Genomic DNA, 57671 nt, shown 5'->3' with positions numbered 1-57671 from the left:
GCTTTTCTTTTGACTTGGAAAACTCTTTCAAGAAATTTACGGATAACCTTGCCAACTCAAAAGCAATTGATGCAGGGGTGAAAGTGGATGTGTTAGGACCATCCTTTATTGTGCGTGTCAATAAAAGGAATGCGGTAGGGCTTGTATCTCGCCTGCGTGTTATGGCTGGCACCACTGGTATTGATGCCAATGTACTACAGGCAGTCATGGATGCTAAGAATATGGATCTTTCCAGTAACTTGGGAAGTTATAAGCAATTAAGAGGTGTTTCCGATATGAATGTATTGGCCAATGCCTTTAGAGAAATAGGGGCAGTATGGAGCTATACTCTCATGAACGATGGTTACAACATTATCCGCTTGGGCGCAGGAGTGAAACTCGTACAAGGTACAGGTAGCTTCTATATGGGCTTCAAGGGGGCGAATGCAAATAGCTTTTCATTGGGTAAAGATGCCAAAGGCGATCCTATACTTCACGTAAACAATGCTAAGGCTGAAGTGAGAAGTGGCGGCTTGGATGTGCTTGGCTCACCTGACATCTTTGCTACTTCTGCTTCCACCGTAGCAGCTGACTTAGGGGTAATCTACGAATATAGTGAAGATGGCTGCCCTAACTGTGACGGACATATTCCTTACCGCTTTAAAGTAGGAGTTGCTTTGCTTGATTTAGGAAAGCTTAGCTATACAACTAACAACAAGTCCTATCGTTATGACATCGTAAATCAAGATATCAACCTTAACGATGTTCAAAAGTCTTTGGATGCAGTTCCACGACCTGAAAAACTTGGAGGTAAAACATTCTCCTCTTCTTTGCCTACTACCCTGAATATCAATGTAGATTACCGTTTTGTAGATGGCTTCTATGTTAACCTTTCTAGCCAACTCAATATGGTGTCAAAGAACGAGTATAATGCGCGTTATTCTAATGACTTTGTACTTACCCCACGCTATGAGACACACTGGGGTGGTGGTGTATTCGGAGCATTCTTGCCTATTAGCTATAACGAAGTATCAGGTTTCAATACAGGGGTAGCACTTCATGTAGGCCCACTAATCTTTGGTTCTCGCAGTGTCTTTGGTAACCTCATAGGCTCTTCTAAAGAACTCAACGCTTTTGTAGGCCTCCGCTTCGGAAATATCTATCAATAGTGACGAGTGACAAGTGACTAACGACTAGTGACAAGTGACTAATGATAAGTGACGAATCATTTTTGAATGATATTTGTCACTAGTCATTAGTCACTTGTCATTATTTATTTGTATCTTTGCACCTCAAATAGAACGCATGCAAGCAGAGATAGTAACCCCTGATAAGCATTCGAATAAGGGGAAGAAAGAACAAGTACAAGAGATGTTTGACACCATCTCTCCCTCCTACGATGGGCTGAATCGTGTGATGACCCTGCGGATGGACATCACTTGGCGCAGGCGTGTCAGAGAAAAAGTGGCAGAGGTGAAGGCTGGCACAATTCTTGATGTGGCTACAGGAACGGGCGATTTGGCTATAGAACTCTCCAAGATCGCAAACGCACATATCATAGGAGTGGATATATCCCAAGGTATGCTCTCGGTAGGGGAGCAGAAGGTCAAGGCACTGGGACTATCGGAGCGTATCACCATGCAGCTGGCCGATAGCGAGCATCTACCCTTTGCCGATGGCAGTTTTGATGCGGTAACAGTATCCTTTGGAGTGCGCAATTTTGAGAATCTGCAAAAGGGACTTTCCGAGCTTAGGCGTGTGTTGCGCCCAGGGGGCAGATTGGTCATTCTGGAAACCTCGGTACCTACCCGCTTTCCCTATAAGCAGGGGTATAAGTTCTATACCAAGTTTGTCGTACCCCTAATGGGCAAGCTACTGGCCAAGAACCAGAATGCTTATGCCTACTTGTCGGAATCAGCGGCAAAGTTTCCTTTTGGGAAGCAGTTGGCCAATATATTAGAGAGCGAAATAGGCTTCTCACGAGTTAAGTTCTATCCGCAATTCTTAGGAGTAGCTACCATATATGTAGCTGATAAGTAAGAGATTATGAAGAGAATACTACTATTTATATTATTATTACCTTCTCTGATGGCAGCCCAGCCGATTATACACTTGGAAGATTTTGATTATCAGAAATTCCAATGGGGCTACTATTTTGGGCTGAACACCATGGATTTCCGTATGGACTATGAGAAGTTTGACTACAATGACGCGAGTAAAACAGACATACAGACCCAAAAATCTTACGGGTTCAATGTAGGGCTGACGGGAGATTTGCGCTTGGTGGATCACCTTAGTGCGCGTTTTGAACCAGGGCTGATCTATAACAAACGTCAGCTGGACTTTCCAGGGTTTGTACAAGAGCGTTCGCGCTATAGGGAGGTAGCCTCCACTTATATCTATATCCCTGTGCTGCTCAAGTATGGTTCTAAGCGTTGGGATAACTTCAAGCCTTATGTAACAGCAGGGGCTTCTATGACGCTGAACCTGAGTGCCAATAACAAATCCAGAGAGGACAATGTAGAAGGGAAGTTCAGGGTAAACCCCACTATATTCTTTTACGAACTCGGTTTTGGGATAGACCTCTATACGCCCCATTTTCGCTTTACTCCCTCCATACGCGGGCTGTTCTCTATCAATAACGAGCTCATACATGATAATGATCCCAATAGCCCTTGGACAGGTAACCTAAGAAGTATCTACACCAGAGCGGTGATGATCAACTTAACGTTTGAATAAACTCAAGATATGAACAAAAAAATACTTACATTCTTTATAGCACTATGGGCAGTGGCTTTTGCTGGTGCGCAAATCAACTTTCAGCCGTCCTTCGGTGGAGGGCAGCAGGATGAGAATCCAGTGGTATGGACATTCTCTCAAGAGAGGCTCTCCGAGGGGGAATACCTGCTGACCTTCAAGGGGAAAATAGCCCCTAAGTGGCATGTCTATTCGCAAAACAACCCTAAGGGAGGTGCTCTTCCGATGGTTATCACCTATACAACAGAAGGGATAGAGCTGGTAGGCGCTTCTGAGGAAGAAGGACTACACAAGGCCTTCAATGATGTCTTTGGGGTAGATGAACTCTTTTTTGAGAAAGAGATAAAGATCACCCAAAAGGTAAAACTCACTGATCCCAATGTAAAACATATCAAAGGAAATATCTTCTGCCAGGCATGTATAGATGTGTGTATCAACCTCAAGGAAGATTTCGTTTTCTCCCTTGACGGTTCTGTAGCCCAAGTGGAACAAAAGCAGGTAGATGCCCGCAGTGAGGATATGGCCAAGAGCCTAGAGATCCCCCTTAAGAACAAAGAACTCATAGGCAAGCCAGAACAAGAATCCAGCTGGATGGTCTTTGTTTTAGGCTTTTTGGGAGGCTTCATCGCGCTGCTTACCCCTTGTGTATTCCCGATGATTCCGCTTACGGTGTCTTTCTTTACCAAGCAAAGCAAAACGCGTAAGAAAGGTATCTTTAATGCGATCTTGTACGGCTTCTTTATATTGCTCATCTATGTTCTTTTGAGCATACCTTTCCACTTCTTAGACAATATAGACCCTGAGATACTCAATACCATTTCTACCAATGTGTGGCTCAATGTGGGTTTCTTTGTGATTTTCGTTATTTTTGCCTTTTCATTCTTTGGCTTTTACGAAATCACCTTACCTGCCTCATGGGGAAATAAGATGGACAATGCCTCCAATGTGGGGGGAATCATAGGCATCTTCTTTATGGCGTTGACCTTGGCCATCGTATCGTTCTCCTGTACAGGGCCTATCTTGGGTTCGCTCTTGGCAGGTTCACTCTCTTCGGGAGGAGCTATGCAGCTTACCTTAGGTATGGCAGGTTTTGGACTCTCATTGGCCTTGCCTTTTGTACTCTTTGCCCTTTTCCCTTCTTGGCTCAACTCTTTGCCAAAGTCAGGAGGGTGGATGACCACAGCCAAGGTATTTTTGGGCTTCTTGGAGCTGGCCTTTGCACTTAAGTTCCTTTCCAATGCCGATTTGGTACAACACTGGGGACTGCTCAAGCGTGAGGTATTCGTAGGGCTATGGCTCTTGCTTTTTGCCTTGCTTACCCTATATCTGTTCGGGTTTATTCGCTTTCCACACGATGAGCCACGCAAGCCACTCAAGCAATATTCCAAAGGGCGCTTGCTTATAGGGGTACTTTCAGCTGCTTTTTCTGTATATCTGCTCTTAGGACTTTTCGGTAAGAATAGTCTAAGACTACTTAGCGGATTCCCGCCCCCAGAGTCCTATGCGTTTTTCCATAAGGAGCAAAAGAGTGAGCAAGTAGTTTTCAAAGACTATTACGAGGGTATGGCCTATGCCAAGGCACATAATATGCCTGTGATGCTGGACTTTACAGGTTGGGCATGTGTGAATTGCCGCAAAATGGAAGAGCATGTATGGACAGACCCTGAGGTGAAAAAGCTCATGCAACAATATGTCCTTATCTCCCTCTATGTAGATGACAAAGAGGAGCTACCCAAGGATAAACAATTTGATTTCAAACACCGCAATGGCCGTGTAGAATACATTAAGACCATAGGGGATAAGTGGGCGACCTTCCAAGAGGTGAATTTCTCTTCGGCCTCCCAGCCTTATTATGTGCTACTCTCCCCTGATACCGAGCTGCTCTCTACCCCTGTACAATATGTGGATGTGGAAACTTATAAAGAGTGGCTTAAAAAAGGAGTGAAAAAGTGAAAAGTGAAGAGTGAAAAACGCTTATTGGCTCAAAACTTAAAACTTAAAACTAAAAACTAAAAACTCAAAACTCAAAACTTAAAACTCAAAACTTAAAACTGATCCCGTGAATACACAAAATTTATTAGAAAAACTGCGCCAGATAGTAGGTGCGAAATATGTAATGACTGACCCAGGGCAGACCGAACGCTATCGTACAGGTTACCGCTTTGGGACAGGGAATGCCTTGGCTGTAGTACGCCCTGCTACCCTTTGGGAGCAATGGCAGGTCTTGGAGGCCTGCACAGAGGCCGATGTGATAGTGATCTCCCAAGCTGCCAATACAGGAATCACAGGGGGTTCCAACCCCTTTGGGAATGACTACGACCGCGATGTGGTGATTATCAACACCATGCGCAATGACAATATCCAGCTAATCCTCGATGGAACACAGGCGGTTTGCCTACCTGGTTCTACCCTGAACCACTTGGAGGAAGAACTCAAGCCTTACGGACGTGAACCACACTCAGTGATTGGCTCCTCTTGTATCGGTGCCTCTGTGATTGGAGGGGTGTGTAACAACTCAGGCGGTTCGCTCGTACAGCGTGGCCCTGCCTATACCGAGATGGCACTCTATGCACAGCGCAATGCCGAGGGTAAGTTGGAACTAGTCAATCACTTAGGGATAGACTTAGGTACTACCCCACAGGAGATACTCACCAACCTACAGGAAGGCAAGTACCAGAAGAAAGATATACAACGGACTGAGAAAAAGGGACATGACCATGACTACTGTAACCATGTACGCCAGATAGATGCCGATACCCCTGCCCGCTTCAATGCTGACCCTGCCCGCTTATATGAGGCTTCAGGAAGTGCAGGACGCCTCGCCGTCTTTGCCGTACGTGTGGATACCTTTCCAGCAGAGAAACAGACAGCTGTATTCTACATAGGTACCAATGACACCAAAGTACTCACTGAACTACGCCGACACATGCTCGGCTCCTTCGAGCAGATTCCTATCTCAGGCGAATATATCCATCGTACTGCCTTTGATATTGCGGCTAAGTATGGTAAGGATACTTTCTGGTATATCAAGCATGTAGGTACAGAATACCTACCAAAGCTCTTTGCTTTGAAGGCTTGGGCTGATCGTGTGGCTAAGAAGATTCCTTTTATGCCTCACCACTTTAGCGAAAAGTTCCTCCAAGGTACCTCCAAACTCATGCCCCAACACCTACCCCAAATCATGTGGGATTACCGCAACCAATATGAGCATCACCTCATTCTCAAGATGGGCGGCAAGGGAGTAGAAGAAGCCCGCGAATACCTCAAAGAATATTTTGCCGACAAGAGCAAAGGGGCTTATTTCGAATGTGATCCAAAACTTGCCCAAGCGGCTATGCTCCTGCGCTTTGCAGTGGCTTCAGCAGCGATTCGTTACCGCTCGGTACATGAGAAGGAAGTAGAGGATATCGTAGCCTTGGACATTGCCCTTAAGCGCAACGAAGAAGACTGGTTCGAACAGCTTCCCCCAGAGATAGACAACAAAATCCTCCATAAGCTCTATTACGGACACTTTATGTGCCATGTATTTCACCAAGATTATGTGATTAAGAAGGGCTATAACTGTGAGGAGATAGAGGAAGAGATGCTCAAGATACTTGACAAGCGTGGTGCAGAATACCCAGCCGAACACAATGTTGGGCACCTATACCACGCCAAGGATTCTCTTAAGAATTTCTATAAAGAGCTTGACCCAACCAATAGTTTTAACTCAGGTATTGGGAAGACCTCAAAGAAGAAAGACTGGAAATAAGAAAGTGAAAAGTGAATAATGAATAGAGAAAAGTGTCTTACTATTTGTTATTCACTTTTCGTTATTAACTAACCACTAATGAGGAACTCAAAACTCAAAATTCTAAACTTAAAACTCCTATTGTGTCTGTTGCTGGTGAGTTGTACTTCCATGCCGCTTTGTTATCGGCTATTAGAGCATGGTAATTTTAGTGCTTTGAGTATGCCTCAGGAGCAGGAGGGCTATCAGATAAAGGAGGAAGAACTGCAGATACAGCCTTTTGATAAGCAAGAGGAGGACTATCCTTATAACCAATATGCAGAGCTTTCGGCTCGCTATAAAGTGCAGGCGGAGCAGGCTGGGCGTGCGGTATTCTTCTTTATGGCTTCCGATAGTGCGCAACAGAAGGTACGGATAAGGGTCAATGGGGGGCAAGTAACTCCCACGCCCTTAGACCCAGCCAAGGCCTATTCTTTCCTTTTAAGAGAGGGGAGTAGCATGGATTCTTCTCATGTGTATTATAGTGTCAAGTTTGCCGAGCACTATACCGTCCCTATCAGAGAGCTGAACGATGTGGTGTATTTTCAGGCAAACCTTAAAAAGGGAGAGAATAGTATAGAAACCCAGTATGAGGCAGCATTGGACAGAAGTGGCAGAGGGTTTTTGAATGATTTTTCCTTACACTATCATATACCTGAACCTAAAGAGGCTAACAATTATCCCCGTATAACAGTAACCATGAAGCGTGCCAATGGGCTACAGCTTATTCATACCTCTATGAAGAAATGCTTAGACAAGGGAGAAGATACCTATCTTTGGCAGGCTACTCGTAAGGATAAGGAGCAAGGGTTTTATTGGTATTTTAATAAGCGGCTTACTCCCACTGAGCAATTTCTGTTAGATATAGGGCCTATAGGGTTAGGACTTGTTCTTATCTGTATAGTGATCGTTGTACATCTGTATTACCTACGCCAACGTAACTATACCTTTTGGGATGTAGTGGGGATACCTTTCCTATTTTGTGTGTTATGTAATTGGATGGAGCGCTTTATAAGAGACTTTATAGGCGATCACCCTCCTTGTGCAGGGCAGGATAATATATGGTTGTTCCTTTTTCTGCCACTAATGTGCGTGGTGTATTTGCCTATATTAGAGATAGCAAAGAAAATAAGCCGTCGTGTGAAGTAACAAACACTTTGTTATATAAATATGAAAAACATAGCCTATAGAGTAGTGAGATGCTTTCTTTATAGTATCTTGTTTGTCGTCATTAGCAAGTTTATTTTCTCTATTCCTATTTTCTATCTTTTGACCATAGAGAATTTTCGAGAAAAGATACCCTGTGAAAGCATAGATGTGATTTCATGTGTTGTATTCTTTGTCTTGCTGTTATTATTAGAGCAAAAAAAGAGAGATAGTTATGGGTTTTACGCCTTGTTCTATGCTTGTTTTCACCTTTTGTCGGTTGTGATTTTTGTCATCTATAAGTATATGAAGCTATCCTTAACAATAGCAGGGGAGGAGGAGACAAACCATATTTGGAATGATTTTCTTTCTTATAGGGAGGAGATTATCCAGCTGTTTCTCAGCAGGGGCTTAGATGCGGGTATCATCTCTGTTTATATAGTCTCGTCTTTTTTTATACTAAAGAGGTATGTGAGTAATAAGCTATAATTTTTGGAACAAACAATTATGAAAAACAATAGATCTTACCTAAAAAAGTACCTCACCTATAGCCTCCAATTTTTGTTGGCTTTTGAGCTGATGATGTTTTGTTCCTCTTTGGCGATGACCCAAAGGCAGGAAGCTATGGTACGATTTGTAGAATACCAATTTACTTTTGTGTTCTTAGGGGCTATATTTTTCCTGCTGCTACTGCTCTTTAGGGCGATAAAGAAAGACACTTATGCTTTTTACTTTCTATTCTATGGCTGTTTTATCTTTTTAGCCACTATAAGCGATATGGGGTATCATTATTATCAGAAGGAGCAGCCCCATTATGAGCTAAAGACCATGCTGTCTGTCGGGCTTACGCGCTCCAGTTACTTTTGTATGATTATTGTGGCATCCTATACGATGCTGAAAAAATATATAAACAACAAATGAAGTGAAAAGTGAAGAGTGAAAAATGAAGAGAGATCCTATTATTCGCTATTCACTATTCATTATTCGCTATTCACTATTCATTATTCACTTTTAATTAATCACTAATAATTATGGAAGATTATCGTTTTACGCCAGAGCACTTATGGGTGCGAAAAGAAGGAGAGGTGTATTATGCAGGTATTACTGATTTTGCACAGCAGCAACTCAGTGATATTGTATATGTAGAGGTAGAAACTGAAGGACAGACCCTCGAAAAAGACCAAATCTTTGGTACTATAGAGGCTGTCAAAACCCTATCAGACCTCTATATGCCTATCTCTGGGGAGATTGTAGCCTTTAACAAGGAACTTATCCGTAAGCCTGAACAAATCAATAAAGCACCTTATGAGGCTTGGATTCTTCAGATAAAACCCACTCACCCTGAGCAGTGGGACGAACTGATGAGCGAGGAAGCCTATAAATTAATGACTAATGACTAATGACAAGTGACTAATGACTAATGACAAGTGGCTAGTGACTAATGACCTATGGATTAGTTACTTGTCACTAGTCACTAGTCACTATCTAAGTACATCTTCCTTACTTTTTTAAACAACTCGGAGGAGTATACGAAGTCGGTAACGGCTTTATTATCTGTTTTGAAGATAGTATCTTTACTACCTTCCCACTCTTTGTAGCCATTTTTGAGAAAGATAATTTGTTCGCCTATCTCCATTACAGAGTTCATATCATGGGTGTTGATAATGGTGGTGATGTTGAACTCTTCGGTAACAGTGTGAATAAGGTTATCAATCACTATGGACGTTTTAGGGTCAAGACCCGAATTGGGTTCGTCACAGAAGAGATATTTGGGTTCATTGACCACTGCGCGGGCAATGGCCACACGCTTTTGCATACCCCCAGAGATCTCTGAGGGTTTCTTGTGATGGGCATCGACCAGATTGACTTTCTCTAGTACAAAATCCACCCGATCTTTCATTTCCGCAGGCGAGAGCTTGGAGAACATCTCAAGGGGGAACATCACGTTCTCCTCCACCGTCATGGAGTCAAAGAGGGCACTGCCCTGAAAGACCATACCCATTTCCTGGCGGAGCTTACGGCGTTGCTCCTTGTTCATGTCGTTATACCTGACCCCATCGTAGATGATGTGTCCGCTATCGGGCACAAATAAGCCCAAAAGGGTCTTGAGGAAGACCGTCTTTCCAGAACCACTTTGTCCGATAATCAGGTTGGTTTTTCCCTTGTGGAAAGTAGCAGAAATACCTTTGAGTACCTCTACTCCGTCAAAGGATTTTTTAATATCTTGAACTTCAATCATATTACGTAAGTAGGATTTGGGTAATGATAAAATCAATGACAATGATGGCCACACTCGTCCATACAAAAGAGACGGTGCTGGCCTTTCCTACGTCTAAAGCACCCCCCTTCATATAATACCCATGATAGGCAGGGATAGTAGCTAAGACAAAGGCAAAAATCACACTCTTGATCAGCGCATAGGTGATGTCAAAGGGGCGGAACTGAAGCCTGATACCCTCTAAGAACTCGGCCGAGGTAGCATAGTGCCCTACAGTGGCGGCGATATATCCTCCATATATCCCTAAGGCCATGGACATACAGATCGCAAAAGGATAGAGCAAAAGGGCGACTATCTTGGGGAATATCAGGTAGTTAAGCGAATTAACTCCCATGATATCTAGCGCATCAATCTGCTCGGTTACTCGCATCGTACCTATACTGGAGGTGATAAATGACCCCACTTTACCTGCTACGATGATAGAGGTAAAGGTAGGAGCAAACTCCAATATAAACGTTTGGCGTGTAGCGAAACCAATAAGGCTTTTAGGAATCAGTGGGTTGTCAATATTCAGTGCCATTTGTATAGCAATTACCGCCCCCACGAAGAGGGAGATAAAGGCAATGATTCCCAGTGAGCCGTACATAAGGTCGTCTATCTCTTTGAGAATGAGTTTTTTAGTAATAGACCACTTGGTACGTTTGCGGAATATCTCGTATAACATCAGGAAATACCTCCCGATTGCTTCTATATGTTTCATTGTAATAGTTTGAGAGGGCAAAGATACAAAAATAATGATTAATGCAATAATTATTAGTGATTAATACAATGATGATTAATGATTAATGCCAATAATGATGAATTGTTATAAAAACTTAATTTGTTAAAACGGTTAAATTATCAATTAAGAGACAGTGATATATTCTATTTATAAGATAATAATCTATGGAGGAAAAATGGCTATAATGTTCATTATAAGGCTATTAATAGATTTTTGTTGAGAATTAAAAATAAGTATTGTTTTTAGTGTTTTGATTTTGTGTTTTTAATAAAAACGGTTAATTGCGTAATATTAATTAGTTTTGTTAATAATTAACACTATGTTTTGTATAGTTTTCTGTGTAAATTGGGGATGTTTTACTTAATGAAATGTTGGCTGCAGAAATAGTCACGTAAAAATTTGCTTTTCTCAGATTTTTTTCTGAATATTTGCAAAACTAATTGCTTAAACGTATCAAGAACATGAAAAGAAAATGGTTGTATGTGCTACTGGGGTTTTTATGGCTCACATTCTCGGGGTTATATGCTCAGGAGCAGACCGTAACAGGTGTGGTCAAGGACCAAGATGGGCGGCCTTTGTTAGGAGTCTCTGTAGTGGAGAAGGGAACCACTCATGGAGTGGATACCGATTTGGAAGGGAAGTTCTCCATCAAGGTGGCGGGTGATAAATCCGTACTTGTTTTCTCTATGGTAGGTAGTACTCCAGTGGAGCGAATGGTGGGGAATAACAAAGTGTTGAATGTGGTTCTTAAAGAAGAAGTAACAGAGCTTACAGGCCTTGTCTTCACAGGTTACCAAGAGATAGATAAAAAACTCTTTACGGGTAATTCGCAAACACTTAAGATAGACAACATCAAGCAAGATGGAGTTGTAGATGTGGGTCGTATGCTTGAGGGGCGTTCAGCAGGGGTCAATGTACAGAACCTCTCAGGTACTTTTGGTACTTCTCCTAAGATTACCATACGTGGAGGTTCTTCTATCTTTGGAGATACCAAACCCCTCTGGGTAGTGGATGGAGCTGTACAAGAGGAGGTGGTGAACCTTTCCTTCGAACAGTTAGCCTCTGGAGATGCCTCAACCCTAATTAGCTCAGCAATCTCAGGGCTAAATGCCAATGATATTGAGAGTATAGAAATCCTTAAGGATGCCTCTGCACTTTCCCTATATGGAGCACGTGCGCTTAATGGAGCCGTAATCATTACTACCAAAAGCGGAAAACGCAATGTGAAGACACAACTGAGCTACCAGTTGGAGGAGTCTGTACGTATGATTCCTAATTATGCACAATTCGACCTGATGAACTCCCAAGAGACCATGAGTGTCTATCGTGAGTTGGAGCAAAAGGGCTATTTAGACCGAGCTACTTATACGGCTGCTCAGCAAGGTGGGGCTTACCACATCATGTACCGAAATACCGATACCTATAACCCTGCCACTGGTCGTTTTCTATTACAGAACAGCCCTGAAGCACGTAATGCCTTCTTGCGCAAATATGAGTATGCCAATACGGACTGGTTCAAAACTCTCTTCCGACCTTCCTTAACTCAAAATCATACCTTGAGCCTTAGTGGTGGAGGAGAGAATACGACTATCTATAGTTCCTTGGGCTTCTTTGTAGACCCAGGATGGACTATAGCCGATAGGGTACACCGTATTACCGGAAATATCAAGACCACTTATGACCTCTCTTCTAAGGTGAAGATAGGTATCCTAGCACAAGGAGCCATCCGTAACCAAAAAGCACCGGGTACCTTCTCCCGTTCGAGCAATCAGGTGACAGGGGAGTACGAACGTGATTTCGATATCAACCCCTTCAGCTATGCACTTAATACCACTCGTGCACTACGCCCCTATGATGATGAAGGCAACTACGATTATTATCGTATGAACTATGCCCCTATGAATATTCTTAAGGAGCTAAAGAATAACTATATAGATCTGAAGATGATGGAGTACAAGCTCCAAAGCGACTTAGAGATCAAGTTTACTCCTGAACTCAAATATAAGTTCTTAGGTTCGGTACGTTATGCCCAAAGTACCCAAGAGCACACTATCACCGAAGGTTCCAATGTGGTAGGAGCTTACCGAGCCAACGATAATATGATTATAGGAGAGCGTAACCCATTCTTATACCGCAACCCTGATGATCCTTCAGCCCTCCCACAGGTGGTTCTTCCCAACGGAGGTATCTATAAGCTGGAACAAAATAACCTCCAAAGCTACTACTTACGCAATGCCTTGGAGTACAATAAGGCTTTCAAAGACCAAGATGAGCAGGACAAGCATACTCTTAAGCTCTTCTTAGGACAAGAATTTCGTTATACAGATAGGGATAACCAATCCTTCGATGGTTATGGCTATCAGTTCAATCGTGGTGGAGTAGTCTTCACCGATCCTCGAATCATAGAGAAGGTGATTGCCGATAACGCCCAATACTTTGATCGCTCTACCGGTCGTGAACGAGGGGTAGCTTTCTTCTCTCAAGCATCCTATGGCTTCCGCAATCGCTATATCTTCTCTGGTACACTGAACTATGAGGGCTCTAACCAGCTAGGTAGAAGCCGTAAGGCTCGTTGGCTTCCTACTTGGAATATTAGTGGTCGCTGGAATGTAACCAACGAACATTTCTTGCCTACAACCCATGCCCTCTCTAACCTCTCTTTCCGTCTTAGCTATGGACTGATTGCAGGACTGAACAATATAGGAAATGCCTTACCTATCATGGTCAGTACCATCACCCCCCGCTTCCGCAACCAGGATAATGAACGCCTAATCCGTATCCTTTCTCTTCAGAACTCAGACCTTACTTGGGAGAAGGTATATGAGACTAACTTTGGTACCGACATAGGCTTCCTTTCCAATGCGATCTCCCTCTCGGTAGACCTCTACCAGAAGAACTCCAAGGACTTATTAGACATCGTGCGTACTTCCGGTATGGGAGGGGAAATGAATAAGTATGCTAATGATGCCTCCATGACCACTCGTGGGGTTGAGCTAGTACTAGATACTCGTAACTTCAAGACTGAGGATTTCACTTGGAGTACTAGTGTGAACTTTGCTTATTTTAACCAAGAGATTACCTCCTTGGCCAATGCCTCCAACAGTGTTTTCAACTTAGTACGTGAGACAGGGGGCAATGTATTGGGTAATCCGCGTAACACCCTTTATTCCTATGATTTTGCTGGTCTTAATAGCCAAGGAATGCCGCTATTGAACCTCAAGAACGGAAGTACTGATTATAAAGATATTGATTTCCAAGACCGTGATAATATCCTCTCCTATCTCAAGAAAGAAGGAGCGGTCGATCCCAACATCACAGGAGGACTTAGCAATACTTTCCGTTACAAAAATTGGGAGCTAAACTTCCTCATTACCATGCAAGCGGGCAATAAGATTCGCAAGGCACCCCTATACAAAGGAGCTGGCTATGATGACTTAAGTGTCTTCCCAAGAGAGTTCAAGAATCGCTGGGTAGCCCCTGGAGATGAGGCCTTAACTCAAATCCCAGGCATTGTCTCTCAGCGAACACTCAATGAGGAAAACAAGGCCTATATCTCAAGAGCTTATAGCGCTTATAACCACTCTACCGCTCGTGTAGTCGATGGCTCTTTTGTACGAATGAAGAGCATCTCCCTCTCCTATACCTTTGATAAGGAAGTTTTGGAAAATCTGAACATAGGGAACCTGACCCTACGCTTACAAGCCTCCAACCCCTTCCTAATCTATGCTCATAAGGACTTGAACGGACAGGATCCAGAATTCTTCCGCTCTGGAGGAGTAGCCTACCCAATCACACCCCAATATACCTTTACCATTAATCTTGGAATCTAACAAAACAGCAACTCATGAAAAGAAACAAATACTTGTCCCTCTTGGCCTTAGCCCTTACCTTGGTGCTGAGCGCCTGTAACAAAATATTAGACGACCTACCTGATAGCCGTACAGAAATAGATAGTACTGAAAAAATAGAGGAACTCTTGGTCGGTGCGTATCCTAATCGCTTTCCTACCTACATCGCAGAGATGATGAGTGATAATGTAAGCGAGAAAACCTCCTTCTTAGGCATCTCAACCCTTAATACAGATATGTATTTCTGGAGAGATAACAATGAGATAGATGGAGAGGACAATACCCCAACCGACTATTGGATAGCCTGCTATGCAGCCATTGGGGCAGCCAATCAGGCCTTGGAATCCTATGCTGAATTAGGCGAGACAGCCCAATATAACTATATCAAAGGAGAAGCCTTGGTAGCACGAGCCTATGCCCATTTTATGTTGGCTTACCTTTGGTGTAAGCCTTATAATGAGGCTACCGCTACCACAGATTTGGGATTGGCCTATGTTACTGAGCCTGAAAAGCATGTCTTTGGGCGATACACTCGTATCCCACTTAAGGAATATTATGATGCCATAGAGCGAGACCTCACTCAAGGGCTTCCCTTGCTCGATGATAGCAAATATAAGCAACCTCGTTTTCACTTTACCACAGCGGCAGCTCATGCCTTTGCTACGCGCTTTTACCTAATGAAAGCCCAGTGGGATAAGGTAATTGAACATGCCGATGCTGTTTTGGGAGCCAATGCAGAAACTAAGCTCAGGAACATAAAAACCCTCAATGCGGTAGCTCTTGAATCCAGAAGTGCTTACTATACAGAATCCACTAATCCATCGAATATACTTGTGGGGACGGCTCGCTCTGCCTTGGCCTATCGTTTCCAGACTCATAAGTATAGCCTAACTTTGCAAAAGATGGCGGAGATCTGTTCTCCTCGTAATACCCATCCTTTGAACTTTTCCAATATCAGTTGGGAAGCAGTTAATTCGGCTTTGGGAGATGGTGCAGGTAATATCGTTTTTCCTAAGTCTAACTACTACTATAAGTATGTAAATCGTTCGGCAGGTACTAGGGTTTATTATAGTGCAGCGGTTTTGTTCTCTTATGACGAGGTTTACCTCAACCGCTTGGAAGCCTACCTAATGTCTGGCAACTTAGATCAGTTCCGTCGAGATCTCTTTACCTATCTCATTCCTAAGACCCATAATAGCTCCCGACCCAATGAGGCTTATCCCTTCCCTCGTATGACTTTCGAGCGCTATATGACTCAGGCGGCACTTGATAGGCGTTATCAGGGTAGAGGAGTTGATTTCGATCCTTCCTATCCCCTCACAACCCGACAGAGAGAATGGCTTCAAGCTGTGGTGGATATCCGACGAGTGGAGTTTGTACAAGAGGGTTTGCGCTGGTTTGATAACAAGCGCTTAGGGATGAAGGTCGTGCATAAGGTGGGTGATGGCCAAATAGAACTCACCAAGGACGACCCTCGTCGAGAGCTTCAAATTCCTAATAGCGCCCTTGAATTTGGTATGGCACCCAACCCTCGTTAATCTTTTTAATTCTTTGAAGTATGAAAAAAATAACCTATATATGTATTGTCCTTTCTGTTGTCCTTTCCAGCTGCAATAAGAAAGAGACACTCGATCCCCAAAGTGTGATCCATGACGATACGGATCCCCGCACAGCTCTGGATACCTATATCCAAAACGAATATATCAATCCCTATAATATAGAGGTCAATTACAAATATGTGGATATCAACTACGAGCTGGGGCGCTATCTATATCCGCCGACTGAAAGTAAGGTACAGCCTTTCTTGGAGATGATCAAGTACGTTTGGTTAGGAGCCTATCAGCAGGTAGCCGGTACGACTTTTGTTAGCCAAGTAGCCCCTCGACAGATAAGCCTTATCGGAGGGCGTAACTTAGATCCTCAGCGCAATCCTGAGACTTACCTCTTCGAGGAAACTCTCGGTCAGGCTGACAATGGGGCTAAGATCACCATCGCTCGCGTTGACTATTATGATCCGGCCCATCCAGATGAGGACAATATCAGGCACATTATCCATACCATTCAGCATGAGTACTGCCATATCGTCAATCAGCATAAGCCTTTTGCACCTGAATTTGGAAAAATAACCCCCGATGATTACAGCTCTTCTTGGCATGGTAAGACAACGGCTCAGGCCAATGCCTTAGGCTTTATTACTAACTATGCAGCAGCAAACCCCTTTGAGGACTTTGCCGAAATGACCTCTCATATGCTCATGAAGTCCAAGGCACAATGGGATGCCGCCCTCAATACGATGCCTGAGAAAGGGAAGGTAGCTCTTAAGAAGAAGGAAGCCTTTATCGTGGAGTACTTCAGAGCCGAATGGGGTATCGACTTCTATCAGCTTCAAAGGGTTGCTTACCAAAGAATGCAGAACTATTTGTAAACCAAAACGGATACTAAAATGAGAAAAATATTATACCTACTCGCTATCATAGCTGTAACCGGATGTCAAAAGAACGAACCCGATTTGCTGCTGGGTAAAAACGCCTCCGAACGTATACAGCAGAACAAGGAAAATCTCAAAAAAACGCTCTCGGAGGCGCCTTATGGATGGAAATTGAGCTATTTTCCTAAAAAGAATACCTTCGGAGGCTATACCTTTCTAATGAAGTTCACCCTCGCAGGACGTGTAACAATGGTAGCTGATTTCGGTAGTGGGACAACTCCTCAGGAGAGTGGTTACCAAATTCAGGAAGGACAAGGTCCCCTTTTGGTCTTTACCACCCGAAACTACATTCATACCCTGCTTGAACCCCTTACCTATAGCTCAGACCCTCGTGAGCATATTGGTAAAGGTCTTGAAGGAGAGTTTCAGTTTGTCTATATAGGGCAGGAGGGTGATAAACTTAAGTTCAAAACCCAACGAAAGGCGACCGAACAATTCCTTTATTTCGAGAAGGCCACAGAAGAGGATTGGACAACTATAGGTACTCAAGGTGAACAGCTTGATGGTATTGATCATACCTATTACTTGAAGGTGACTTCTGCTCAAGGAGTGGAGAACTACTTTGTAAGAAGTGCCTTCCGTATGTTCCTTTTTACCTCCATGCAGGATAGTCACAAAGCAAGCCGAGCAGGTATTGCGGTGAATTCTAATGGACTGACTTTCACACCTTCTTTGGAGATAGCAGGAGAAAAATTTACTCATATGACAGCAGAGCCAGGAACTCCTCCGCTGAACTATAGAGCACAAAGCAATGGAGTGACTATTGAGCTAAGACACTTCAATAATCCTATGGATGAGTTCGAATCCCAAGGGGATGTTGTTAGTGACTTTATAGTACTCTTAGGCGATCAAGCACATCTTAACTTGCCTTATATGAGTCCGGACTTCAAAAGAGACTTCTATACAGAGGTAGGTGAAGGGAAATTCTTCTCCTATGAGTTACTCTTCCAATCCGATGCAGATACTCCTCTCTTGCGGGTAGGCTATACCCCTACAGGAGACCAGAATGATAGAGTGTATTACGCATACAAATGCAACTATGAAATCCGTGATAAGAAGATATACATCACCTTCATAGGCGAGCATGAGGATATGGATGAGTTCTGGATAGATCCTGATAATGAAGAAATTCTACAGATGGCACAGGAGCGATTGACTCATTTTATTCAAATCAGTTCCCAAGGTATCTATCTTTGGAAGTCCAGCTTATCGGCAACCTTGGGGCCAGTATACTATATGAGAAGTATCTCAGAACCTAACTATTACTTCCCTGGTACAGTAAACCAAGCCGTGGAAGAATAAGAGATATTTATTAATCAGTAATGGTTAATGATTCATCCCATACGAGGATGAATCATTAACCATTATTGAATTATTATATATTTCTCATTGGTCATTTCTTATTTTATTCGTATCTTTGCCCTTAGAAATAATCTAATTATAAATGGACAATATCTCACAGATCCTCTTCTTAGTATCTGATAGCTTACTGATACCAGATATTATCGTACTATTGGTACTCTTCGTTAGGGCTTTGTTCTTGGTGGGGAGCTTCTACAACCAGTATATCACTAAGTATAAGAACGAGCGGCAATTGCGCCCTATCCTTAATCAGCTAACCCCTGAGCGAATGCAAGAGTTGCAGGCGGCACTTCCTGAAAAAGATAATTCGCTGTATATAAAATATTTGCGTGCTATACTTGCCCGCCCTGCCGATGATACCTATGCCGATTATATGATTACCAACTTTGAGAATGATGCGGAAAAAGATGTGGTAACCTCTAAGCTCTTGGCCAAGGTAGGCCCTGTATTGGGACTTATCGGTACACTGATTGCTATGAGTCCTGCCCTTACGGGACTCTCCCAAGGCGATATTTCCAAAATGGCTTCCAATATGCAGGTGGTTTTTGCCACTACCGTAGTGGGATTGGTAGTGAGTTTGGTGGGATTGGTAACCCTACAGTTCAAGCAACGTTGGTATGCCAAGGAGGTGAACCAACTGGATTATATTACTCGTATCCGTAACCAACAAAATACCCAAAAATGAGAAACAACCGCAGAACAACGCCTTTTAAGGACGATGATGCCGACCCGCTAAGCGTGGTAGTCAATCTCTTTGATGTGGCTATGGTCTTCTCCGTCGCTCTGATGGTGTCCATGGTCATGAACCTGAACCTCTCGGCTTTCTTCACTGGGGGAGACTTTACCATTGTCAATAAGAATGGTGATGATATGGAGATTATCCAGAAAAAAGGAGAGAAAATCACCAAATATAAAACAGCCAAAGGCGCCTCTTCTTCCAATACTTCTTCCAAGGAAAAAGGCAAACGCCTGGGTACCCTCTACGAAAATCAAGATGGGGAGAATATTTTTGTACCAGACTAATAAGTGAAAAATGAAGAGTGAAAAGTGAAGAGCCGCTTTTCACTCTTTACTTTTCACTTTTCACTAATTTCAGTTGTTCCCAAAATAGTTGCGTAGGGAAGCCTACGACGTTGTTATAAGAGCCTTGTATAGAGCGAATGCCTACGGCTCCGATCCATTCTTGGATGCCATAGCTGCCTGCCTTGTCATAAGGTTGGTAATGGGTGAGGTAGTAGTCAATCATCTCTGGGGTGAGGGTTGCGAAAGTAACTAAAGTGGTGTCGTAAAAGGCCACTTGCTTTTGAGTGGTAGCCAGGCACACAGCCGTGATTACCTCATGGTTATGACCTGAGAAGCGACTGAGTGTTTGGAAAGCATCTGTATAGTCCTTAGGCTTTCCTATGGCCTCACCTTCAAACCAAATAAGGGTATCGGCAGTGATCAGCACCTCATCGTCCTTGAGGGTCGGTAGCAGTGGAACGGCCTTTTGCTGAGCTATATACATGGGAATTTCCGCTCCTTCTAGTTCAGGAGGGTAGGATTCATCGGTGGGGGAGAGGCGCAACTCAAAGTCTATTCCTAAATCCTTGAGGAACTGTTGGCGACGCGCCGAAGCAGAAGCGAGAATGTATCTCATCTAAGAGTTTTCGAGTTTTTAATTTTGAGAGGGTTTATACAAGTCACCGTAAAAAATGAAAAGTGAAGCGTGAAAAGCAAAGAGGTTGCTATTCATGCTTCACTTTTGATGTTACGCAATTAGTCTTAAGATATAGACGAATCCAGTAAGGATAAAGGCGTTTACAAAATCCACAAAGAAAGCACCGACCATAGGCACAATGAGGAAGGCCTTATGTGAGGGACCAAATTTGTCAGTGATAGATTGCATATTGGCTACCGCAGTTGGAGTCGCTCCCAAGCCGAACCCACAATGTCCGCCGGCTAATACGGCAGCATCGTAGTCCTTGCCCATTAGGCGGTAGGTGACAAAATAAGCATAGGTGCTCATTACAAAGGTCTGTACAGCCAAAATTACGAGCATTGGAAGTGCTAAGTCCAAAAGCTGCCATAACTTAAGGTTTAGTAGCGCAATACCTAAGAAGAGACTTAGGGAAGCATTGCCGAAGACATCGATAGCACGATCGAACATTTTGATTTTGAAGACGTAGGTGAGTATATTGCGTAAGAATACGCCAAAGAACAATGCCCAAACGAATTGAGGTAAGGTGAACTTGTCAGGGAAGAAAGCCTTTACCGTATTGGAGTCCATCAGGGCAGAGAAGGAGAGGCAGGCAGCAAAGAGCGCCATGGTCTCAATAGCGGACTTGGAGGTAATAAGGCGTTGTTTTTCAGGTTGTTCGAATACGCTTACTTCTGTATCGTTATCGTTATCATTGTTGTTCTTCTGAGCCTCCTCGGAGAGTGGTTTTCTGCCCATTTTATTGACCAAGCGGCGTGCAACAGGTCCTCCGATGAGTCCTCCTAATACCAAGCCAAAGGTAGCGGATGCCATCCCTAAGGCAGTAGCCCCTTGTATATGATAATCTTGTTCGAGCACCTTACCCCAAGCCCCAGCGGTACCATGTCCACCGGTAAGGGTAATGGAGCCAGTTACTAACCCTATTATGGGCTCTAAGCCAAAGGCAGAGGCCAAGCCTATCCCTACAATATTTTGTACTACGATGAACAGTGCTACTATCCCTAAGAAGATGAACAATCCGATACCCCCTGATTTCAAGCGGGAAAGGTCTGCACTTAGTCCGATAGAGGTGAAGAAAAATAACATGAAGGAGTCCTGAAGCCCCTTGTCAAAATTCAAGGAGATCCCTTCCCCAAACGTAAGTCCGTTTTCGAAGGAAAGCCCCGTTACAATATATAAAAGGTAGACAAGGAAGGACATCAGCAGTCCGCCAGCCACCGGTTCAGGGATGTTGAAGTTCTGGAGTAATTTGATTTTAGCCACAAGAAGTCGCCCAAGGAGCAGTACTAAAGTAGCAGCAATAAGGGTGTAGTAGGGGTTTACAATGATTGTATTCATAACAAAATGAAAGATTGATTTGAAGTTAATAAAAAATCCTCTTAGCATTTTGAAGATGATAAGAGGACTATAGTACCTGAGGAGGGAATCGAACCCTCACTCCGAAGAACACGAGTTTGAGTCGTGCGCGTCTACCAATTCCGCCACTCAGGCAATTATTGTTATGAATTCGGGGGCAAAATTACAACTAATTTTTTAATTGTGCAAAAAAATCATTCTTTTTTTTTCAGAATCATTTTTAATTTATATCTTTGCACTCGGAAACAAGAGAGTCCTAGAGGGCTTTACAAAAAACGCAAATTACTTATAATTAGTTGATTTTATGGAATATTCTATGCCAGCTGTAAAGATTTTTGCTTGTACACAAAGCACTGAATTGGCAGGCAAAATTGCTCGAGCCTATGGGATTGAGCTAGGAAATGTGATTTTCTCTCGTTTTAGTGATGGAGAATTTCAGCCTTCCTTTGAAGAATCAGTACGAGGTGCTCGTGTTTTTATCATTGGTTCTACGCATCCTACTTCGGAAAACCTTATGGAGATGCTGCTGATGATTGATGCGGCTAAGCGTGCCTCTGCTAAGCATATCACGGCGGTTATGCCTTACTTTGGGTGGGCGCGCCAAGATAGAAAAGATAAGCCTCGTGTACCAATAGCAGCCAAATTGGTGGCCAACTTATTGGAAACAGCCGGAGCTACTCGAGTGATTACTATGGACTTACATGCTGACCAGATTCAGGGCTTCTTTGAAATTCCTGTAGATCACCTCTATGCCTCTACCATATTTGTCCCTTATATCAAGTCCTTGAACTTGGAGAACCTTTGCGTAGCCTCTCCTGATATGGGAGGATCTAAAAGGGCACACTCCTATGCTAAGTTCCTCAATAGTGATGTGGTAATCTGCTATAAGCAGCGCAAAAAGGCCAATGTAATTGAGAAAATGGAGCTTATTGGCGAGGTAGAGGGTAAGAATGTAGTCCTTGTAGATGATATGGTGGATACAGCAGGTACGCTGGTGAAAGCCTCCGAAATTATGAAAGAGAAAGGAGCTGTGAGCGTAAGAGCCATTTGTACTCATGCTATACTAAGTGGCAATGCAGTGGAGAAGATAGAAAACTCACCTATGGAGGAGCTGATTGTAACCGATTCCATTCCGCATAACTCCTTGCCAAAGAAAATACACGTACTGAGTTGTGATAAGCTCTTTGCCGATGTGATGCGTTCGGTACATGAGCATGCCTCTATCAGCGACAAATTTATAATGTAAATTTTTAATTAATATATATTTTATGCAATCAATTACAATCGTAGGATCTCAAAGAGAAAGCGTGGGCAAAGCAGCGAGCAAAGCCTTACGTAATGCTGGAAAGGTTCCTTGCGTATTATACGGAGGGGAGAATACCATTCACTTTTCAGCGGACAGCCTAGCGTTCAAAAAATTGGTATATACTCCTAATGTATATACTGCAACGATTGAATTAGGAGGAAAGACTTATACAGCTATCCTTCAGGACATTCAGTTTGACCCTGTAACCGACAAAATCCTTCACGTGGATTTCTACCAGTTACACAAGGATAAGGAAATCACCCTTGAGGTGCCTATCCAAATCGTGGGAACAGCCCCTGGGGTAATGGCCGGTGGTACACTCCGTATCGTAAACCGTAAGCTAAAGGTAAAAGCCTTGCCTGATAACTTGCCTGACTTCGTTCCTGTAGATATTTCTTGGATGGAAATGGGTAATCGTTTCTATGTTACCAAAATCGCTCAGGAGAACTACAAGATCATGCACCCAGATAACACCGTAGTATGTCAAGTACGTGTATCTCGTGCTGCACTTAAGGCTGCTCAAGATGCGGCTAAAGCAGATACTAAGAAGAAGAAATAATTTTTGTCTGTAACTCATGATAAGAGAGCCTGCTCACCGCAAGGGAAGCAGGCTCTTATGTTTTATCTGTTATACAGTTCGTTCTATGACATAATCCACAATCTGGAGTAGGGATTTCTTATAAGGAGAATCGGGAAAATCCGATAGTATAGCTAAGGCTTTTGCTTGGTATTCCCTCATCTTGGCTTCGGTACGCTCTATACCGCCGTGAGCCTTGACATAGGCGATGACTTCCTTGACGCGCTTTTTGTCTGTATTGTGATTTTTGACACTGTTAATCAGCCATTTGCGGTCTTCTTCGCTGGCCTGGTTGAGTGCATAGATCAGCGGCAGGGTCATCTTTTGTTCCTTGATGTCGATGCCTGTAGGCTTCCCTATGGCCTCTTCGGTATAGTCAAAAAGGTCGTCCTTGATCTGGAAGGCCATACCTACATATTCGCCAAAACAGCGCATCTTCTCTATCAGCGGGGCATTGTCGGGGCAAACTGAGCAAGCGCCCATGGCACAGCAGGCAGCGATGAGGGTGGCGGTCTTCTGGCGGATAATCTCGTAATAGACCTCCTCGGTGATGTCCAAGCGGCGTGCTTTCTCCATTTGTAGGAGTTCGCCCTCGCTCATCTCACGGACAGCTACCGAGATGATGCGCAACAAGTCAAAATCCCCATGGTCTATAGAGAGTAGTAGTCCTTTGGAAAGGAGGTAGTCCCCGACCAAGACCGCGATTTTGTTCTTCCACAAGGCATTGATAGAAAAGAACCCACGTCGCTTATTGCTATCATCTACCACATCGTCATGCACTAGGGTAGCCGTATGAATTAGTTCAATAACGGAAGCCCCCCTGTAAGTGCGTTCGCTGATGGTGCCTCCGCTGGCGAGCTTAGCCACTAAAAAGACGAACATAGGGCGCATCTGCTTGCCCTTGCGATTTACGATATAGTGGGTGATGCGGTTAAGCAGTGCCACCCGTGAGGACATGGAGTCTCTGAACTTGTCCTCAAAGGCAGCCATCTCCGCTGCTATAGGCTCTTTTATTTGTTCGGTAATCTTAGCCAAGGTAATTCGTTGTTTAGGGTTATTCCCATTCGAGCAAGCGTCTTTCTCCTTCTATGGTCTTGATGTCGGTGATGTCCTGTGACATTTCGATCACGCCCTTATAGTTTTTCTGGGCATCACGTACGGCAAAGTAGCGCACATAGATCAGGCGTCCGCGGAAGTTCAGCCAGAAGTTGGCTTCGTTCTGAGTACCATTGCGGAAAGCCTCCACGATTTTTAGCACTGTACCCACGCTCTTGGGCGGGTGGCAGAACTTCACTTCACGACCAATAATTCCTGCACTACGAGGGAAAACACGTTCCTCACCGCGGTTATAGAAAATCACCTTGTCATGCTCATCTACAAAAGTAATATCGATAGGGAGGGTCTTGAGCAGCAGGTTCACTTGTTCTACAGTCATATAACCTTCGTCAAAGTGTTGTGCTTTCTCATCAAAGACCACATCGGTACGTAGGGTGGTATCTTGTGAAGGGTGTATATAGCCCTCTTCGGAGGGGTAAGCAGGGGGAGGGGAGGGGAGCATCCAGCCGATTTCCTCTTCTCCTTGGCGCATCTTGATCCAATCCTCATCGGAGAGAATCTCCAAGGAGCGCGCAAAAAGAATGTTATACTCTACAGAGAGCAGGCGTAGGAGGTTTTCCTCTATATAGGTCATGTTCTCCGCTGCTTTGGCCAGTTCCTTATCCTCTAAGTTCTTTCTGACCAAGCGGAACATATCGCGTATGGTATCATGGAAAGACCACATGTTCTGAGAGGGGTTAGTCCAGCCTTTTTGTTCCAAGAAAGGAAAGAGCTGATTCTCTTTTCTCTGGAAGCGTTTCTCTATGGTGGAGAGATGGTTGAAGAGGTTATAGAACTTCTGGTAGTCCACTTGGGGGTCTGTCTGCATCATCTCCTCTAATAGGTTCTGAATAAGTTCAGCCTCTTGCAGATAGGTGCGTATAGGGTGCCCTTCGGGTAATTCTGAATACATAATTTGTAAGGGTATTAAATCAGTGGCAAAAGTACAACTTTTTTTTGAAGAAAGAAAGATAAATATTTGCTTTGATGATTGGGAAAAAAACGTTATCTTTGCTCTCTAATTTTCAAAAATAGTAAAAATGGCAAAAGAAACAACTTTTGATGTACTCATTGAGATTCCAAGAGGAAGCAGAAATAAGTACGAATATGATTTTGACTTAGGTAAAATGCGCTTTGATCGCATGCTACATACCTCCATGGTATATCCAACTGACTATGGGTTCATTCCTGAAACCTTGGCCGATGATGGAGATCCCTTGGATGTGCTTGTAATCTCTACCATTCCTTTCTTTCCTGGTTGTGTAGTGAAAGTAAAGCCTGTAGGTATTCTCTATATGTCCGATGAGAAAGGCGGTGATGAGAAAGTCCTTTGTGTGCCTGAGGCCGATCCTATGGTTAAATCTCTCAGCCAGCTCAATGAGGTAAATCCACACCTTACCAAGGAGATAGAACATTTCTTCAAAGTGTATAAAGATTTGGAAAACAAAAAAGTAGATGTACGTGGTTGGGGAGATGTCCAAGAAGCCCTCAAGGTATATGAGGAATGTATCGCACGCTACAAGGGACAAAGTGCAAAGAAATTTGTTCTTTAATTGTTAATTATCAATTGTTAATTGTCAATGGCTATAGATGTTGATAATCAACAATTGATAATTAATCATTAACAATTAAAAATTAACAATTAAAAAGATGGCAAAGAAAGAAAAAGAAAAAGTAGAAGAGATTAAGGACAAGGAAGCCAAAGCACAAGCCCTAAAATTGGCTTTGCAGCGCTTGGAAAAGTCCTTTGGGAAAGGAACGGTGATGCGTCTTGGAGACAAGGTAGCCGAGAAGGTAGAGGTGATTCCTTCGGGTTCTTTGGGCTTGGATATTGCCTTAGGTGTAGGGGGGTACCCACGTGGTAGGGTGATTGAGATCTTTGGTCAGGAGTCTTCAGGTAAGACTACCCTTACACTGCATGCCATTGCCGAGGCACAGAAGCTGGGTGGCTCTGCCGCTTTTATAGATGCGGAACATGCCTTTGACCCCAGTTATGCCAAGAAAATAGGGATAGATGTGGATAACCTGATTATCTCCCAACCTGATAACGGAGAGCAAGCCCTTGAAATCGTAGATGGGCTGGTACGCTCTGGAGCTGTGGATATTATCGTAGTGGATTCCGTGGCTGCCCTTACTCCTAAAACTGAGATAGATGGCGAGATGGGTGACTCCAAAATGGGCGTACATGCCCGCTTGATGTCCCAAGCCTTGCGCAAAATAACAGGGAGCATCAGTAAGGCCAACTGTGTGGTGATGTTTATCAACCAGTTGCGTGACAAAATAGGGGTGTCTTTCGGAAATCCTGAGACTACCACAGGGGGTAATGCACTGAAGTTCTATTCTTCTGTACGTGTAGATGTGCGCCGACAAGCGGCTCCTCTGAAAAACAAAGAAGGAGAGGCCTACGGTAGCCTTACGAAGGTGAAGGTAGTGAAAAACAAAGTAGCACCACCTTTCCAAAGAACAGAGTTTGAAATCATCTATGGGGAAGGTATCTCCAAGGTGTCCGAAATAGTAGATTGGGGAACCGACTTTGACATACTCTCCAAGAGTGGGGCTTGGTACAGCTACGGCGGTACCCGCTTGGCCAATGGTCGTGATGCGATGAAGGCCTTACTCCATGACAATCCTGAAATGGCTGAAGAGATAGAAGGTAAGATCAAAGAAGCCGTCAAAGAAGGAAAGGTAGTGGTGAAGAAGAAAGGTAAGAAAGCAGCTACCAAAGACAAAGCCGCTGAACCTGATGAAGATGAGGAATACGACGAACCTGAAGAAGACGACGATTTTCCAGAGGAGGAAGAAGACGATTAGTAGTGAAGAGTGAAAAGTGAAGAGTGAAAAATTATTCACTTTTCACTTTTCATTTTTCACTTTATTGTCTTCCCTTAACAGAGAAAGGAATCCCCAGTCCCAAGGGGATTTTCTCTAAAATATTATCAATAGTGGTACGAGTCCAGCCACCATTGGCACGGCAGCGGATTCTAAGTTCGCTGTCCTTACTTCCCTTTAGCTCAACAGCCTGCAAGGCTACCCAAACAACTCCCTTGGGGGCAAATATGGATAACTCCTTAGTGAAAATCTGTCGTTTACGGCTGGCGGGCACCTCTATATAAATAGGCCTTTCTATCAAGGGCTTAAAGAGGGTATGCTCCTTATTACTCTGGTAGACTACCACACGCAACACACAACGATCAAGGGTGTTGGCTACAATATTCATCTCAAACTTTGTAAGGAAAGTATCCTTGTTTAGAGAGATAAAGTCGCCCAATTCCTCCTCACCCTTTTCCTCATTTTCAGCTATTTCCTCCTCAGTAGGGGCGAGAATGCTCATAGTAACAATAGTAGGTAAGCCCTTTCCCTTGAGCGTACGCTCCTTAGGCTGCTTAGCGGTAAAGGTCGCTTCAGGAAGTACAATCTCGGCTGCCTCCAAGACCACCTTGTCGGTAATATCCTTCTTTATGAGTACCTTATGTTTATAGCTCAGATGTCCAAAGTAGATGCTATCGGTATCCTTAGCATGCAGGGCTTCCAAGGAAAAGCCTCCCTGCTCATCGCTGATAAGACCTTTGGAAGTGCCTTTGACGCCTATATTTACGTATTCAATAGGACGACCTTGAGTGTCTTGTACCACTACTTTTTGTGCAAACCCACTCAGGGAGCAACAACATAAAAAGAGAAAAAACTTCATGATAGTTTGAGTTTTAAGTATGCCAACTGACCATTAGCAATTGTTTTATAGTACAACGATGGTCAGCAAGTCTCCTTTGGCAAAGAGCTTTCGGTAATAGATATAGGATAGGTATAGGGAAAGTTGCATGAGTAGTTTACAAGCCTTTTCCTTTATAATAGCCTTCTAAAAAAGCATCTACTAAGCGCTGTAAGTCTTGACGTAAGAGGACACTTAGTAGCGCAGCAGTTATTATTAAGAAGTTTCGTTTTGTACTTGTTTTCATAGATTATTTATTTTGGGATTATTTATTTTGGGTTATCAAGTTTTGTAAGTTGTTTTTAGATTACTATACAGGCCGCTACCTTGTCTTAGTGTGTTAGAGAATAAATAGCTTCTCCTGTAATTTTTCCAAATAGGTAGATAATCAGGGTGGAAAGGATCACAGCTATAGTGCCCCACCACTTGTTGGTAAGCATAAGGTCGTAGAATTTCTCTATATTTATAGTAGGTTTTTTCATGTTATGAAGTGTTTTATAATTCTGTGCAAAGATAAGAAAAAAAATCAAAATAAAACAAATGATTACTTAATTTTATCAACAAAAAAAATATCATAACAATTGTTTGTTTTTTTAAATTTTTTATTATACCTTTGCCCAAAATATAACGATTATGAGTAACACGATTCCGTTAAAAGAGAAGTTAGATTTTCAACAATATCAGTTGGTTATCAATGCTTTGGCAAAAATAGGAATAGAGATAGATATTCCTACGAATGTGGATGCTTATGCGGCTTCCTTGAAAGAAAAAGAACTCAAGGAAATGCCACTGAAAGAAAACGAACAGCTTTTTAAAATAGAGCTACCTTTGGCAGAGCCGCTCTTTCTTGCTGATAAGAAGGGGGGAGAGATGATCGTCATTACCAAAGATACCTATAACAAGCTGCTTATCAGGATTGAAGAGCTGGAGACGCTCAATCGCACGCTAAAGGAAAAACTAGTTGAGCGACCTGTGGCTTCTGCAACCTCTACACCTACACAGGCGCCTACTATGGCCTTTACTTCTACGCCTGTGGCACATATCCCTGAACCTCAAGTAACGCCTGTGACTCAGAGCCCTATGGCTTTTACCTCTACACCTGTGACTACACCTCCGCCTGTAGCAGCGCCTGCCGTGGCATCGCTTCAGGAGAGTACCCATACTTTCTCCACTACGGAACCTTTGACAACCAGCCCCTTAGTGCCTCATACTATTACTAAAACAGCTGAAGAGCCAACCTACCATAAGGAACCAACTCCTACTTATCAGACTCCTATCAGTACTTCCCTTCACCAAGATGCTGCCAATATCTCTAACGAAGAGGCCTTGGAAAGAGCTAGAAGGATTATCGAGAAGTACAAGAAATAGTGAAGAGTGAAAAGTGAAGAATGAAGAGTGAAAAATGAACTTACTATAAGTAACCAAATAAAAAAGAGGCTACCTTTTGGGGTAGTCTCTTTCTTCTTTATAGAGGGCGAATTGCTTCACATACTTGCTTACGCAACTTTGCCCCTACAAAATGTATTATTCACTTTTCGTTTTTCACTTTTCACTTAAAACAGGTTGAAGGTGGCGCGGAGGAATACATAGCGACCATTCAATCCAAATTGTGAGGTGGCACGTGAATAGACAAATTGGTCATTGTTGCTATTGGCCTTGACGTTTTTCTCAGGGTAGAGATCAAGGAGGTTATTTACACCCAAGGTCAAAGAGGTCTTAGGGGTAAAGTTGTACGCTACTGATAGGTCGGTGATGACCTTGCCACGAATAACTTGGTGTCCGCGCTCATCAAACTCAAAATCGCCTATACGCTTGTCAGCAGCGATGATGTCAGGGCTAGTGGCTTTGCCATAATAGGTGTTACGCAAGTAAGCATTCCACTTGCCTATGGTGAGGTTGTGGGAAAGGGTAGCTTTGAAGCGAGGGATTACCTCTTCCAAAAGTACGCGAGAGCGTTCGGAGAAGAATTTTTCTTCTAAGCCAGCCGCTTTAATAGCTCTTGGGGTGTGTATCTCACCTACCTTGCGGGTTTGGGTAAGGTTGAAAGCAAAATCGTTGTTAAGGGTGAACTTGTCCGCTTGTAGGGAGTGGCTCACAACCACATCTATTCCTTTGGTCTCCACATCTACTGCATTGGCAAAGAATTGTACAGTATTTACATTGGCTTGATCAAAAATCTGTTTGAGTTCATTCTGCGCGGGGCTGTTTCCAGCGGGGCGGGTAAAGGCCTCGGTGAGGATAATACGGTCATCTACACGGATAAAGTAGGCATCGGCACTAAGGGAAAGACCAGCCTTGGGAATCTTAACAGCAAAACCAGCACTGAGTGATTTGGATTTTTCTTCTTGTAACTTCTCTATGCCAAAGAGTTCTGCGGCACGGGAGATATTGTTGAATGTTCCTGTTTCCTGTAATACCCCATTGATCTGCAAGGTGTTGATATTGGTATAATACAACTGGTGGATAGAGGGCGCGCGAAAGCCAGTGGAGGCAGCTGCTCGGAGATTCACATTGGGCAAGAGTTTCACGCGTGAGGCGAGCTTATAGTTAAAGGTATTACCAAAGTCAGAATAATGTTCGTAACGCACTGCTGCATTGGCCAATAGCCACTTGGTAATATCGGTTTCAAATTCTCCATAGCCAGCCAAGACATTACGGGTTTTGGTTAGGGCACTCTCTTCTCTGAAGCCAGGGAGTACCTGAGCACCTCCAGGGAGGGCATTGCCAAAGAAGTCGGTAACCTTCTGTGAGGCAGGAGCACTCAAGGGGAGTACGCCTCCTGTGATATCATAGGTAGCATAAGAGTTTTCAGCGCCTGCTACAGTGCTATAGGACTCATGGCGTTGCTCTACCCCAAAAGAGATGTTGGACTTGTATAATAGCTCAATGGGGCGCGAGAGATCCAAATTGATTGTGTTCTGTGCAAAGCGTAATTTACCAGCATCAAAATAATCAGGAGTAGCAAAGCGCAAACTGGTATTGCCAGTGTTCTTGATTGTATAGGCAAACTCATTGCGGCCGAAGGTATTACTTAGGTCAAGGTGCCACTTGCCAGCCTCGCCACGGATTCCAGCCGAGATAGAAGAGTCCTGTATGTCGGTGGTAATCTGAGGCAAGTAGCCGTTGGGGTGTAGGCCAGTGAAGGTACGGGCTTGGTTAGGGCGGCGGAAGAACCCCCCAGCCTCTCCATAGCGGTAGCTCTGTCCGCCAAAGGCATAGAGTTCCCAGTTGTCAGAGACAGGAAAGGCTGCATTGACAAAGAATTGAGTACCCAAGAGACTGGATTGGCCTACATGCATGTTGTAGTCCTTGCGGTCAAGACCACGATAGGCGAGTTCCTGCTCGGTAAAGTCCTTTTTAAGCAAGGGTTGTAGCTCTCCGATGGAGTTGGCTCCTTGTATCTGGGCGAGGTAACTGCTATCAAAATAACCTACTTCCCCTGCATAGCCTTTGATAAGGCCTAATAGGCGAGGGTCGGCATCTATATTGATATTGGAAAAGTAGCGAGATAGGTTGTTCCCATAGTTAAGGGCACGGCGTTCTATGGCGTTGTAGGCGTTGAATATCTCTCCGTCAAAGGTACCTGCACGGTGGGTTTTGTCGCGGAACTGAGCGGAGAAGGTAAAGTTTAGAAAACCACCTTTTTTACCCAATTCGGTACCATAGTTGATGTCCAGCTGACCTTGTGCTCCGTCAAAGCCACCGCGGTGGTCATTAGCTGTAGGGGTAAGGTGTCCGCCATAACTTACTTGGGCAGAGAGGCCTTTGTCTTTCTTAAGCTCAAGGTTCATCACCCCAGCAATAGCATCGGAACCATATTGGGCGGAAGCCCCATCGCGCAACACCTCTATTTTGGAAAGGGCGAAGGAGGGAATAGTATTAAGGTCAGTCCCAACGGTACCACGCCCAGGGGTACCATTGACATTGATAAAGGCGGAGGTGTGTCGGCGTTTTCCGTTCAGTAGTACGAGGGTCTGGTCAGGGCCTAAGCCGCGCAATTGGGCAGGGTCAAGGTGGTCAGAACCATCGGAGACTACTTGGGTGGTAGAGGTGAAAGAGGGAGCAATGCTGTTGAGTATCTGGTTGAGGTTCACCTGAGGTTGGGTTTTGCTGGTTTTGGCCACATCAAAGACGTCCACAGGGACAGGGCTATCAATTTTGGTACGCCCTCCTGCACGGGAGCCTACAACCAATAATTCAGGGAGTTCTTCGGCTTCGCTTACAAGGGTTACCACGAGGTTTTTCTGCTTACCAATCTTGATTTCTTGGTTTTTGAAGCCGATATAGGAAAAGACAAGCGTTTGGTGAGGTTCTACATGGATGCTGAACTCACCGCGTTCGTTGGTAGTGACACCTTTGTTAGGTACCTCTTTGACTAAGATGGTAACGCCCAAGAGGGGTTCGTTCTGGTCGTCAAAGACTTTACCTTTGAGAGTTTGTGCGCTTGCAATACTTGCCACAAGAAAGGCAAGGAGACTAAGGAAGGGTTTTAGTTTCATTTTTTTAATTTTTAATTGTTAATGGTTAATTGTTGTTGCTATTATGACTAATTGCTGTCTGCTTACTTGACCATAGAAAATAAAAAAAAGCAATGATATAACATCATTGCTTTCTTAAACTATGGGCAAAAGAAATTATGATGTCTTACGTTGGGTAAGGCATGAGACAACACATCATCATATTTCTTTGCGTAAAAAACATCTTTTTTAATTGTTAATTATTAATTGTTAATTGTTAATCACTTTTCACCCACATACCCAGCTCTATGTATTCGCTGGCTACACTCTTCACTCTTCACTCTTCACCCACATACCCAGCTCTATGTATTCGCTGGCTACACTCTTCACTCTTCACTCTTCACTCTTCACTCTTCACTCTTCACTCTTCACTCTTCACTCTTCACTCTTCACTAATTCGGGGGCAAAGTTAGAAAAAATTTTTTAATTACCAAACAAAAAACATATTTTTTTTTGTATTTCTTTCTTTTTGCAGTTTAGTAACCTTCAGCCACATCGTCGCCACGGGGGTCAGCCCCTCCTTCTAAGGTGCCGTCTTTCTCTACCAAAATGGCATCTACACGGCCGATGATAACAAAGTTTTCTTCCTTGGGGACATAGCCTTTGGCCTTGAGCTTGGCAATGACGGTAGGGTCAAAGCCTTTGGGTTCGAACATCACATCATCGGGGAGCCACTGGTGGTGGAAACGCGGCTGGCTTACGGACTCCTGCATGGTCATACCATATTCGAAGACATTGAGCATACATTGGAGTACAGAGGTGATAATAGTAGAGCCCCCAGGAGTACCGATGACCATACGGAGCTTGCCGTTTTCCTCTACTATGGTAGGTGACATGGAGCTAAGCATACGTTTGTTCGGTGCAATGGCATTCTTTTCAGAGCCTACCAGTCCGTAAGTGTTGGGTTCGCCTGGCTTGATACTGAAGTCGTCCATTTGGTTATTGAGGAAGAAACCTCCGCCCTTTACATATACCTTGGAGCCATAATTGGTATTGAGGGTAGTGGTCACGGCCACCGCATTGCCTTCGCTATCCACGATAGAGTAGTGGGTGGTCTCATCGCTCTCGTAGCCCACCACCTTGCCATGGGCAATCTCGCTGGACTTGCTTGCTCTATCCCAAGAGAAAGAACGCATACGCTCCTTTAGGTAGCCAGGGGAGAGGAGGGTTTCGGTAGGAACTTTTACAAAATCAGGATCGCCTAAGAAATAAGCCCTATCGGCATAAGCACGGCGCTCAGCCTCTACTAATAGTTGTACGTATTGCTCGCCATTGTGAGCGTATTGCCCTATCTTATAAGGTTCTACCGATTTGAGTATCTGAGCGATACAGATTCCACCACTGGAAGGGAGTGGCATGGAGGAAATAGTATAGTTCTTATAATTGAAGGTAATAGGGGTGCGCCACTGTGAGTGGTAGTTTTTTAGGTCCTCAAGAGAGAGGATACCGCCCAATTCCTGTACATAATTCACGATATGTCGGGCTGTTTCCCCTTCGTAGAACTCAGCACGTCCGTTGTCGCGGATACGTTCCAAGGTTTGGGCAAGCTCTTCATACTTAAAACGTTCGCCAGCTTTCCAACCATTCTCGAAGATGGTAGTATAGTTGTTAGCCTTTTTAATCTCAGCAAGATTTTTCCCCATATAGAAGTCGGCTTGTAGGGGAGTGATGACTACCCCATTGCGAGCTAAGTCAATAGCAGGCTGGAAGAGGTCAGCTATAGGGAGTTTGCCGAATTTCTTATGAACCTCAAAGAGCGCATCTATGGTGCCAGGTACCCCTATAGCCAAGGCGCCGAGGGTGCTTTTATCGGGAATCACTTTGCCGTTGGCGTCCAAGTACATATCGCGGTGCGCCTTGCTGGGGGCTTTTTCGCGGTAGTCCAAGGCGCCTTTTTCACCATTGGCCAAGCGATAGACCATGAAGCCGCCTCCGCCTATGTTACCCGCATTGGGATAAGCTACGGCCAAGGCCAATTCGGTAGCCACCATAGCGTCAAAGGCATTACCACCTTTTTTAAGGATAGAGAGGCCTATCTTAGAGGCTTCTTCCTTGGCGCTCACCACCATACCATGCTTAGCAAGTACGCCTTTGGTATGGCCGTAAGCGGTTTTCTTGGGTGCTGAACAAGCACTTACCAGTAGGAGGACAAATACTCCTAATAGTGAAAGGGTCTTTCTTACGATCATGTTTTTGTATATTTATTTAGTAGTGGCAAATATAAGAATTTTTTTGCAAAGTTTGTTCGTTTAAGTAATATTTTATACATTTGTCCAAACGAAAAACGACTTGCAGGAATAAACTAAGCACTTATGAAACGATTGGAATTTATCAAGAAAACAGGATTGGCAGCAGTGGGGCTGCCGTTGCTTTCCTCTTTTGAAGTTTTTTCTTTTACAAAAGGATATCAACAAGTCATATACCCCCCTGTAGATGATCACTTTGAGACCTTTGACTTTGAACTCTTTGAGAAGTTAAAGAAATTAGATAAGGACTATCAAAAAAAATTAGCCGAAGGGAATGATACAGTATCAGTAGTTCTTCCTGATGGCACTTATTTTTATATAGATGATTCCTCAAAAACAAAGGATTATTATTATATAGAAGAATTTCCCCCTTATTCCTATTTTGCAGTAGCAAAGTCCTATGATAGACGAGGGTATATTACAAAAAAAAGGACTTTTAGGAGAGCCTCATTTCTGGAAAAAAGGGCGATGGTATTATTTCAATAAAGAGGGGAAATTAGAAAAGACTATCAATTATGACGAGGTTTCTAAGTTTACCTTCGAGCAGGTAGAGGATTTTTGTCTGTCAAAGGGAATGAAATTACGTAGAGGTTATAATGATGGTAGAGTCTATACAGGTGCAGTTATTGAAAGAGTATATCGACCTGGAGCTAACTATAATTGCTGGAAAATAGTTTATAAAAGAGAAACACACCTTGATTGGTATCGTTTAGACTTACAAACAGGAGAAGTGCTTTCTTATAATAAATTTGATGGTTTTAGATGTTAATTAACGTGAGTTCGACGTAAGCAAAATTATATTTTTCTCCCACAGATTCCACGGATTTTCACGGAGAGAATGATACAACAACTAAGTATAACTCTTTAATTTCCACGGATAAATAAGGCCTTTGGCCTTATAAAAATCTGTGTAAATCGCAACAGCACAATTGCACAAACATAGAAAATCTGTGAAATCCGTGAAAATCTGTGGGAGCTTTCGTTATATCGAACTCACACTACACTATGGATATCATCACCAATACCGCAGAACTCAGTTGCAATCAAGGTACTACCAAAAGCAAACTTACTGTGACAAGTCAGGATTTTGTAACCATTGAGGACAAGCCTATCGCTACTGAAGAAAACAAACAAATGTATGAAAGAATTTTTCACTTTTAGCTCAAAACAAGTATTTCGTTTTCTCCCTCTACTTTGGGATAGCGGTCTATATGGAATTGGTCGGAGAAGAACTCAATGAAGTTTTTGTTTCTTTGTGCCTCGGCTTTCGTTTTTACAATGGTATTGAAGAGAATCACTCCTTTTTTGTTCAGGATTTTCTTTAACTGAGAGAAAAAGGCTGGCGCGAAAAGGAAAGCAGGCATCTGATCGTCTTGAAAAACATCTACAATGACCAAATCATACTTTACACGGGTGGTTTTTATGTAGTCTTGGGCATCGCAGAGAAAGATTTGTAGGTTTTTGATACTGTCCAAGTGGAAATACTGGCGGCCTATAGCGATGACTTCTGGATCAATATCTACCCCATGTATCTGCCCGCGGAACTGAACTTCCTCCACGAGGGTCTCTACCACACTGCCTGCTGCTAAACCCAATACGAGTACGTTTTTCTGTTTTTGAATCCGCTCAAAGCCAATTTTCTGTAAACCAAAACGCAGGATACGTTGTAGGCTCCCAAAGGAATAGTCGGTATTAGGGGTGTTCAGCAATCGCTTGCCACTAAGTAGGGTTACGGTGAGCTGTCCACTGATAGGGGAGGATTGCCTTGAGAGGGTGATAGGGAAGATATAGCTGAGAATACGCTTTAGCATGGCTTAGGGGATATCCAAGTATTTGTGCATCTGTAAGGAGATTTTCCACTCGGGGTGTTCCATGACATAATCTACCATAAGAGGAATCATCTTCTCGCGGCGGCTCCATTCGGGTTGGAGGTAGCGAATACAGTCGGAATGGGTCAGGGCGGACATCTCCTCGGCAAAAAGAAAGTCATGATGGTTGTAGATGACCATCTTTAGCTCATTGGCTACTTGGTGGATAGGTGAGAGCGGACGCTTGTTTTTCTTAGGGGAGAGACAGATCCAGTCCCACTCACCAGAGAGTGGGTGTGCCCCTGAGGTCTCTATATGTGTACGTGCCCCATGGCTCCTGAGCAGCTGGGTGAGGGGAAGTAGGTTGTACATAAGGGGTTCTCCCCCTGTGATGATGATTGTTTTGGAGTGGGCGAGAGCCTGCTCGGCAATTTGCTCAATAGGTACTAAGGGGTGCACCGTAGCGTCCCAACTCTCCTTGACATCGCACCAGTGGCAGCCCACATCGCAGCCTGCTAGGCGAATAAAATAAGCAGCGGTACCCTTGTAATAACCCTCTCCTTGTATGGTATAGAAGGCCTCCATAAGGGGAAGCAGTTCTCCAGACATAATAGTGAAAAGTGAATAGTGAAAAGTGAAGAATGCTCTCACTCTTCACTTTTCACTCTTTGTTATTCATTTGTTAGTTTGCGGCTATAATCCATAGAAACGGCAGAGCGCTCAAACTTGAGTTTGCCAGAGAGGGTCTCTATCACGATAGTAGTATCAGTGATTTCAGAGATACGCCCATGTAAGCCACTTTTCATGATGACTTTGTCGCCTTTCTTAAGAGCATTATAGAATTTCTTTTCTTGTTTTTGTCTTCTCATGGAAGGGAAGATCATAAAAACAAACATAATCACGAACATGATTATGATAAAGAGGAAGTTACCTCCGCCCCCCTGTGGGGCTGCTTGTAATAGTATATTCATAAGACGGTATTATTCTTTTACAAAGGCTTTGATAGTAAGGAGTTCTGTACCTTGTTCGGTGTTGGTCGTTAGGGTTACGGTCTTGGAGATGGCATCTTTGCCTGAGCCGTTATATACCACTTTGATAGCACCACTTTCCCCTGGGGCGATAGCCTCTTTAGGATATTCAGGGACAGTACAGCCGCAGCTACTGGTGGCATTGGTAATTACCAAGGGCACCTTGCCTGTATTTTTGAAGTTGAAAGAGGTCTGTACCTCCACGTTTTGCTTAATTTCTCCAAAGTCATGAGTGGTTTCCTCGAATTTTATTTGAGGGAACTGTGTAGCTTGTTCAGCTAATTTTTCAGCAGCTTCTAAGTTACTTTGTTTGATTTTGTTAGCCGCATCAGTGCCATTGTTGTTGCAAGCGGCAAGGAGTGCTACTCCTACAAGTAAAAATATTCTTTTCATGATTTTTAGTTTTTAGTTGTCAGTTGTCAGTGGTTAGTTGTCAGTGATTAGTGATTAGTTGTCAGTGGTTAGTCACTTGTCATTAGTCACTAAAGAAGTCCTCTTCCGATCTTCTTAAGCGTGCCGTCTTGGGTGAAGTCCTTAGAGAGGGTATCAAGGATACCATTGATAAACACACTACTCTTGGGGGTGGAGTACTCTTTGGCAATCTCCACATATTCGTTCAGGGTAACCTTTACAGGGATACTGGGGCACTTGAGGAGCTCGGTGATACCCATTTTGATAAGGATGGCATCAATCTCTGCTATGCGTTCGGTGTCCCACTGGGGGGTCTTCTCTACCAAATATTGTTGGAACTTCTCATCGTTGAGTACCGCTTTTTTTAAGAGGTCTATACCGAACTCTCTGTCGGCTATATCCTTGAATAAGGGAGGGACAAGCTCGTTCTCTTTGTCTTTGCGTAGTCCCTTGAGGAGTTTGACAATCAGGGTATTGACCAGAGGGAAGTCATCAGTCCAAGTGATTTCTGTATCGGCTAAGAAGTCAAAAAGTTCCTCATCGGGAGCGATAACCTCCATATATAGGTCAGCTAAGAACTGTCTGTCCCCTTCAAAACTTCTGGGACGTCCCTTGGCCAGCTGATAGATTTCGCTTTCTAAAATTCTGTTATACAGTATGTTGATATACTCATCATGGGCTCGCCACAAGAGGGATTCCTTTTCTATAGCCTCAGAGAGAGCCTCATCGCGGGTGATCAGCTGTAAGGCCTCATTCTCCAAGAACAATGTATGAGAGATATTCTCATCACGAATAAACTTGTTTTTATAGACGGCCTCCATCTGCTGGGAGCGTTTTTCCAAGGCTGCCCACAAGCCCATAAGGACTATGTACAAGCTGTGGGTATTGTCCATACTTGCCACAAGGAAGTTTTCCCCTCTTTGCAGATTATAATTTTCCTCCTGATGTAGTGCATAAATGGTCTGCATTACCTTTACACGAATGTGCCTACGAGTGAGCATAAAGAACTTTTAGTTAGTTGCAAAAAATTATCGGCAAAAGTACATATTTATTTTTATATAGCCTCTATATTTTTGAAAAATTATTTTTTGGCTCTCACAAGCACATAACGACACTTGGGCAACATGCGAGCATGTGTCCATTTTAGGAAGAGAAAAAAGGGACAAAGTTGCCCTTGTCCCTTGGTTTGTTAGCCTATAGCCTTGATAATGGTGATAAAGTCGTCAGCCACTAGAGCGGCTCCTCCTATAAGCCCCCCATCTACATCGGGGTTGGCAAAGAGGGCGGCAGCGTTCTTAGCGTTGCAGCTACCTCCATAGAGGATAGAGAGGTCATCGGCTACGGTTTTTCCGTATTTGTCGGCCACTGTCTTACGAATAAAGGCGTGTATCTCCTGTGCTTGCTCAGGGGTGGCAGTCTCGCCTGTACCAATAGCCCATACAGGTTCGTAAGCCAGAACGATATGTTTCCAAGCCTCTTGAGGCAAGTGGAATAGGGCGTTTTGTATTTGAGATTTTACTACCTCAAAGTGCTTAGCCGCCTTGCGCTCAGCGAGTTTCTCTCCTATACAGAAGATAATACGAAAGCCATGGGCGAGGGCAGTATCCACTTTTTTGGCAAGACTCTCATCGGTTTCGTTGAAGTACTCACGGCGTTCGGAGTGTCCTAAGATAGTGGTTTTCACTCCGATAGCCTCAAGCATAGAGGCGGACACCTCACCAGTGAAGGCGCCTTTTTCAGCAAAGTGCATGTTCTGAGCCGCTACGATGATAGGGCTACCTTTGGTTTTCTCTACTGCCAAGGCAAGATTTACAAAAGAGGGGGCAATCACTACCTCCGCCTGTGTTTGTGGAAGTTTTTCGAGCAGGGCGGCAATAAGTTGAGCGGACTGGGTCGCATCATTATTCATTTTCCAGTTACCTGCAATTACTTTTTTTCTCATAAGTATATGATTTGAGTTATTAGTTGTCAGTGGTTAGTGGTTAGATTCGGCAAGCAAAAATACGAAATTTAATCTGAAAACAAAAGGTTTTTTGCTTTATTTTGTTGGTTACTTTACTTCGTGCATGAGCTTTTTGAGCACAGGGTTGTATAGCATCACCAAGATACCCGCACCAGCGGCAATACCCGCAAAGATAAGGAAGAAAGTACTTAGCCCATATTCCTTAGTAATGGACACTACCTGTCCGCCTAAGGTAGCGGCTACTTTCTGGGCGATGGCAATCCCTAAGTACCAAGTACCGAACATGAAAGCCAACATTCGGTGAGGGACGAGCTTGGAGACATAGGAGAGTCCCACAGGAGAGATAAAGAGTTCGCCTATGGTATGGAAAAAATAGATGAGTATGATATAGGCCATGGAAATCTTCATGTCCTCGCTTAATCCCTTGGCGCCAAACCATACCACTAGATAGCCGAGGGCGACGAAGAACAACCCAAAGCCATACTTGAAGGCTACCGAAGGATTGTATTTGGACGACCATATCTTGGATACGGAAGAGGCTAAAGTGATGACAAAGAAAGCATTGAGTACCGAGAACCAAGATACTGCAATCTCGGAAGTCTTCTTAAGGAACTCACTCCTAATGGCATAGATGGCTACCCCCCAGATGAGTAGGAAGCAGACAAAAAGCACTATATTGGTCAGCGGAATAAGTTTCCAAGTGACCATCGCCAAGCGAATCAATACAAATGAGATAATCAGCAAGGGAATGAGCATCAGTAGGGCATTGATGATATTGAACACCAACAGTCCCTCACCGCTAAGGCTTCTATCCACATAATCACGTGCTACGATGATCAGTGACGAAGGGGCTTGCTCGAAGGTAATAAAGAAGAAAATGATAAAGAAAGCCAAACTCATCACGGCAAACATACGGTTGCGGACGATCCTATCATAACGCAGAATACGCGATACTAATAAATAGACAAATAACAATAGGGCTACAAGCGCCACAAGGTTTTGCCCACGCATAAGGGAGGTATCTACCCACGCAAATAGGTCGTAGATGTGGTTCTTGGACAAAGGATCATTGAAGGCATAGAGCAGCCCCAGTACGGATACCACGACAATAAGTACATTATCCACTAAGGTGAAAGGGTTGCGCTTGTCCGTATCGGTTGATTGCTCGTGGTGCACTTCCTTCTTGAGCATACCCAAATCCCCCATAAGCGGTTTGGCAAAGACAAACTGTAGGGTGCCTAAGCCCATAAAGATACCCGCTAGCCCAAAGCCCCAGCTCCAGCCCTTGGTAGCAGCCAAGTAACCACAGAGCATCATACCTAAGAACGCTCCTGCATTGACCCCCATATAGAAGATCGTATAGGCGCTATCTTTCTTGTCGGGGTGATCTTTGAACATCTCCCCAAGGATAGAAGGCACATTGGGCTTGAACAGCCCGACCCCAACTACCAAGCAGGTAAGCCCTACAAAGAACATAGTGGTGGAGTGCAAGAATAAGCACAACTGTCCTATAGTCATGATGATAGAGCCTATGATGACCGCACGTCGTGTGCCTAAGTATTTGTCGGCTATGATTCCTCCCAAGACAGGGGTGAGGTACAAGAGCATCGCATAAGTACCATAGAGGGCGGTGGCTTGCTCGGAAGTCCAGCCCCAGCCCCCCTTAGGGTCGCCTAAGAGAATTTCAGCGGTGAGGAATTGTACCAGCAGCACCCGCATCCCATAGAAGGAAAAACGCTCCCACATCTCGGTAAAGAAGAGAAAGAAAAGCCCCGAAGGCTGTCCCAATACTTTGGTGTCAAAATAATGTGTCTTTTTGTCGTTCATAAGGTTAATGAGTTAATTCGGCTCAAAGATAGTTTTTTTTTCTGAATAGACCTAATTTCTTTACAAAACTTTTTATATTGGCTTTAAAATCGTATTTTTGCGCCTATGTTTAACACATTGTGATGAAAAACTATTTCATACTTCTGGGGCTACTGCTAAGCCTTGCCACACAAGGACAAGAGCGCTTGGATAGGCAGCAAACACAGGATACCCTATCTCTACTTTTCGTAGGGGACATCATGGGACATACCCCCCAAATTCATTCGGCTTATGATAAGCAAACAGGCCACTATAACTATAAGCCTGTCTTTGCCAAAGTAGCTCCCATCTTTAAACAACACGACTACGTGGTGGCTAACCTAGAGGTTACCCTTGGGGGCAAGCCCTTTACAGGCTATCCAACGTTCTCTTCGCCTAAGGAGCTGGTAGCAGACTGCCTGCACAGTGGTATCAATGTCATGGTAACAGCCAACAATCATTCCTGCGACCGAGGGAAAATAGGGATTACCAATACTCTCTACCAATTGGATTCCTTAGGAATCAAGCATACAGGTACTTTCCATGACCTGATAGATAGGGCAATGCGCAATCTGCTTATCTTGGAAAAGAACGGGCTACGTGTGGGGGTACTCAATTATACTTATGGCACCAATGGGCTACCAGTGCCCAACCCAACCCAAGTGAATCGCTTAGATACCCTACAGATCCAAAAAGATATCCTTAGCGCCCGAAGCCGCAAACTTGACAAACTTATAGCGGTGGTACACTGGGGGATAGAGTATGCCACAACCCCCAATGAGGCGCAGAAGAAAATGGCAGACTTCCTCTTTCGCCATGGGGTGGATTACATCATTGGCGGACACCCACATGTGTTGCAACCCATGGAGCTTAGAGGCAATCGACCCGCCCAACAGCAGTTTGTGCTCTACTCCTTGGGCAACTTTATCTCCAACCAACGCAAGCGCCATACCGATGGTGGACTGATGCTCAACCTTACCCTTGTCAAAGGAACAGATAAGCAAACCCGCTTGCTCACCCCTGCCTATTACCTCACTTGGGTACATTTGTATGATAAAGATGGGAAAAAACACTATGAGATTCTCCCTTGTGCCGAAACAGAACAACAAGGCTATCCTGAAATGACCCCAGCGGCAGTCAAACAGATGAAAATATTTGTGGAAGATACACAAAAACTCTTTAAAAAACACAACAAAGGAACTATTATAGAGAAAAAATGACACAAATCAACTGTAAAGGGGAGCTTATCTGCTTTGATACCCCCAAAGTCATGGGCATACTCAATATCACCCCTGATTCTTTCTATGCGCAGAGCCGTACCACACCTGCTGAAGTGCTCCGCAAGGCAGAACAGATGCTTGAGGAGGGAGCCACTTTTGTAGATATAGGAGGCTATAGTTCCCGCCCCAATGCCCAAGAGGTATCCCCGCAGGAGGAACTACAGCGCGTAGTGCCGGTAGTGGAAGCCTTGGTAAAGCACTTTCCTGATATCTGCATCTCGGTAGACACCTTCCGTGCAAAAGTTGCCCGAGAGAGCCTTGAGGCAGGAGCCTGTATCATCAATGATATTTCCGCAGGGCAGATAGACCCCGCCATTTGGGAAGTGGTTGCCCACTACCAAGTCCCTTATATAGCGATGCACATGCGTGGCACCCCACAGACCAAGCAGACCTACACCGAGTATGATAAGCTCACCAAGGATATACTGTACTATTTCTCCCAGGTAAAGGACAAGGCAAGACAATTGAGAATCAATGACCTTATCATAGACCCAGGTTTTGGTTTCTCCAAGACCCTCGCCCAGAACTATGAGCTGATGCAGCAGCTTGCCCTTTTCAAGGCCTTGGAGTGTCCTATCTTGGTAGGGATCTCCCGTAAGACTATGATATATAAGCTCTTGGATACCACTCCAGAGACAGCTCTCAATGGAACGACGGTGCTTAATACCTTTGCGCTACTTCATGGGGCGGATATCCTCCGTGTCCACGATGTAAAAGAAGCGGTAGAGTGTGTAAAGATAGTGGGGGAATTGTGTAGGAAATAAAAAATAGGCGGCACCGCGGGTGCCGCCTATATTGTTGTTCAGACATTTTACCATGAATCTCCCTTAGTATTCTTGTAACTCTTAAGCTGAGTTACAAGAGATAAATCGGGAATAACTAACATAATTTAATAAAGATGAGATGATGACACTTTATTTGTCAATAGCACCAAGTACTCTTTGCATAAAGGTGTTCAGCGCTTCTTTTTGTGGGGTACCTGCTTTGATGAGCTTTTGTACCTCCAAGGCTCCATACATATTGGAGAGGAGTTCTCCTATAATATCCAATTCTTCGTCCTTGAGGGAGGAAAGCTCGGTTAGGTTTTCCAGTACCTCTATCGTCTCTATCACATAATCCTCGTCATTGGCTTCAATGAATTGGGTAATGTGCTTAATTATTGGTAATTTCATCGATCAATTCATTTAGTACCTCCTGCTTATTGGTCTGTACGTCCTTTAGGAGTTCTCCGTTTACAAAAGCAGCGAAGGTAGGTAAGTTAGTTACATTGGCGAGCTTACGAGATTCAGGGAATTGCTCTGCATCGGCGATGACAAAGGTAAGATCCGCTCTCTCTTCAGCAAGTTTTTTGAATTTAGGTTTCATGATACGGCAATTTCCGCACCAAGAAGCAGAGAACTGTACAACTACTTTAGGGTTGGCTTGTATGAGTTCTGCTAAGTTATCACTGGTAAGTTCTACTAACATGAGTCAAGATTAATAATTAAAGTTTGCGTTTTATGAAGACAGTAAGAGAATATGATTAATTAGTGCTTAGCTAAGTAATCAGCAGTACTTTTTCTATCGGCATGCATAGCCTCTTTACCTTCTTCCCAGTTGGCAGGGCATACTTCTCCGTATTTTTGTACGTGTGTATAGGCATCAATTAGGCGAAGGTATTCCTTTACGTTGCGTCCAAGAGGCATATCATTTACACTTTCGTGGAATACTTTTCCGTTTTCATCGATAAGGAAAGTAGCACGGAAAGCAACATTGGAACCCTCGATAAGGTAGTTTTCCAGCTCTTCATTATATATATGATCTGCTTCCAAGATACCTAAGGCGTTGGAAAGATTACGGGTTGTGTCGGCCAAGATAGGGTAGCTTACCCCTTCTATACCTCCTTGATCTTTAGGTGTATTAAGCCAAGCGAAGTGTACTTCGCAGGTATCTACTGAAGCACCTATAATAATGGTATTGCGTTTTTCGAATTCTCCTTTGAGTTCTTCGAAAGCGTGTAGTTCGGTAGGACATACGAAAGTAAAGTCCTTTGGATACCAGAAAAGAACTACTTTTTTGTTTTTCTTGGTAGCCTCTTCAAAGATGTTGATACGAAGGTTATCGCCCATTTTTGAAATGGCGTCAACGGTGATGTTTGGGAATTTTTTTCCTACTAAAGACATGATTATGATTATTTAAATGTTATAGAATATCTTTGTTTTACGCTGCAAAAGTATAAAGAAAATCTATCAGAAGAGGCGGAGTTCTATTGTTTTTTTCTATAGTGTTATAGTGGGAAGTGGTCAGTGGTTAGTAGTCAGGCACATGGCTTTTCACTTTTCACTATTTGCTTTTCACTAAAAAAACGTATCTTTGCGCTTTCTTTTTAAAACAATCAAAATTATGACAAGGAAAATTGTATTTGCCTTAGTGGCATTTTTGGCCTTTGCTACGGCTCAGGCGCAGGACAAATTTAAGTGTATGGTACAGATGGCCAACTATACTGGCGAGGGTGCCTATATGGTAGTATCGCTCATAGACCCAGAGGACAAATACGTCAAGACGCTCTATGTCTTTGGTGATAATGGCAAGTACTATGACTCGCTTAAGAAGTGGTTCGGCTTCTATAGTGAGAAAAAGGAAAAGATAGACGCCATCACAGGTGCTTCAATCACTCAGGGCGATCGTAAGAATATCGTCTTGGACTTGGACAAAAACCTCTTGGACAAGGGGTATAAGATTCGCTTTGAGTCGGCTGTGGAAGACCAATACTACTACACTACCGATGCTCAAGTGCCTTTCTCAACCGAATCCCTCAAGGGGAAAACCGAAGGTACTGGTTATGTGCGCTACGTACGCCTGAGCGAACCTAAATAATATGTTTTTTCCGCTCGCAACTAACTGATAATGATTAAAGTGATATTTTATTAACAGTTAAAAGCATTTTTTTTGAAAAAAATCGTCGGAAAAACTTGTTTAAATAATAAAAATTCTTAACTTTGCAACTTGAAAACGTCCCGTATGGATTTAGCTTTTAATAAGAACGAAGATCACAACAAGCTCGCACGAGACGAGGTGCGCCAGCGCTGGGAACAGATTAAGCGAGGAGGGGGAGACAAAGCCCTTGAGAAGCTGCACCAACAGGGAAAGCTCTCGGCTCGCGAACGTATAGATTACTTATTGGATAAGGACAAACCTCGCTTGGAGATTGGGGCTTTTGCTGCCGATGGTATGTATCAGGAGTATGGGGGGTGTCCCTCGGCAGGGGTCGTAGTGGAAATAGGCTATGTACGTGGCCGCCAAGTAATAGTAGTGGCCAATGATGCTACAGTGAAGGCAGGGGCTTGGTTTCCCATGACTTGTAAGAAGAACCTCCGCGCTCAGGAAATCGCTATGGAAAACCGCTTACCGATCATCTACCTTGTGGATAGTGCGGGCGTATTCCTGCCTTTGCAGGACGAGGTATTCCCTGACAAGGAGCACTTCGGGCGTATCTTCCGCAATAATGCCCAGATGAGTAGCCAAGGCATCGTTCAGATAGCCGCCGTGATGGGTAGCTGTGTAGCGGGAGGTGCTTATCTGCCGATTATGAGCGATGAGGCGCTTATCGTTAATAAAACAGGAAGTATCTTCTTAGCAGGGAGTTACTTAGTGAAAGCAGCCATAGGGGAGGACATAGACAATGAGACTTTAGGCGGTGCTACTACCCATTGCCAGATTAGTGGGGTAACAGATTACCAATGTGAGAATGACCAAGATGCCTTGGATGTGATTAAAAACCTTGTGGATAAGCTGGCCGAGGCACCCAAAGCGGGCTTTAGTAGGATAGCCAGTGCGGCACCTAAGCTGGATCCTAATGATATATATGGTATACTGCCCATTAGCCGTACCCAACCGTATGATATGAAGGAGCTAATCCTTCGCCTAGTGGATAACTCCGAGTGGGAGGAATACAAGGAAGGTTATGGACAGACGATCCTCACAGGCTATGCACGTATAGATGGCTGGGCAGTAGGAATTGTGGCCAATCAGCGCAAGGTAGTCAAGACCCGAAAAGGGGAGATGCAGATAGGCGGGGTGATCTATTCCGATAGCGCAGATAAAGCGACCCGCTTTATAGCCAACTGTAACCAAAAGCGTATTCCGCTAGTCTTCTTGCAGGACGTTACAGGCTTTATGGTTGGTAGCAAGTCCGAACATGGAGGGATTATCAAGGACGGAGCTAAACTGGTCAATGCAGTGGCCAACTCGGTAGTGCCCAAGTTTACCATTATCGTAGGTAATTCCTATGGGGCAGGTAACTATGCCATGTGTGGCAAGGCTTACGACCCGCGCCTGATTGTAGCTTACCCTTCGGCCAATCTGGCCGTGATGGGAGGCGCCCAAGCAGCCAAGGTGCTCTTACAGATAGAAACGGCTACCCTTAAGCGTAAGGGCGAGACACTATCCGAGGAAAGAGAGCGCGAACTATTAGAAAATATTCAAGAGAAATATAACCAACAAACTACCCCTTATTATGCCGCAGCACGCCTATGGACAGATGCGATCATAGACCCGCTGGATACCCGCCTATGGATCTCACAAGGGATAGAAGCGGCCAATGGGGCGCCTATAGAGAAGCCTTTTAACTTAGGAGTCATTCAGGTATAGGGGGCAAGATTGTTGGTAAATAATTGAAAAACACTATTCTAAATATTTACTAATAGAAATGAGTACATATATCAGAAAAAACGCTTTGGAGTTTCACGTAGACTTGAGAAATGTCCAAAACGAACGTGCCTTCCTCAGTACGATGAAGGAGACTTTCTCCTTGCCTGATTACTTTGGATACACCCTTGATGGCTTAGATGACTGTATGCAATCCTTGGATTGGATAGATAACCAGCATGTATTGGCTAAGTTCTACCACTTGGACGACCTTCGCCAGCATAACGAAGCGCTCTATGGGGAGATACGCAAGAGCTTAGATCTCTATAGGGCTTATTGGGCAGGTAACCCAGACCCAAATAAGAAAGTACAGTTTGAATACTAATTTTCAAGGTAAAAAGTAAAAAGTAAAAAAATAAATCTTTTTTACTTTTTACTTTTAAATTTTTATTGTATCTTTGCCCTCAGTTTGGTTAAGTGTTTTTATAGAAGTTATTTTGACTTTCGTAGAGCATATAAGTACTTGTCTTTCACCCTCTTAGGGTAAGGGCAAAGGTAGAGAAGGTAACATAACCACAAGGGGTTATGTCGCCTCCTCTTTTCGTGTATTTGTCCAAATAGGAACAAATTTTGTTATTAAAAAATGCTATGGCAAGAGTAAAAGAGAAAAATGCAACTGTGAGATTTGACAAAATCTCTATTGGATTGGCTTCTCCTGAGAGTATCTTAGCAGTCTCTCGTGGTGAGGTAGCTAAGCCTGAGACCATCAACTATCGCACCCATAAGCCTGAGCGCGATGGACTATTCTGTGAGCGTATCTTTGGCCCTGTGAAGGACTATGAGTGTGCTTGTGGAAAGTATAAGCGCATCCGCTATAAGGGGATCGTGTGCGACCGTTGTGGGGTGGAAGTAACCGAAAAGAAAGTACGTCGCGAGCGTGTAGGGCACATCAACCTGGTGGTACCTATAGCTCATATTTGGTATTTCCGTTCCTTGCCTAATAAGATAGGTTATTTGCTCGGACTTCCTTCCAAGAAGTTGGACATGATTATCTATTACGAACGCTATATCGTTATTCAGCCAGGGATTGCCAAGTCCCTCTCTGGAGACCCATTGGAGAAAATGGAACTATTGACCGAGGAGGAATACCTCGATATCATGGAAACCCTACCAGTGGAAAACCAATACTTGGAGGATACCGATCCTAACAAGTTTGTCGCCAAGATGGGGGCTGAGGCACTTTATGACCTCTTGCATGAGATAGACCTGGATGCACTTTCTTACGACTTGCGCCATAGAGCTAATACTGAAACCTCTAAGCAGCGCAAGACCGAGGCGCTCAAGCGCTTACAGGTAGTGGAGGCTTTCCGTGATTCTCAGAAGAACAGGGAGAACCTCCCCGAATGGATGATTATGAAGGTCATTCCTGTGATCCCTCCCGAATTGCGTCCGCTAGTGCCTTTGGACGGGGGGCGTTTTGCTACCTCCGACCTCAATGACCTCTATCGCCGTGTGATCATTCGCAACAATCGTCTCAAGCGCTTGATAGAAATCAAAGCGCCTGATGTGATTTTGCGCAACGAAAAACGTATGTTGCAGGAATCTGTGGATTCCCTCTTTGATAATACCCGCAAATCCTCTGCTGTAAAGACCGATGCCAATCGTCCGCTCAAGTCCCTTTCTGACTCTCTCAAAGGTAAACAAGGACGCTTCCGTCAGAACCTCCTTGGTAAGCGTGTGGATTACTCCGCTCGTTCGGTGATTGTCGTAGGACCAGAGCTTAAACTCTTCGAATGTGGTTTGCCTAAGAATATGGCCGCTGAGCTTTACAAGCCTTTTGTCATTCGCAAGCTCATAGAGCGCGGGATTGTCAAGACAGTCAAATCGGCCAAGCGTATCATAGATAAGAAAGAGCCTGTAGTATGGGATATCTTGGAGAACGTGATCAAGGGCCACCCTGTGCTACTGAACCGTGCCCCTACCTTGCACCGTTTGGGTATTCAGGCCTTCCAGCCTAAGCTGATAGAAGGAAAGGCAATCCGCCTACACCCACTGGTATGTACTGCGTTTAACGCCGACTTTGACGGTGACCAGATGGCCGTACACTTGCCCCTTGGGCCTGAGGCGATCCTTGAGGCACAGATGCTCATGTTGGCTTCCAATAATATCTTGAACCCTGCCAATGGGGCTCCTATTACCGTACCTTCGCAGGACATGGTCTTGGGGCTTTACTACATCACCAAGATGCGCAAGAGCACTCCAGAGGAACCTATTGCAGGCGAAGGCTCCGTGTTCTACTCCCCAGAGGAGGTGAATATTGCCTACAACGAGCATAAGGTACACCTCAATGCCTCTATCAAGGTACGTACTCACGACCTCGATGAGCATGGCAACATAGTGACTAAACTGATAGATACCACCGTAGGGCGCGTCCTCTTCAATGAGGTAGTACCCCCTGAGGCTGGGTATATCAACACCATATTGACCAAGAAATCCCTTCGCGATATCATCGGACATGTATTGAAAAAAACAAGTATCCCACGTACCGCTGAGTTCTTGGACGACATCAAGGCTATGGGATATAAGTTTGCTTTCCAGGGAGGACTTTCCTTCTCCTTGGGCGATATTATTATTCCTAAGGAAAAACAAGAGATGATTGCCGATGCCAATGAGCAAGTACAAGGTATCATCGGTAACTATAATATGGGGCTTATCACCAACAACGAGCGTTATAACCAGGTGATTGATGTGTGGACTTCCACCAATGCCCGCCTAACGGACTTGGCTATGAAGCGCATCAGTGAGGACAGACAAGGGTTCAACTCCGTATATATGATGCTTGACTCAGGAGCGCGTGGTTCTAAGGAACAGATTCGCCAGCTTACCGGTATGCGAGGCCTTATGGCTAAGCCTAAGAAATCCACCGCAGGTGGGGGCGAAATTATTGAAAACCCGATTCTTTCCAACTTCAAGGAGGGACTTTCTATCTTGGAGTACTTCATCTCTACCCACGGTGCTCGTAAGGGATTGGCCGATACGGCGCTTAAGACAGCCGACGCAGGTTACCTTACCCGTCGTTTGGTAGATGTATCTCAGGATGTGATTATTAATACTGATGACTGTGGTACCCTTCGTGGTATTGAGATACGAGCCCTTAAGAAGAATGAGGAAGTTATTGAAACCCTTGGTGAACGTGTATTGGGTCGTGTAGCACTTAATGATGTGATCAATCCGCTCAATGAAGAGGTTATTGTATCCTCAGGAGAGGAAATCCGTGAGGATGCTGTAGAGAAAATCAACCAGTTACCTATAGAATCTATTGAGGTACGCTCTGCCCTTACCTGCGAGGCCAAGCAAGGTATCTGTGCTAAGTGCTATGGGCGCAACCTCTCCACAGGTAAGATGGTACAGATAGGTGAAGCCGTAGGAGTTGTAGCAGCCCAATCTATTGGAGAACCTGGTACACAGCTTACCTTGCGTACCTTCCACATGGGGGGTACTGCGGGGAACATCTCCGAAGAGAACAAGATCATCGCGCACTTTGACGGTATTCTCGAAATTGATGACCTCAAAACCGTTAAGGGTGAGGACTACGATGGCAATCCTGTAGAGGTGGTGATCTCTCGTACTTCCGAGGTGAAGATCCTAGAACCTCATACCCGTATGGTACTAAGCACCTCCAACATTCCTTACGGTTCGTTCATCTTCAAGAAAAATGGCGATACTGTAAAGAAAGGGGATGTAATCAACCAATGGGATCCATATAACGCGGTGATTATCTCCGAGTTCTCAGGACAGATTGTTTATGAAAATATAGAACAAGGGGTAACCTTCCAGGTAGAGATAGACGAGCAAACAGGCTTCCAAGAGAAAGTAATCTCCGAGTCTCGTAACAAGCGACTCATTCCTACTATGCATATTCAGGATAAGGAAGGCAACATCTTGCGTTCGTACACCTTACCACTGGGTGCCCACATCATGGTGGATGACAAGGAGAAGATCAAGGAAGGCCGAATTCTCGTGAAGATACCACGTAAGTCCGCTAAGTCTGGAGATATTACAGGGGGTCTACCACGTGTAACAGAGCTTTTTGAAGCACGTAATCCTTCTAACCCTGCCATAGTGGCCGAAATAGACGGGGTAGTGTCCTTCGGAAAAGTAAAACGCGGTAACCGTGAGATCTATATAGAATCCAAAACAGGAGAAAAGCGTACTTACCTTGTGAAACTCTCCTCTCAAGTGCTTGTACAGGAGAACGACTACGTACGTGCAGGTATGCCACTCTCCGATGGTTCGGTAACACCAGAGGATATCCTACGTATCAAAGGCCCATCGGCCGTACAACAATATTTGGTAAATGAAGTACAAGAGGTATACCGCTTACAAGGGGTGAAGATCAATGACAAACACTTTGAGGTAGTAGTACGCCAGATGATGCGTAAGGTAGAAATCCAAGATCCAGGCGATACCCTCTTCCTTGAAGAACAAATGGTACATAAGGACGACTTTATTGAGGAAAACGATAAGCTCTTCGGAAAGAAAGTAGTAGAGGATGCTGGTGATTCTCAGAACCTCAAGCCAGGACAAATCGTAACTATGCGACAGCTACGTGACGAGAACTCCCTACTCAAGCGCCAAGACAAGCGTTTGGTTATAGCTCGAGACATCATTCCTGCTACAGCCGTGCCTGTGTTACAAGGTATTACACGAGCCTCCTTGCAGACCAAGTCCTTTATCTCGGCAGCCTCCTTCCAAGAGACAACCAAGGTACTCAACGAAGCCGCCGTACAAGGTAAGGTAGATAACTTAGACGGCCTCAAGGAAAATGTGATCGTAGGACACCGTATCCCAGCAGGTACAGGTATGAAGCGCTACGAGAACATTATAGTAGGTTCACGTAAGGAATTAGCAAAACAGAATATCAACCTATAGCCTTATGGAAAAGGTAACCAAAAGGGAAATTAACATAGAGATAGATGATAAAGTAGCCGTGGGGATCTACTCCAATATGGTGGTAGTGAACCACTCCGACAGCGAGTTCGTGTTGGACTTTATCTCTATCATGCCAGGGATGCCCAAGGCGCGCGTACAGAGTAGGGTCATTATGACCCCCTCTCAGGCCAAGCAACTGATGCAGAATCTCAGCACCAATCTTTATCAGTACGAACACGATAAAGAACTCCCTACCGACGAAGAGGTCTTCGGCAAGCAAGCCCACTTCTCAGGATCAGGCGAAGCGTAGAATAATGACAAATGACAAGTGACTAATGACTAATGACAAGTACTATATTTGTTATTAGTCATTAGTCACTTGTCATTAATCATTGGTTATGGGGCCTTGTTAAAAACTTCTCCTTTCTCTATACAAATCATAATTTATTAATTATCAATCACTTATAGAACAAAATATCTTTTAAAAACGTTAAATTTTCATTTTTGCAAAAAAAACTTTGAAAAAATACTTGGTATATTGATAATAATTAATAAATTTGCGCATAAAATACCTCGTGAAGAGCTGTAAAATTATAAGATGATGAAAATCAATAAATTCGATTTGAATATGAAGAAGTACTGGCTGTATGTAGTAGCGCTACTGCTGCCTATCTTTACATTGGCGCAGAGTCTTCCTGCCTATACCCTTATGGGGGAGAACACAGTATGTGGAGGAAATATAAAGGTAGACTGGTCGGCTGCGGTAGCGGCAAGTGTTCCTGTAGCCGAGTGGAAAGCTGAGCTGTATGATAGTGGAGGAGTGAAGCTCAGTCAAGAAAATTTTGATGCAGCAGGGAAGACGACATTTTCTAGTCTTTCTTCGGGTACCTATAAGATAAAAATTATTAGGAAGGATGCGCTCCAAACCCACCCTTCGCAACTTACGCAAGCAGTAACCTCTAGCTATAGGCGATTTGCAGTAACCTCAAAGGGACAATCTGCCGCAGAAAAAGCAACAGGTGAATGTACCAATGATGGGAAGGCCACTATCCAGATAAAGGATGGGGAAGGCCCTTTTGTGGTAAAAGTATATGAGAAAAATTCTGGGAACTTGGTGGCAACCTCCCCTGCTACAAATAAAATGGGGAATAGTACATCTATACAAGTGGCAGGACTCAAGGCAAATACATTCTATCAGGTAGAGGTAACTGACCAAGTAGGGGGAGGAAGTTGTTCTATAACAGAGCCAAAGACAACACACGAGTTTAAAACGCTTGATGTGTCTACATCTCTACTAAGAGGCGTTACTATGGAAACTTGTCGTCCGCTTAAGGCAGGTGAAACAGAAGGAGCACGAGGAATTATAACAATAGACATTAATAATGTCAGTGCAGGAGCTGGACCCTTTACAGTGAAAGTAATAAAAGATGGGGGGCAAGTAGTGGTTGCTAATATATCTGTACCTAAGAGTGGGGCGACAGGATCAACTATCAAAAAAATTGAGCCTGATGCGGGTAAGAGTTTTGATTCCAATACTTATTATACAGTGCAAGTAACAGATGGTAGTTGTACTGCAGAGAAAAGAGTATACAAAACATACAAATATTCTCCTGATTACTTACAACTATTCTTAGCGCCCTCTTGCAGTGGTAGTTGTCAAAACTACGAATTAGCTTTTGCTGCTCACTATAACGAACGGGCCATAGAAGAACATTACTATCCTTATAGAATTAAGTTAAAGGTAACTCGTGGGGCAACTACAATTGCTAATCAGGATTATAATGGTGAAGATGCACTTCCATTAAATAGACAAGAAGGAAGAAGGAATATCTATGGAGCCAATGATGAATTTGGCTTTTGGTCTTGGTGGAAACCTAGAGTACATACGACCAATCTACAAGTAAAGGCAGGTGATGTTATAGCTCTTGAATATACTGATTGTGCTGGAGTAACTCGTACCTTATCTCATACAGTAATAGCTCCTCCTACCAATATGCCAGAAACTATTACAGATGTACTACCTAATGAGGCAACATCTAATCCTTGTGATAAAATAATTCGCTTAACAACGAAATTCCAACAGTATGTAACATCCTTTGTTATTTATACAGCATTTTGTAATGTGTCAGGTATAAAATATCGAGCAAAACGTTCAGGGGCGGTAGTTTCTACATTACCCAATGAACCTCAAAAACTCTTTAAATTCTTTGATGAGCAAGGCGGAAATGTACATAGGGTAAAGGTACAAGACGGAGGTTCTACTTATCAGATGGAATATGCTGAAGTTAGTACGCCTCTAGATGGATCTAGTACAAAGAATTGCAAACATTATCTTTCTCCTTCTATAGCAAGTTCTTCTATAGAAATGAATCCATTGAAACGTATAAGAATTAATGTAGGAGGAGCCGTTCAAACAGTGTTAGACTTCCCAGGACGAGGAAATAAACTCTATTTAGGAGCAGATGATCCATTAATAGGGGGATTGGATTTCATTACCAATAATAATAAGCTCACTATGCGCATTGTCCGTACGGATGGACAGCCTAATGAACAAGAAATAGATGTGAAAGGTCCTTGGAATCTTAAAGGAAAATATAAAGTAAAATTCCCTTTTACCAAAATACTCTTTCCAGCTATGAATAATGGTGATGGCTCAATATATCAGTTCTTTGATTTTCCTCCTGGACAATATAGAGTAGAGTTAAAAGATGGATGTGGAAACACTTATAATAAAGATATATCAATAGATCAAATATCTGATGTAAATAGGCAGATAGACGGAAAGGATCACTTTTTAGTAACTACAGATTGTGCACAAGGAGGGGGCACTAGTAAAGGAAAAGTGATAATGGATGTGTTGTCAGAGAAGACTACAGCAGCTGCGCCTAGCGCCATGTTTCTTTTTTCAGATGAAAATAGAGGCAATGGTCAGCCTGTGCATAAGCGTGTAGGGCCTACACCTCTTAAGAGTGCTAATTTCAACAGAACAGATGCAGCCGATCCTACCAGATGGCGTTCTACAGCAGGAATATCGGACATAGCTCCAGGTAAGTATATTGTAGGAGTTTCTATGGGACCTTATCTCCACTCTGTGATAGATCCAGCTAGTGCAGCAGAGAGAGGATATATGTATTCCTTTAATCCATCTAATCGTGGAGATGTGATCAGTAATACAGTTATCTATCAAGAGATAGAAATTAAAAATATTACAGAAGTTACTCCAGTTTCGGCTATAGGTATGTGTGACCCTTCTAATCCTAATACAGGAGTGATACGTGTGGAGATACCTACAGGTTCTGAACCTAAGTATCCTATCACTTATACCTTATATAAGGTATCAGGAGGCACCAAGACTGTAGTTACTCAAGGAGGTAATGAGGTGAAGAAGGTAGTGACAGACCCCCCTGTGGCACCAGCGCCTTTTTCGGATGCGTTTGCGACCTTTAACGATATACCTAGGCTCACTGGTGGTGATACCTATGAGGTAAAGTTTGAATCAGGCTGTTTGGATCGTTGGGTACCTGTACCTGACTTCGGTAGCTTGACGGCTCCTGATGTACATGCTAGTGTTGCACAGGCTTGTTTCAACCAGCCAATGACTCTTAGTGTGGATCTTTCTGAGTCTTTATATGATATTCAATGGAAGTCAGACCCAGCCAATGCATTTGATGGTGTGCCAGGAGCAGACCTAAAGAAATCTAGTGTCACTTTCAACCCTCAAATAGCAGCTAAGTATTTCGTTACTTATAAGATGAAAGCAGGACGTGGTTGTCCTGTAGTAGAGAAGACTACTGCACAGAAGGAAATTCCTCTTAAGGTAAGCAACTTCACCGACGCAGCGATAGGTGCGATGGTAGATGTATCGGAGACGATGCCAACGAATCAGTGTGCGGCCACGGCTACATGGACAGCTCCGACGATCACGGATACTGAGGGCTGTGGATACAGGCTTACGTGGGAGGTAACTAGGGCTGATGGCAGCAAATACACGCCTACGCCTGATACGGATGGCAACACGCCAGCGACGACTTATAATGGATTTCAGATAGGGGATAACTATGTAGAATACACGGTCAAAGGCAAGACAGATGGAGGTACAGTAGGCAAGAAGCGTTTTAAGGTAACGATTTTAGCGCCGCATGTAAATGTAAAGGTAGAGAGTGCATTTGTAGCAGCCTCTTCGTCTTCATCGCCAGCGATTACGACAGTTACTAAGGGTAGTACGATTTTCTATAAGGTAACATTAACGAACCAGACGACCCAGGCCTTGGGAGGAGGTACGGTAAGGATCACCTTACCGAATAACACCAATGGCAACTATGAACTTCCTGCGGTTACAGATCCAGGAATTCTTACTACGGGCTTGGGTACTTCGGTAAATGTTCAGTATGACACGAATGATCCTCGGGTACTGATATTGAGTAATGTATCAGGAGGTGGAACGCTTTCACAAGGAAGGAAAGCGGAGGCCTATATACCGATTAAGATAAAGGACAATGCAGATTGCTCGTTGTATGAGAATGCGTGTCAGGCTACATTGACAGCCAAGGCAAGCTTTGAGTATAGCACGGGCAATGGCTGTGCGGCTTCGGGTGTGGCAAATGGAGATGGAGTATCGGCAGAGATAGACAATAGTGGCAGCCATTGTATGCGCATGGAGTTGTTCTGTGGTTCTGCTATCAACCTTACGGCAAGGGGTACAGGTTATACCTCTTATAAGTGGTATGATGGAGGAGCTACAGGGGCTAGCTACTCACCAATGAGCAGTACTACGGCCACCCAGCAAGTAAGTGCCGCAGGCTATTACAAGGTAGAGAAGATAGTAGACTGTGATGGGGTAGCCACCACCACTACCGAATACATACGAGTGATAGACAGGAGTGATGCTACGGTGGATCCTATCAGGGATCAAACGGGCAACATCGGGG

The 57671-nt window shown here is 44.0% G+C and carries 51 protein-coding genes, 1 tRNA gene and 1 pseudogene (1 of these 53 running past the window's edge); 31 read left to right on the top strand and 22 right to left on the bottom strand.

What is annotated here, in order from left to right:
* The 9 genes from HMPREF1154_RS03350 to HMPREF1154_RS03310 all read left to right on the top strand — a co-directional run.
* Window positions 1–1148: the 3' portion of a DUF5723 family protein gene (locus HMPREF1154_RS03350; protein WP_009641129.1), read on the top strand. Its footprint begins 196 nt before the window's first position; 1148 of the gene's 1344 nt are visible here — the last part of the coding sequence; its start codon lies beyond the left edge, outside the window; its stop codon occupies window positions 1146–1148.
* A 136-nt stretch (window positions 1149–1284) separates the two neighbouring features.
* The gene (gene ubiE / locus HMPREF1154_RS03345; RefSeq protein ID WP_009641147.1) at window positions 1285–2019 is read left to right on the top strand and encodes a bifunctional demethylmenaquinone methyltransferase/2-methoxy-6-polyprenyl-1,4-benzoquinol methylase UbiE; all 735 of its coding nucleotides are present in this window, start codon (window positions 1285–1287) and stop codon (window positions 2017–2019) included.
* Between the two features lie 6 nt (window positions 2020–2025).
* On the top strand, window positions 2026–2718 hold the full coding sequence (locus tag HMPREF1154_RS03340) for a type IX secretion/gliding motility protein PorT/SprT (protein WP_034566836.1): 693 nt from the start codon (window positions 2026–2028) through the stop codon (window positions 2716–2718).
* A 9-nt stretch (window positions 2719–2727) separates the two neighbouring features.
* The gene (locus HMPREF1154_RS03335) at window positions 2728–4689 is read left to right on the top strand and encodes a protein-disulfide reductase DsbD family protein (RefSeq protein WP_009641159.1); all 1962 of its coding nucleotides are present in this window, start codon (window positions 2728–2730) and stop codon (window positions 4687–4689) included.
* 106 nt (window positions 4690–4795) lie between these two features.
* The gene (gene dld / locus HMPREF1154_RS03330; RefSeq protein ID WP_009641158.1) at window positions 4796–6487 is read left to right on the top strand and encodes a D-lactate dehydrogenase; all 1692 of its coding nucleotides are present in this window, start codon (window positions 4796–4798) and stop codon (window positions 6485–6487) included.
* A gap of 78 nt (window positions 6488–6565) precedes the next feature.
* On the top strand, window positions 6566–7654 hold the full coding sequence (locus tag HMPREF1154_RS03325; RefSeq protein ID WP_232211961.1) for a hypothetical protein: 1089 nt from the start codon (window positions 6566–6568) through the stop codon (window positions 7652–7654).
* Between the two features lie 21 nt (window positions 7655–7675).
* Window positions 7676–8140, top strand: a complete 465-nt coding sequence (locus tag HMPREF1154_RS03320) for a hypothetical protein (protein ID WP_009641100.1) — start codon at window positions 7676–7678, stop codon at window positions 8138–8140.
* An 18-nt stretch (window positions 8141–8158) separates the two neighbouring features.
* Window positions 8159–8572: a hypothetical protein gene (locus HMPREF1154_RS03315; RefSeq protein WP_034566833.1), complete on the top strand. Its 414-nt coding sequence runs from the start codon at window positions 8159–8161 to the stop codon at window positions 8570–8572.
* Window positions 8573–8682: 110 nt separating this feature from the next.
* On the top strand, window positions 8683–9051 hold the full coding sequence (locus tag HMPREF1154_RS03310) for a glycine cleavage system protein H (protein ID WP_009641165.1): 369 nt from the start codon (window positions 8683–8685) through the stop codon (window positions 9049–9051).
* A 74-nt stretch (window positions 9052–9125) separates the two neighbouring features.
* Here the strand turns inward: HMPREF1154_RS03310 and HMPREF1154_RS03305 are convergent, their stop codons facing one another.
* Together HMPREF1154_RS03305 and HMPREF1154_RS03300 are read right to left on the bottom strand one after the other, a co-directional pair.
* A complete protein-coding gene (locus HMPREF1154_RS03305) occupies window positions 9126–9890 on the bottom strand; it encodes an ABC transporter ATP-binding protein (RefSeq protein ID WP_009641128.1) in 765 nt (254 codons plus the stop codon).
* Window position 9891: 1 nt separating this feature from the next.
* Window positions 9892–10629 (bottom strand): MlaE family ABC transporter permease, encoded by a 738-nt coding sequence (locus tag HMPREF1154_RS03300; protein WP_009641102.1) that lies wholly within the window; start codon window positions 10627–10629, stop codon window positions 9892–9894.
* Between the two features lie 482 nt (window positions 10630–11111).
* On the opposite strand from HMPREF1154_RS03300, the gene HMPREF1154_RS03295 reads away from it, so the two are divergent.
* From HMPREF1154_RS03295 to HMPREF1154_RS03270, 6 genes are all read left to right on the top strand, one after another.
* Complete coding sequence (locus HMPREF1154_RS03295; RefSeq protein WP_034566831.1) at window positions 11112–14480, top strand: SusC/RagA family TonB-linked outer membrane protein; 3369 nt, start codon at window positions 11112–11114, stop codon at window positions 14478–14480.
* Window positions 14481–14494: 14 nt separating this feature from the next.
* Entirely contained in the window at window positions 14495–16036 is a 1542-nt protein-coding gene (locus HMPREF1154_RS03290) for a RagB/SusD family nutrient uptake outer membrane protein (RefSeq protein ID WP_009641161.1), read from the top strand.
* 20 nt (window positions 16037–16056) lie between these two features.
* On the top strand, window positions 16057–16923 hold the full coding sequence (locus tag HMPREF1154_RS03285) for a substrate import-associated zinc metallohydrolase lipoprotein (RefSeq protein ID WP_009641123.1): 867 nt from the start codon (window positions 16057–16059) through the stop codon (window positions 16921–16923).
* Window positions 16924–16941: 18 nt separating this feature from the next.
* On the top strand, window positions 16942–18288 hold the full coding sequence (locus HMPREF1154_RS03280; RefSeq protein WP_009641126.1) for a DUF4302 domain-containing protein: 1347 nt from the start codon (window positions 16942–16944) through the stop codon (window positions 18286–18288).
* Window positions 18289–18430: 142 nt separating this feature from the next.
* A complete protein-coding gene (locus HMPREF1154_RS03275; protein WP_009641162.1) occupies window positions 18431–19033 on the top strand; it encodes a MotA/TolQ/ExbB proton channel family protein in 603 nt (200 codons plus the stop codon).
* The gene (locus HMPREF1154_RS03270; protein WP_009641108.1) at window positions 19030–19371 is read left to right on the top strand and encodes a DUF2149 domain-containing protein; all 342 of its coding nucleotides are present in this window, start codon (window positions 19030–19032) and stop codon (window positions 19369–19371) included. Before HMPREF1154_RS03275 ends, HMPREF1154_RS03270 begins: the two co-directional genes overlap by 4 nt.
* 46 nt (window positions 19372–19417) lie before the next feature.
* Here the strand turns inward: HMPREF1154_RS03270 and HMPREF1154_RS03265 are convergent, their stop codons facing one another.
* The 3 genes from HMPREF1154_RS03265 to HMPREF1154_RS03255 form a co-directional block, all read right to left on the bottom strand.
* Complete coding sequence (locus tag HMPREF1154_RS03265) at window positions 19418–19987, bottom strand: Maf family nucleotide pyrophosphatase (RefSeq protein WP_009641115.1); 570 nt, start codon at window positions 19985–19987, stop codon at window positions 19418–19420.
* 111 nt (window positions 19988–20098) lie between these two features.
* A complete protein-coding gene (gltS, locus tag HMPREF1154_RS03260; RefSeq protein ID WP_009641132.1) occupies window positions 20099–21385 on the bottom strand; it encodes a sodium/glutamate symporter in 1287 nt (428 codons plus the stop codon).
* Between the two features lie 73 nt (window positions 21386–21458).
* Window positions 21459–21538, bottom strand: a tRNA-Leu gene (locus HMPREF1154_RS03255).
* 169 nt (window positions 21539–21707) lie between these two features.
* Between HMPREF1154_RS03255 and HMPREF1154_RS03250 the strand changes: the two genes are divergently transcribed.
* Window positions 21708–22649, top strand: a complete 942-nt coding sequence (locus HMPREF1154_RS03250; RefSeq protein ID WP_009641164.1) for a ribose-phosphate pyrophosphokinase — start codon at window positions 21708–21710, stop codon at window positions 22647–22649.
* Window positions 22650–22671: 22 nt separating this feature from the next.
* Complete coding sequence (locus tag HMPREF1154_RS03245) at window positions 22672–23268, top strand: 50S ribosomal protein L25/general stress protein Ctc (RefSeq protein WP_009641124.1); 597 nt, start codon at window positions 22672–22674, stop codon at window positions 23266–23268.
* A gap of 69 nt (window positions 23269–23337) precedes the next feature.
* On the opposite strand, the gene HMPREF1154_RS03240 is transcribed toward HMPREF1154_RS03245, so the two are convergent.
* Both HMPREF1154_RS03240 and HMPREF1154_RS03235 read right to left on the bottom strand, forming a co-directional pair.
* Window positions 23338–24276 carry a polyprenyl synthetase family protein gene (locus tag HMPREF1154_RS03240; protein WP_050999696.1) on the bottom strand — a complete coding sequence of 313 codons (939 nt, stop codon included), beginning with the start codon at window positions 24274–24276 and terminating at the stop codon, window positions 23338–23340.
* A 64-nt stretch (window positions 24277–24340) separates the two neighbouring features.
* Window positions 24341–25294, bottom strand: a complete 954-nt coding sequence (locus HMPREF1154_RS03235; RefSeq protein ID WP_009641138.1) for a DUF438 domain-containing protein — start codon at window positions 25292–25294, stop codon at window positions 24341–24343.
* 127 nt (window positions 25295–25421) lie between these two features.
* On the opposite strand from HMPREF1154_RS03235, the gene HMPREF1154_RS03230 reads away from it, so the two are divergent.
* Both HMPREF1154_RS03230 and recA read left to right on the top strand, forming a co-directional pair.
* Complete coding sequence (locus HMPREF1154_RS03230) at window positions 25422–25934, top strand: inorganic diphosphatase (RefSeq protein WP_009641157.1); 513 nt, start codon at window positions 25422–25424, stop codon at window positions 25932–25934.
* Window positions 25935–26031: 97 nt separating this feature from the next.
* Complete coding sequence (gene recA / locus HMPREF1154_RS03225; protein ID WP_009641134.1) at window positions 26032–27192, top strand: recombinase RecA; 1161 nt, start codon at window positions 26032–26034, stop codon at window positions 27190–27192.
* Window positions 27193–27253: 61 nt separating this feature from the next.
* Here the strand turns inward: recA and HMPREF1154_RS03220 are convergent, their stop codons facing one another.
* The 3 genes from HMPREF1154_RS03220 to HMPREF1154_RS13470 all read right to left on the bottom strand — a co-directional run bounded on the left by HMPREF1154_RS03220 (window position 27254) and on the right by HMPREF1154_RS13470 (window position 28569).
* Window positions 27254–28069 (bottom strand): carboxypeptidase-like regulatory domain-containing protein, encoded by an 816-nt coding sequence (locus HMPREF1154_RS03220; protein ID WP_009641163.1) that lies wholly within the window; start codon window positions 28067–28069, stop codon window positions 27254–27256.
* A gap of 136 nt (window positions 28070–28205) precedes the next feature.
* Entirely contained in the window at window positions 28206–28334 is a 129-nt protein-coding gene (locus HMPREF1154_RS13820) for a hypothetical protein (RefSeq protein WP_255347085.1), read from the bottom strand.
* An 85-nt stretch (window positions 28335–28419) separates the two neighbouring features.
* The gene (locus HMPREF1154_RS13470; RefSeq protein ID WP_009641099.1) at window positions 28420–28569 is read right to left on the bottom strand and encodes a hypothetical protein; all 150 of its coding nucleotides are present in this window, start codon (window positions 28567–28569) and stop codon (window positions 28420–28422) included.
* Window positions 28570–28720: 151 nt separating this feature from the next.
* On the opposite strand from HMPREF1154_RS13470, the gene HMPREF1154_RS03215 reads away from it, so the two are divergent.
* A complete protein-coding gene (locus HMPREF1154_RS03215; protein ID WP_009641112.1) occupies window positions 28721–29455 on the top strand; it encodes a hypothetical protein in 735 nt (244 codons plus the stop codon).
* 185 nt (window positions 29456–29640) lie between these two features.
* Here HMPREF1154_RS03215 and HMPREF1154_RS03210 read toward each other — a convergent pair whose 3' ends face one another.
* Both HMPREF1154_RS03210 and ggt read right to left on the bottom strand, forming a co-directional pair.
* Window positions 29641–32586 (bottom strand): TonB-dependent receptor, encoded by a 2946-nt coding sequence (locus tag HMPREF1154_RS03210; RefSeq protein ID WP_009641135.1) that lies wholly within the window; start codon window positions 32584–32586, stop codon window positions 29641–29643.
* Between the two features lie 494 nt (window positions 32587–33080).
* On the bottom strand, window positions 33081–34793 hold the full coding sequence (ggt, locus tag HMPREF1154_RS03205; RefSeq protein ID WP_009641120.1) for a gamma-glutamyltransferase: 1713 nt from the start codon (window positions 34791–34793) through the stop codon (window positions 33081–33083).
* A gap of 123 nt (window positions 34794–34916) precedes the next feature.
* On the opposite strand from ggt, the gene HMPREF1154_RS03200 reads away from it, so the two are divergent.
* The 3 genes and pseudogenes from HMPREF1154_RS03200 to HMPREF1154_RS13465 all read left to right on the top strand — a co-directional run.
* The gene (locus HMPREF1154_RS03200; protein WP_009641127.1) at window positions 34917–35336 is read left to right on the top strand and encodes a hypothetical protein; all 420 of its coding nucleotides are present in this window, start codon (window positions 34917–34919) and stop codon (window positions 35334–35336) included.
* Between the two features lie 88 nt (window positions 35337–35424).
* Entirely contained in the window at window positions 35425–35619 is a 195-nt protein-coding gene (locus tag HMPREF1154_RS03195) for a hypothetical protein (protein ID WP_034566828.1), read from the top strand.
* A 236-nt stretch (window positions 35620–35855) separates the two neighbouring features.
* A pseudogene (locus HMPREF1154_RS13465) lies at window positions 35856–36008 on the top strand (DUF4280 domain-containing protein); the annotation flags it as partial.
* Here the strand turns inward: HMPREF1154_RS13465 and HMPREF1154_RS03190 are convergent.
* From HMPREF1154_RS03190 to HMPREF1154_RS03160, 7 genes are all read right to left on the bottom strand, one after another.
* The gene (locus HMPREF1154_RS03190; RefSeq protein ID WP_009641141.1) at window positions 36008–36661 is read right to left on the bottom strand and encodes a spermidine synthase; all 654 of its coding nucleotides are present in this window, start codon (window positions 36659–36661) and stop codon (window positions 36008–36010) included. The pseudogene HMPREF1154_RS13465 and the gene HMPREF1154_RS03190 sit on opposite strands and share 1 nt — an antisense overlap.
* A gap of 3 nt (window positions 36662–36664) precedes the next feature.
* Window positions 36665–37267, bottom strand: coding sequence for a 7-carboxy-7-deazaguanine synthase QueE (locus tag HMPREF1154_RS03185; protein WP_009641146.1), 603 nt, complete (start codon window positions 37265–37267; stop codon window positions 36665–36667).
* A 62-nt stretch (window positions 37268–37329) separates the two neighbouring features.
* A complete protein-coding gene (yajC, locus tag HMPREF1154_RS03180; protein ID WP_009641139.1) occupies window positions 37330–37629 on the bottom strand; it encodes a preprotein translocase subunit YajC in 300 nt (99 codons plus the stop codon).
* Window positions 37630–37638: 9 nt separating this feature from the next.
* Window positions 37639–38079, bottom strand: a complete 441-nt coding sequence (locus HMPREF1154_RS03175; protein ID WP_009641145.1) for a DUF1573 domain-containing protein — start codon at window positions 38077–38079, stop codon at window positions 37639–37641.
* Between the two features lie 89 nt (window positions 38080–38168).
* Window positions 38169–39098, bottom strand: coding sequence for a transcription antitermination protein NusB (locus tag HMPREF1154_RS03170; RefSeq protein WP_009641119.1), 930 nt, complete (start codon window positions 39096–39098; stop codon window positions 38169–38171).
* A gap of 188 nt (window positions 39099–39286) precedes the next feature.
* Entirely contained in the window at window positions 39287–40039 is a 753-nt protein-coding gene (tpiA, locus tag HMPREF1154_RS03165; protein ID WP_009641104.1) for a triose-phosphate isomerase, read from the bottom strand.
* 108 nt (window positions 40040–40147) lie between these two features.
* Complete coding sequence (locus tag HMPREF1154_RS03160) at window positions 40148–41887, bottom strand: peptide MFS transporter (protein WP_009641096.1); 1740 nt, start codon at window positions 41885–41887, stop codon at window positions 40148–40150.
* A 122-nt stretch (window positions 41888–42009) separates the two neighbouring features.
* On the opposite strand from HMPREF1154_RS03160, the gene HMPREF1154_RS03155 reads away from it, so the two are divergent.
* Both HMPREF1154_RS03155 and folP read left to right on the top strand, forming a co-directional pair.
* Complete coding sequence (locus HMPREF1154_RS03155; RefSeq protein ID WP_009641166.1) at window positions 42010–43125, top strand: CapA family protein; 1116 nt, start codon at window positions 42010–42012, stop codon at window positions 43123–43125.
* On the top strand, window positions 43122–43949 hold the full coding sequence (folP, locus tag HMPREF1154_RS03150; protein ID WP_009641142.1) for a dihydropteroate synthase: 828 nt from the start codon (window positions 43122–43124) through the stop codon (window positions 43947–43949). Before HMPREF1154_RS03155 ends, folP begins: the two co-directional genes overlap by 4 nt.
* Window positions 43950–44099: 150 nt before the next feature.
* On the opposite strand, the gene HMPREF1154_RS03145 is transcribed toward folP, so the two are convergent.
* The 3 genes from HMPREF1154_RS03145 to HMPREF1154_RS03135 are packed head-to-tail and all read right to left on the bottom strand — an operon-like array spanning window position 44100 to window position 45347.
* On the bottom strand, window positions 44100–44357 hold the full coding sequence (locus HMPREF1154_RS03145; protein ID WP_016420397.1) for a DUF6952 family protein: 258 nt from the start codon (window positions 44355–44357) through the stop codon (window positions 44100–44102).
* Window positions 44338–44652 carry a thioredoxin family protein gene (locus HMPREF1154_RS03140; protein ID WP_009641125.1) on the bottom strand — a complete coding sequence of 105 codons (315 nt, stop codon included), beginning with the start codon at window positions 44650–44652 and terminating at the stop codon, window positions 44338–44340. The genes HMPREF1154_RS03145 and HMPREF1154_RS03140 overlap by 20 nt, the downstream gene beginning before the upstream one ends.
* 59 nt (window positions 44653–44711) lie before the next feature.
* On the bottom strand, window positions 44712–45347 hold the full coding sequence (locus HMPREF1154_RS03135; RefSeq protein ID WP_009641169.1) for a peroxiredoxin: 636 nt from the start codon (window positions 45345–45347) through the stop codon (window positions 44712–44714).
* A gap of 220 nt (window positions 45348–45567) precedes the next feature.
* On the opposite strand from HMPREF1154_RS03135, the gene HMPREF1154_RS03130 reads away from it, so the two are divergent.
* From HMPREF1154_RS03130 to HMPREF1154_RS03105, 6 genes are all read left to right on the top strand, one after another.
* Entirely contained in the window at window positions 45568–46041 is a 474-nt protein-coding gene (locus HMPREF1154_RS03130) for a DUF2271 domain-containing protein (protein ID WP_034566823.1), read from the top strand.
* Between the two features lie 144 nt (window positions 46042–46185).
* The gene (locus tag HMPREF1154_RS03125; RefSeq protein WP_009641103.1) at window positions 46186–47814 is read left to right on the top strand and encodes an acyl-CoA carboxylase subunit beta; all 1629 of its coding nucleotides are present in this window, start codon (window positions 46186–46188) and stop codon (window positions 47812–47814) included.
* Between the two features lie 58 nt (window positions 47815–47872).
* Window positions 47873–48196, top strand: a complete 324-nt coding sequence (locus tag HMPREF1154_RS03120; protein WP_009641113.1) for a barstar family protein — start codon at window positions 47873–47875, stop codon at window positions 48194–48196.
* Between the two features lie 263 nt (window positions 48197–48459).
* Window positions 48460–52743, top strand: coding sequence for a DNA-directed RNA polymerase subunit beta' (gene rpoC, locus HMPREF1154_RS03115; RefSeq protein ID WP_009641160.1), 4284 nt, complete (start codon window positions 48460–48462; stop codon window positions 52741–52743).
* A gap of 4 nt (window positions 52744–52747) precedes the next feature.
* On the top strand, window positions 52748–53053 hold the full coding sequence (locus tag HMPREF1154_RS03110; RefSeq protein ID WP_009641143.1) for a DUF3467 domain-containing protein: 306 nt from the start codon (window positions 52748–52750) through the stop codon (window positions 53051–53053).
* A gap of 318 nt (window positions 53054–53371) precedes the next feature.
* On the top strand, window positions 53372–57671 hold a 4300-nt coding region (locus HMPREF1154_RS03105; protein WP_009641150.1), incomplete at its 3' end, for a hypothetical protein.

The organism is Capnocytophaga sp. CM59 (assembly GCF_000293175.1).
Taxonomy (GTDB): Bacteria; Bacteroidota; Bacteroidia; order Flavobacteriales; family Flavobacteriaceae; genus Capnocytophaga; species Capnocytophaga granulosa.
The sequence above is the reverse complement of the archived record's forward strand: the minus strand, read 5'-3'. Positions and strand labels throughout refer to the sequence as shown.

Excerpts from the sequence above, each read along its gene's own strand:
- HMPREF1154_RS03325 (WP_232211961.1), top strand. The coding sequence starts at position 6,566 with ATGAGGAACTCAAAACTCAAAATTCTAAACTTAAAACTCCTATTGTGT.
- HMPREF1154_RS03250 (WP_009641164.1), top strand. The coding sequence starts at position 21,708 with ATGGAATATTCTATGCCAGCTGTAAAGATTTTTGCTTGTACACAAAGC.
- HMPREF1154_RS03335 (WP_009641159.1), top strand. The coding sequence starts at position 2,728 with ATGAACAAAAAAATACTTACATTCTTTATAGCACTATGGGCAGTGGCT.
- HMPREF1154_RS03110 (WP_009641143.1), top strand. The coding sequence starts at position 52,748 with ATGGAAAAGGTAACCAAAAGGGAAATTAACATAGAGATAGATGATAAA.
- HMPREF1154_RS03270 (WP_009641108.1), top strand. The coding sequence starts at position 19,030 with ATGAGAAACAACCGCAGAACAACGCCTTTTAAGGACGATGATGCCGAC.
- HMPREF1154_RS03220 (WP_009641163.1), bottom strand. The coding sequence starts at position 28,069 with ATGAAGTTTTTTCTCTTTTTATGTTGTTGCTCCCTGAGTGGGTTTGCA.
- HMPREF1154_RS03340 (WP_034566836.1), top strand. The coding sequence starts at position 2,026 with ATGAAGAGAATACTACTATTTATATTATTATTACCTTCTCTGATGGCA.
- HMPREF1154_RS03275 (WP_009641162.1), top strand. The coding sequence starts at position 18,431 with ATGGACAATATCTCACAGATCCTCTTCTTAGTATCTGATAGCTTACTG.
- HMPREF1154_RS03320 (WP_009641100.1), top strand. The coding sequence starts at position 7,676 with ATGAAAAACATAGCCTATAGAGTAGTGAGATGCTTTCTTTATAGTATC.
- ubiE (WP_009641147.1), top strand. The coding sequence starts at position 1,285 with ATGCAAGCAGAGATAGTAACCCCTGATAAGCATTCGAATAAGGGGAAG.
- HMPREF1154_RS03210 (WP_009641135.1), bottom strand. The coding sequence starts at position 32,586 with ATGAAACTAAAACCCTTCCTTAGTCTCCTTGCCTTTCTTGTGGCAAGT.
- HMPREF1154_RS03155 (WP_009641166.1), top strand. The coding sequence starts at position 42,010 with ATGAAAAACTATTTCATACTTCTGGGGCTACTGCTAAGCCTTGCCACA.
- HMPREF1154_RS03265 (WP_009641115.1), bottom strand. The coding sequence starts at position 19,987 with ATGAGATACATTCTCGCTTCTGCTTCGGCGCGTCGCCAACAGTTCCTC.
- HMPREF1154_RS03290 (WP_009641161.1), top strand. The coding sequence starts at position 14,495 with ATGAAAAGAAACAAATACTTGTCCCTCTTGGCCTTAGCCCTTACCTTG.
- folP (WP_009641142.1), top strand. The coding sequence starts at position 43,122 with ATGACACAAATCAACTGTAAAGGGGAGCTTATCTGCTTTGATACCCCC.
- ggt (WP_009641120.1), bottom strand. The coding sequence starts at position 34,793 with ATGATCGTAAGAAAGACCCTTTCACTATTAGGAGTATTTGTCCTCCTA.
- HMPREF1154_RS03305 (WP_009641128.1), bottom strand. The coding sequence starts at position 9,890 with ATGATTGAAGTTCAAGATATTAAAAAATCCTTTGACGGAGTAGAGGTA.
- HMPREF1154_RS03135 (WP_009641169.1), bottom strand. The coding sequence starts at position 45,347 with ATGTCTTTAGTAGGAAAAAAATTCCCAAACATCACCGTTGACGCCATT.
- HMPREF1154_RS03140 (WP_009641125.1), bottom strand. The coding sequence starts at position 44,652 with ATGTTAGTAGAACTTACCAGTGATAACTTAGCAGAACTCATACAAGCC.
- recA (WP_009641134.1), top strand. The coding sequence starts at position 26,032 with ATGGCAAAGAAAGAAAAAGAAAAAGTAGAAGAGATTAAGGACAAGGAA.
- HMPREF1154_RS03285 (WP_009641123.1), top strand. The coding sequence starts at position 16,057 with ATGAAAAAAATAACCTATATATGTATTGTCCTTTCTGTTGTCCTTTCC.
- rpoC (WP_009641160.1), top strand. The coding sequence starts at position 48,460 with ATGGCAAGAGTAAAAGAGAAAAATGCAACTGTGAGATTTGACAAAATC.
- HMPREF1154_RS03145 (WP_016420397.1), bottom strand. The coding sequence starts at position 44,357 with ATGAAATTACCAATAATTAAGCACATTACCCAATTCATTGAAGCCAAT.
- HMPREF1154_RS03160 (WP_009641096.1), bottom strand. The coding sequence starts at position 41,887 with ATGAACGACAAAAAGACACATTATTTTGACACCAAAGTATTGGGACAG.
- gltS (WP_009641132.1), bottom strand. The coding sequence starts at position 21,385 with ATGAATACAATCATTGTAAACCCCTACTACACCCTTATTGCTGCTACT.
- HMPREF1154_RS03175 (WP_009641145.1), bottom strand. The coding sequence starts at position 38,079 with ATGAAAAGAATATTTTTACTTGTAGGAGTAGCACTCCTTGCCGCTTGC.
- HMPREF1154_RS03195 (WP_034566828.1), top strand. The coding sequence starts at position 35,425 with ATGAAATTACGTAGAGGTTATAATGATGGTAGAGTCTATACAGGTGCA.
- HMPREF1154_RS03315 (WP_034566833.1), top strand. The coding sequence starts at position 8,159 with ATGAAAAACAATAGATCTTACCTAAAAAAGTACCTCACCTATAGCCTC.
- HMPREF1154_RS03280 (WP_009641126.1), top strand. The coding sequence starts at position 16,942 with ATGAGAAAAATATTATACCTACTCGCTATCATAGCTGTAACCGGATGT.
- HMPREF1154_RS03200 (WP_009641127.1), top strand. The coding sequence starts at position 34,917 with ATGAAACGATTGGAATTTATCAAGAAAACAGGATTGGCAGCAGTGGGG.
- HMPREF1154_RS03215 (WP_009641112.1), top strand. The coding sequence starts at position 28,721 with ATGAGTAACACGATTCCGTTAAAAGAGAAGTTAGATTTTCAACAATAT.
- HMPREF1154_RS03300 (WP_009641102.1), bottom strand. The coding sequence starts at position 10,629 with ATGAAACATATAGAAGCAATCGGGAGGTATTTCCTGATGTTATACGAG.
- yajC (WP_009641139.1), bottom strand. The coding sequence starts at position 37,629 with ATGAATATACTATTACAAGCAGCCCCACAGGGGGGCGGAGGTAACTTC.
- HMPREF1154_RS13820 (WP_255347085.1), bottom strand. The coding sequence starts at position 28,334 with ATGAAAACAAGTACAAAACGAAACTTCTTAATAATAACTGCTGCGCTA.
- HMPREF1154_RS03235 (WP_009641138.1), bottom strand. The coding sequence starts at position 25,294 with ATGTATTCAGAATTACCCGAAGGGCACCCTATACGCACCTATCTGCAA.
- HMPREF1154_RS13470 (WP_009641099.1), bottom strand. The coding sequence starts at position 28,569 with ATGAAAAAACCTACTATAAATATAGAGAAATTCTACGACCTTATGCTT.
- tpiA (WP_009641104.1), bottom strand. The coding sequence starts at position 40,039 with ATGAGAAAAAAAGTAATTGCAGGTAACTGGAAAATGAATAATGATGCG.
- HMPREF1154_RS03245 (WP_009641124.1), top strand. The coding sequence starts at position 22,672 with ATGCAATCAATTACAATCGTAGGATCTCAAAGAGAAAGCGTGGGCAAA.
- HMPREF1154_RS03125 (WP_009641103.1), top strand. The coding sequence starts at position 46,186 with ATGGATTTAGCTTTTAATAAGAACGAAGATCACAACAAGCTCGCACGA.
- HMPREF1154_RS03295 (WP_034566831.1), top strand. The coding sequence starts at position 11,112 with ATGAAAAGAAAATGGTTGTATGTGCTACTGGGGTTTTTATGGCTCACA.
- HMPREF1154_RS03240 (WP_050999696.1), bottom strand. The coding sequence starts at position 24,276 with ATGGCTGCCTTTGAGGACAAGTTCAGAGACTCCATGTCCTCACGGGTG.
- HMPREF1154_RS03130 (WP_034566823.1), top strand. The coding sequence starts at position 45,568 with ATGACAAGGAAAATTGTATTTGCCTTAGTGGCATTTTTGGCCTTTGCT.
- HMPREF1154_RS03185 (WP_009641146.1), bottom strand. The coding sequence starts at position 37,267 with ATGTCTGGAGAACTGCTTCCCCTTATGGAGGCCTTCTATACCATACAA.
- HMPREF1154_RS03230 (WP_009641157.1), top strand. The coding sequence starts at position 25,422 with ATGGCAAAAGAAACAACTTTTGATGTACTCATTGAGATTCCAAGAGGA.
- HMPREF1154_RS03310 (WP_009641165.1), top strand. The coding sequence starts at position 8,683 with ATGGAAGATTATCGTTTTACGCCAGAGCACTTATGGGTGCGAAAAGAA.
- HMPREF1154_RS03170 (WP_009641119.1), bottom strand. The coding sequence starts at position 39,098 with ATGCTCACTCGTAGGCACATTCGTGTAAAGGTAATGCAGACCATTTAT.
- HMPREF1154_RS03190 (WP_009641141.1), bottom strand. The coding sequence starts at position 36,661 with ATGCTAAAGCGTATTCTCAGCTATATCTTCCCTATCACCCTCTCAAGG.
- HMPREF1154_RS03120 (WP_009641113.1), top strand. The coding sequence starts at position 47,873 with ATGAGTACATATATCAGAAAAAACGCTTTGGAGTTTCACGTAGACTTG.